Genomic DNA, 53,806 nt, shown 5'->3' on the forward strand with positions numbered 1-53,806 from the left:
GAAAATATATTAAGTTTGATCAATGAGAGACCGGTAAAACATTGTATAGTATTTTACACAGGATTATGGACTTGACTTTAAAGCAATTTGGAAATTATAAGCAAATGACTTTTTTTCGCTTACTAGCTTTCAGCGGGGCTAGAAAATCCGAATTGCTTGCTTTGCAGTGGAAAGATATTGATTTTTCAAATAAATGCGTGATGATTGGTAAAACTCTAGCGCTTGATGAAAATAATAAGATACTCATTCAAACGCCTAAAACATCTTCTAGTAACCGTATAATTAGTTTAGATGATGAAACACTTAAGGTACTATCAAAATGGCGTACAATGCAACGTACAGACTATTTAGCGCTAGGTTTTAATACATCTAGTGATGAACAATATCTTTTTACTAACGAACGCAATGAATTATATTATCCGCAAGTTGTAAATGACTGGTTAAAGTATCTAATAAAAAAATATGATTTGCCACAGATTACACCACATCACTTTAGACATACACATGCTAGTCTATTATTACAAGCTGGCGTACCTGTCAAAGAGGTTAGCGAACGACTAGGGCATAAGGATATAAAAATTACCTTAGAGATTTATTCTCATGTAATGCCAGAAGAAGCAGAAAAAACAGCTAATAAGTTCGCGAATTTTGTAGGATTCTAAAACAAGATACAGACAAAAGCACAGACCTTTAATATTTTTATCAAAACAAAAAAGCTAGAGCCCTTATATATCAAGGGGTCTAGCTCCTATAACAGGGTTAACCTACACTACCTTCCATCTCATAACTGATCAATCGGTTCAGTTCGACTGCGTATTCCATTGGTAGTTCTTTGGTGAATGGTTCGACGAAGCCCATGACGATCATTTCAGTGGCTTCGGCTTCGGTCAAGCCGCGGCTCATTAGATAATAGAGTTGTTCTTCTGAGATTTTTGAGACTTTGGCCTCGTGCTCTAGAGAGACTTGGCTGTTGTGGATCTCGTTGAATGGGATCGTATCAGACTTGGATAGCTCATCCATGATGATCGTATCACATTCGATGTGGGAAATAGAGCCTGGGCTGTTTTTTGCAAAAGTTACTTGTCCACGGTAGTTTACTTCACCGCCGTCTTTTGAGATTGATTTTGAAACGATCGAGCTTGAAGTGTTTGGTGCGTTGTGGATCATTTTCGCTCCTGTGTCTTGGACTTGGTTGGCTCCGGCGAATGCGATTGAAAGCATCGTGCCGCGTGCGCCTTTCCCGTCTAAGTAAACGCTTGGGTATTTCATTGTTGTTTTTGCACCTAAGTTGCCGTCGATCCATTCGACTGTGGCACCTTCATAAGCTTTTGCGCGTTTAGTTACTAGATTGTAGACATTGCTAGACCAGTTTTGGATCGTTGTATACCGGCAATACGCATCTTTTCTAGTAAATATTTCGACGATTGCGGCATGTAGACTATTGCTGGAATAGGTTGGCGCAGTACAGCCTTCGACATAGTGGATGCTGGCGCCTTCATCTACGATAATCAGTGTACGTTCGAATTGTCCTGTGTTTTCTGCATTGATCCTAAAGTAGGTTTGCAATGGGACATCGACTTTCACGCCTTTTGGTACATAGATGAATGTACCACCAGACCAAACGGCTGAATTGAGAGCAGCTAATTTGTTGTCTGTTGGTGGAACAAGTTTTGAAAAATATTCCTTGAATAGTTCTGGATATTCTTTTAAGGCAGAATCTGTATCTGTAAAAATGATCCCTAACTTTTCAAATTCATCTTTCATGTTATGGTAGACGACTTCTGATTCGTATTGGGCAGAAGCGCCGGCTAAGTATGCACGTTCGGCTTCTGGTATACCGATTTTTTCAAAGGTTTCTTTGATTTTATCTGGAACATCTTCCCAGTCACGTGCTGGCTTGTCACTTGGTTTTTGATAATATTTGATGGCATTGAAATCAATGTCTGATAAATCGGGTCCCCAACTTTGCATTGGCATTTTGTTGAATGTTTCTAGTGATTTCAAGCGAAATTCAAGCATCCATTCTGGTTCGCCTTTGATTTTAGACATTTCGCGAACAACTTCTTCTGTTAGTCCTTCTCCTGTACTAAAAACTGGTTCTACATCATCGTGAAAACCAAATTTGTATTCTTCTAATTCTGGTACGCCCATATTCTCACTCCTCTTCCTTATGGTAATGATGGAAGGTTGCAGTACCGTCTTCTTCCATTGCTTTTCCTAAAGCTTTCCAGCCTAAAGTGGCACATTTGATTCTGGCAGGAAATTTAGCGACACCGCTTAGCATTGCTGCATCTCCTAACTTATCTAGATCTGCTACTTCTTTACCTTGGACAAGTTGTAAAAAATCAACGGCTAACTTTTCTGCTTCTTCGACTGACTTCTCGATGACTGCATCTGTCATCATAGATGCACTGGCTGTGCTGATCGAACAGCCGCTGCCATCAAATGCGATATTCTTGATGATTCCATCGTCAACTTCGATCTGCAATTCGATGACATCGCCACAAGTGGGATTGTTCAATTCGATCTTGCTGGTTGATGCGCTCAACGTTCCTCGGTGATGCGGGTGGGAGGAATGATCAAGGATGACTTGGCGGTAAAGATTGTCTAGTTTAGATAGTGCCATGTTGGAAAAACTCCTTTGTTGCGAGAATTGCATCGACTAAACGATCCGCATCTTGTTTTGTATTGTAAAAGTAAAAGCTTGCTCGTGCAGTGGCCGCGACTTGTAGACATTTCAGTAGCGGTTGCGCACAATGGTGACCTGCTCTGACCGCTACTCCTTCCATGTCAAGGGCTGTTGCCACATCATGCGGATGGAGACCGTCAAGATTGAAGGCAATCACACCTGTACGTTTTGCTGGATCTTGTGGACCATAGATCGTTAGCCCTTCGATTTGTTGTAATTTTGGCAACACATAAGCGACTAACTCTTCTTCATAGTGATGAGTGTTCTCCATGCCTATTGCTTTTAAATAATCGATTGCATAGCCTAGAGCAATTGCTCCTGCGATATTGGGTGTCCCTGCTTCAAATTTCCATGGGAGTTCTTTCCAAGTGCTGTCATACAACTCGACAAAATCGATCATTTCTCCGCCAAATTCAACGGGTTCCATTTGTTCGAGCCATTTTCTTTTGCCATACAATACACCGATACCTGTTGGCCCACACATCTTGTGTCCGCTGAAAGCAAAGAAGTCACAATCGATTTGTTGTACGTCAATTGCCATATGTGGTGTAGATTGCGCGCCATCAACTACTAGGATGCCGCCTTGTTCGTGGATCATTTGTGCCAGTTCTTCAACTGGATTGATGACACCAAGGACATTTGAGACATGAGCAATCGATACGATCTTTGTGTTGCTGTTGATCAGTTCTTTGGCTTTTTCCATATCTAAAAAGCCATCTTCCGTCAACTCGATATATTTTAAGCTTGCGCCCGTTTTTTTGGCTAATTGCTGCCAAGGAATAACATTTGAGTGATGTTCCATATAAGAAATCAAGATCTCATCACCTTCATGGATAAACTGTTCACCAAAACTTCGTGCGACCCAATTTAGGCTTGTAGTTGTTCCACGAGTAAATAGCACTTCCGCAGTTTCAGAGGCGTTGATGAAGCTTCGCACTTTTTCTCTTGCGGCTTCATATGAATTCGTGGCACGCTCAGCTAAAGTATGCACTCCACGATGGACATTGGCATTCTCATGTTCATAATAATCTTTCAAGGCGTCTAAAACAGCTTTTGGTTTTTGGGTGGTTGCCGCATTGTCTAAATAAACAAGGGATTCATCATTGACTTCTTGAAAAAGAATGGGAAAATCTTGTCGGATTTTTTCTGCTGAAATCATGCTTTCAACTTCCCTTCGATAACTTCCACTAATTCTTTTCGTACGGCTTCTACTGGAATAGCTGTTAACACTGAACCTAAGAAACCACGAATGACTAAGCGTTCGGCTTCTTCTTTGTGTAGACCGCGACTCATTAGATAATACATTTCTTCTGGATCGACGCGCCCGACACTTGCGGCATGTCCTGCAGTTACTTCATTTTCATCAATCAACAAGATCGGATTGGCATCTCCTCGTGCTTTATCTGAAAGCATCAATACTCGGCTTTCTTGTTGTGCATCTGCACCTTTTGCACCTTTTAAGATATGACCGATTCCATTGAATGTTAAGGCTCCTCTTTCTCTGATCACGCCGTGTTGCAAGATATGGCCAATCGTATGAGGTGCTTTATTGGTTACCCGTGTATCAATCCCTTGTGTTTGTTTTCCGGAACTGATTGCCACGATCTTCACTTCTGCGTGTGCTCCTTCTCCTACTAGATCAGAATCAAAATCTGCGATCACATTGCCATCGTTCATGACACCGATTGCCCAATCAACTGTGGCATCGCGCATGATGTATCCTCGGCGATTCATATAAGAAGTGATTGATTCACCTAATTGATCGACTGCTGAATATTTCACTTTTGCACCAGATTTAGCGATGACTTCAACAACGATATTTCCTGATACTTTTTTCAATTCTTCCCCTGTGGTTTGGAATCGTTCCAAGTAAGAAAATTCACTATGCTCATCGGCTACGATCAGCACATGCTTAAAGTAATGTTGTGCAATGTCGCCAGCTTGGAAAAATAGTGCTTCGATTGGTTCATCGATCACCACATTTTTAGGGACATATAAAAACAATCCGGTATTCATGAATGCCGCGTGCAAAGCTGTCAATTGGTCTTCGTCCATTTTTACAGCTTTTTGCATGTAGTATTCTTTGACCAACTCAGGATGTTCTTGCAGTGCAGTGAACAGATCAGTAAAAATGACGCCTTTTTCAGCTAATTCAGTTGATAATTGTTCAAATGTTGTCCATGTACCTTGTTGGACGAGCACTGGATTATCTTTCATCTCATCAAATACAGCGACGTTGCCTACTTCACTATATTGATCTGCCATGTCTTCGATATCGAATAGTGGCCAACGATGGAATTTTACACGATCAATATGGGGAAGTGGTAGTTCATCGGCTTTAGCTAAGGCCTCTTGGCGAAATTTCGTCATCCATTCAGGTTCGCCTTTGCTTAAAGAAAAATTTGTGACAGCGTCAAGTTGTTCGAGCCATTTCTTCTCTTTCATGTCTGCTCCTCCTTACGCTTCTTCTTCTTTGTAGTCGATTCCTAATTCTCTACTGATTCCCGCATATCCTTCGGCTTCCAGACGTTTCGCAAGATCCGCATTACCAGTCATCACTACTCGGCCTTCCATCATGATATGCACCACATCTGGTGTGATGTAGTTCAATAAGCGTTGATAATGGGTGATGATCAATGCACCAAACTCATTGTTACGCATTTCATTGACACCTTTTGCAACGACTTTCAATGCATCGATATCTAGTCCAGAATCGATTTCATCTAGAATGGCAAAAGTTGGTTCGAGCATCAATAGTTGTAGGATTTCATTTCGTTTCTTTTCCCCACCAGAAAAACCTTCATTTAGATAACGTTCAGCCATTTCTTCTGGCATATTCAAAAGAGCCATTTTTTCATCTAATTTTTTCAAAAATGTCATCACAGACATCTTGTTGTCTTCTTCACGTTTGGTATTGATTGCTGCTCGCATGAATTCGGCATTGGTGATTCCTGGTATCTCACTTGGATATTGCATGGCTAAAAACAGACCTAGTCGTGCACGTTCATCGACTTCCAAGTCTAATATATTTTTCCCATCAAACAAGATTTCGCCTTCTGTTACCTCGTAGTTTGGGTTACCCATGATTGCAGCAGATAACGTTGATTTCCCAGTTCCGTTAGGTCCCATGATTGCGTGGATTTCTCCTGTTTTCATTGTTAAATTGACGCCTTTAAGGATTTCTTTTTCCTCAATCGACACATGTAAATTTTTTATTTCTAAGACAGACATGCCAAATTACCTCCAAATTCTGTTTCGTTCTCACCCATTTTAGACTAATTGAGAATGAATCGCAACGTTATAAGTGCTTAAAATCAAATGTTTTTTCACGCATTATCATTAAATCATGATTTCTAAATAATAATATATATAAAGTGAAATAAAAAAAGAGCAAGATAAAAGTTAAAACTCTCTTTTATCTCACTCTTTGGATGAGTGTGGGACAAAACTAAAAATCAGTTTTGCTACAGACTCTAACTCTGAATAAACGGCGTCCAAAAGTTAGTTTTTTTTTTTTGACCTCATCATTTTTCAACATTTTTATTTTGCGTCTGCATCTACAGGTTTAACAGAACCGCCCCATTTGTCTTCAATCCATTTTTGCACATCTTCACGGTGTAGGACTTCAATCAATTTCTTGATTTTGTCGCTATTTTCGTCCCCTTTACGTGTAGCAATGATATTCACATAAGGTGAATTGTCTTTTTCAAGCAACACTGCATCTTTTAGAGGATTCAAACCGGCACCATAAGCAAAGTTTGCATTGATTGCCACTAGGTCGCCTTCATCATTTTGATACGTTGAAGCTAATAATGATGGATCGATCGTGTGATTGAATTTCAAGTTTTTAGGATTTTCAGAAATATCATCAAATGTCGCTGTTTCCAAATCAACACCGTCTTTGACTTTCACTAAGCCAGCATCTTTGAGGATCGTGATGATTCTTCCCCAGTCAGATTCTGAATTTGAAGTGATCACTGTTGCACCATCTTTTAGTTCAGAGATATCTTTGATTTTCTTTGAGTACAAGCCCATTGGTTCGATGTGGACAGCACCCGCATTGACAAAATCATATCCTTTGTCTTTGATTTCTTTGTTTAAGTAAGGAATATGTTGGAAGTAGTTGGCATCGATATCTCCTTCTTCCAATGATTGGTTCGGTAAGACATAATCATCGAATTTAACGATGTCTAGTTTGATTCCTTCATCTTTTAACAATGGTTTGACATGTTCCAAAATCTCCGCGTGAGGTGTTGGTGAAGCACCGATTTTCAAAGTTGTATCATCTTTTTTACTACTTGATGCTGAGTCCTTCGTGTCGCCACTGTTGCCACAAGCAGCTAATCCCACAGTCAGCAATAATGCTGCTGCAAATCCAAAAATTTTCTTTTTCATATCCTATATCCCCCTATATCTTACTATCTTTTATCTGTTTTCTTCGTTAAGAAATCACCGATTCCTTGAACAATAAAAACAATGACTAATATAATTAAAGTCGCAACAAATGTCACGGTCAGATTACCACGTTGGTAGCCTTCTTGCCAAGCAAGGCCACCTAGTCCACCAGCACCGATTGCACCCGCCATGGCAGTAAACCCAATCATCGAAATCGTTGTAACTGTCAATCCAGAAATTAGTGCAGGTACACTTTCAGGAATCAGAACTTTCCAGATGATTTCCCAATAACTGGCACCCATTGCATCAGCTGCTTCCACTACGCCTGGGCTTACTTCACGAAAAGCAATTTCAACTAAACGTGCGTAAAAAGGAGCTGCTGATAGAACTAGCGCTGGAATTGCTGCTTCAGCTCCCAACATCGTTCCCACGATCGCTTTTGTAAATGGAATGATCAAGACCATCAAGATCATGAACGGCGTTGAACGGAAAATATTACTGATGATTGAAACAATCCCATAAATGATTCGTGCATATGGCTTATTTTTCCGCCCGATAGAGTACAAGATCAAGCCTAAGATCAGCCCGATAATCGTGACTAAGACCATGGAGATCAAAGTCATGTAGAGAGTATCGATAATCGCCTGTTGCATTGTTTCTGGATTGATTTTACTAAAATCTAGGTACGTTTCTGCAAAACTTTTATCCACGGTGGATCACCTCCACCCCAACACCTTGTTCTTTAATAAACAATTCTGCTTGATCCAATTCTTTTTCCTCTCCTGTCATCAGAGTGGTCAAAGAACCAAAAGAGCCTTCTTTTGCTTGTTTGATTTTTCCGTAGACCACATTGATATCTACATTGTATTTACGGATTGCCTGTGAAATCACTGGTTCATTGGCATTCTTTTCATTAAATGTCAAAGTGACTAAGCGTCCTTTAGGGTTTTCTTTGATCAATGTCGCTAACAATTCACTCGAATCTGCTTCAGGTTCGATATCTTGTTGTACAAACCGCTTTGTGACTTCTTGTCTTGGATTCCTAAAGACCGTCAAGACATCGCCTTCTTCAACGACTTTCCCACGTTCCATCACTGCTACTTTATTACAGATTTTACGAATGACGTTCATTTCATGTGTGATCAAGACGATTGTCAAATTCAATTTTTTATTGATCGCTAACAAGAGATCTAGCACTTCTTCTGTCGTCTGTGGATCCAATGCACTAGTTGCTTCATCACAAAGCAGGATTTCTGGGTCATTGGCTAACGCTCTGGCAATCCCGACACGTTGTTTTTGGCCACCAGATAATTGAGAAGGATATGCGTTTCCACGTCCTTCTAAACCAACCAGACCGAGTAATTCTTCCGCACGTGCTTTGCGCTTTGCTTTAGGAACTCCAGCCAATTCTAAAGGAAGCTGAATATTCTCTAACACTGTTCGTGACCATAACAAGTTGAAATGTTGGAAAATCATCCCGATTTTTTTACGAAAACTTCTTAAGTCTTTATTTTTCAATTTAGTGATTTCTTGACCGTTGACGATTACTTCTCCGCTAGTGGGTAGTTCTAATCCATTCAGCAGTCGAACTAACGTACTTTTGCCTGCTCCGGAATAACCGACGATTCCATAAATATCACCTTTTTCAACGTTTAATGAAACATCATCTACTGCTTGGATCGTTCCATTTTTTCCACCGAATGTTTTTTTGACATTCGTTAATTGGATCAATGACATATCGCTCACATCTTCCTTTTATTTTTTACTTAGAAACAAAAAAGCCTTCGTCCCCTTGCTTTAAGCAAAAGGACGAAAGCTTAAACTTCCGTGTTACCACCTTGATTCGCTGCTATTTCACAATAACAACCTTAAACAGTACTTGGATAGAATCTTCAAAAACAGTTCCGTATACCGCTGTGCTTTAACGGGCACTCCCGTAGTAAGTTTGCCATGGCTCACTTACTCTGCTCTAAGACCATCTTCCATCTCATGTTCGTTACCCATTTTCAGCAGACAGGGCTCTCTTCAAACGTCTATGACATGTACTCTTCTTTTCAAAGCTTTATCTATGATTGTTCTGATTATAGCAGTTGTAAAATTACGTGTCAATATTTTACCCAAAGCTTTTTACTATTTTCTGAAAGTTCTTGTTTTATATTTCTTCAAATTCTTTGGGATCGACCTCTTTGAAACTCAAGATCCATGCATTCATTTCATCTTCATCATTCAAGATGTTGATGTCTTCATTGATTTTTTCATTCACAGAAGAAATGGTTCCTGACAACGGACTAGCAAATTCATTGACTGCTTTTTCTGCTTCCACTTCGATCAACGGTTCACCGCTTTTAAAAGTTTGTCCTTCTTTTGGTAAATTCGCAAAAGTGATATCCCCAAGTTCTTCTTGCGCTTCATTCGTTAAGCCAACACAATATTCTTTGCCATTGAACAATATCCAAAGATTATTTTTTTTCTTCAAGTGTTTCCCAGCCATTTTATATCAATACTCCTTCGTATGTTTTTTCATTAAAGCCAATTGCAACGAGTTGTTTGTCTTTGACGATCAACGGACGTTTGATGAGCATTCCATCAGTAGAAAGAACAGCACTAGCTTTTTTTACTGAAAAATCAGCGATTTGATCTTTCAGCCCTAACTCCCGATACTTCATTCCGCTTGTATTGAATAAACGGCGCATCGGTATTTCATTATGGGTGAGCCATTCTTCGATAGTTTCTGCTGATGGTGTATCTGCAATCATATCAACGACTTGATAGTCAATGTGATGTGCATCTAACCAAGCTTTTGCTTTTTTGCAAGTTGAACATTTAGGGTACCAATAAAAACGATACAACTATTATTACCTCCTAGAAGTTTTTGCAGGTGCCTCATTTTGGTATCTCATTGATAAGATCAAACCGATACCGATCATATTTCCTAAAATGGATGATCCCCCTTGGCTGATAAAAGGAAGAGGAATCCCGGTCAATGGTAATAAGCCAATGTTTGCACCAATGTTTTCGAAGACATGGAACAAGAGCATCATGATCAAGCCACTTGCGATATACGCATAAAATTCATTATTCGTATCAAAGCAGACCCGTATCATACGATAAATCAAGATAAAATACAAGAAAATGACAAAGGCGCCGCCAATAAAGCCAAAATTCTCACCAATGACTGTAAAGATCATATCTGACTCACGCACGGGCACATAGATATTACTTACATTGAATCCTTTCCCAAACAAACCACCCGTTCCGATGGCTAATAACCCTTGAGCAGGCTGATAGCTCATGCCCGAGGTATCGTGAAACGGATCAAGCCAGGAATCGATGCGGGCAAACTGATATGATTTAAAGCCTACTTTATAGAGCAATTCTCTTCCGCCGTCTGTAGTAACTAAAAAAATCGTTCCTGCGCCAACAAGAACAGCTAAAGCAATCACAGGCACAATGATTCGCCAAGAAATTCCTGACATGAGGAATATTCCTCCAAAAATAGCTAAAAAGACAAGCATCGTCCCAAAATCATCTTGGGCCATGATCAGTGCTAAAACAGGGAGTGTCACGATCAACATTTTCCCTATCAACCAAAAATCTGATTTTGCTGTCCGTTCTTTTAACTGCGTGTTATGTTTCGTGACGATCAGTGCCATCATCAATATATACGCGATTTTCATCAATTCAGCGGGCTGAAAAGTGAAGGAACCAAAACTAAACCAGTTTTTCGAACCTGTAGACGCTTCTAAATTACGATCATAAAATTTCAATAAGAGCGCCATGACTACTAATCCTAGTCCGTATAGATAGGGAGTCAGTTTCCAGATCCATTTTGAATTCAAATGCATAATCACTATAATAGCAACCGATCCGACTAAGTACCAAAGAACTTGCATGCCTACTCCCTTTATTACTGACGGATTGTTGGGATCATGACTAAGCGCAACGTATAAAGACAGTAAACCAATCAAACATAATAAAAAGACCGGTAAAATCACGCCATAATCGATCCGGTTATCGTTAGAAGCTTTTACTTTTTTTTCCATGTTTCATCCCTTTTCTTAAAAACCATACTGTTCTTTATTATAGCGGTCTCCCTAAATAAAAGAAAGTTAAAGCAAGGACATTTGAGAAATTTTAAACTCTCCCTCATTTAAGCATATCTGTCTCATTTTCAAGTTGTTTCTTTGCAGAAATCTCAAAGAAACGTGTCTTTATTCTCGATGGTCTTTTTCTTTTCTTTGATAGATTTCATTGTAAACAAGTATTTCTTTGGCAATCGACTGGAGAACTTCTGAAACTAGATTGGTTCGCTGAACGAGGTAAAATTTCCGTTTATACTCTACAGATTCAAATTTCACGCCTTCTGGTACCGCGCGTTTCGATAAAATCGATCGGCCAACTCCTTCTTTTAGTAAGGCTGCAATTACCTCATTACTTTTAACGAGCATCTTCTTTCCATGAATATTTTTTTCTTGAAAATAGCGTTGAGTGTAGTGAAAAACACCAGAAGTCGATTCTCTGACTAGCCAAAGTTTACTTTCTGAATCACCAGCAATCACCAATTCATCTTCCATCAAAGAAAACCGCTGTACTCCTGACGTTTCCAAGGGCTTTTCAATAAAACCAAAATCAGCGTCATGCTTCGCAATTTGATCCAACGAGTCATGGGAATTGGCAAAAGCCACAACAAAATTTACTTTTGGGAATTTTGGAATCAGATAACGCAAAATTTTCGGCAACAAATATACTGCAAATGTATGCGAAGCAACGATCCGGCATACTTCTTCTTCATTTTGTTCATCTAATAGTTGCTGTTGTGTTACTTGCCATTCTTCCAACAGGATCAGCGCTCGTTCATAGAGAAGATCGGCTTGTTTTGTTGGTCTCATTTCTTTTCTGCCATTCCTTTCAAAAAGAATGACGCCTAGCTCTCTTTCTAACTGTTTCACTTGGTTTGAAACAGCTGGTTGGGATAAAAACAATAGTTCTGCAGTACGTGAAAAGTTTCTCGTTTCATAAACAACGCGAAAAGTTGTCAATAATTTCAACATAAGCTCACTTCCATAACTTTTTATTATAATTGCTATAATAACTATTTGATTTAAATATAACAGAAAATGATTATAATAGTAAGTGTAAAGCACATCGCTTGAAATTGGAAAGAGGACAGATCCTTTTTCCAATCATTACTCAGGGAGTTTGAACAAACGACCTTGTTCAAGTAGCGATAAGTAAAAAACTCTTAACATATTTGTTTATTTCCCACTGAACAGTTTAAAAAAATTTGTTCGAATTATTATCAACCCTTTCCAATTACTTATCGCTACACCTTGAGTTTTCTTGATACAGTTTCTGGCAAAAAAATTTATAGAAGGAGAATGTAAATGAAGAATTTTTTGAAGATTATTCCAATTCCAATTTGCGGACTGATTCTTGGTTTGGCTTCTTTAGGAAATCTATTCAAAGAATATCATTTGGTTTCATTAGGTAATCTTATCGGTTGTATAAGCATAATCTTGATGGTTTTGATGTTTATTAAATTATTCATTCTATTTGAACATACAAGACAAATGTTACATGACCCAATTATTGGTTCTGTTTCACCAACATTTACTATGGCATTAATGGTCATCTGTACTTACTTCGTTTCATTTACGAGTATCGCTCCTCTCGTGAAGGCGATTTGGCTAAGTGCAGTGGTCTTCCAAATCGTGTTGGTTCTTTATTTTACGTACCATCATGTTGTAAAAGCGGATCTCTCGATTGAAGCCGTTTATCCTAGTTGGTTCATCATTTATGTGGGCTTCGGTGTAATTACTGTAACAGCTGGAAGTTTCTTCCCACTTATCGGTAAGATCTTCTTTTGGGTTTCCCTTGCCTGCTACGTATTTTTACTACCAATCATTATCAAACGTGTCTTTTTTGTTAAAAATATGGCACAGCCAACCTTGCCACTGATCACGATCGTTGCGGCACCTGGATCTCTTTGTTTAACAGGATACTTGAAAAACTTTGAACAGCCAAACCTCTACTTAGTTCTTGGACTGTTTATCCTGTCTCAAATTTTGTATTTTATCGTTCTTTCAATGTTACCGCACCTATTGAAATTACATTTTTACCCAAGTTACGCGGCGTTTACTTTCCCATTAGTGATCTCGGCAACTGCTCTATTCACAGCTGTTCATTACTTTGATTCACAGGGAATGAACACAGGTGTTTTAAACATTTTGAAAGTCATCGAATGTGGGATTGCTACGGTGATGGTTCTTTATGTTCTAGGACATTACCTACTCTTCCTACTAAAGGAACATGGGAAAAATCACCACTTATTCTCTAAAAATATTTAATAGATCTACACAACTTCTGTCTTTTTCAAAAAATGGAAAAGGCAGAAGACTTTTTGCGTTTTGTCAAAAAAACAGAACAATGCTACTATTATCAAGACATCATTTACGCTTCTCTTTTTTTGCGTAACAATCACGAAAGGAATTTATGAAATGAATGTACACTCACCCATTAATCGCTTCAAAGAATTAGACATACAAAAAATCTTACCTGGGTTATTACTCGCACTCTTGGTGGCTATCGCCAGCAAATTGTTGGCAGTGCTAGTCCCTCAACTAGGCGCTGCTACCGTTGCTATCTTGCTGGGTATCCTATTAGGAAATACTTTTTTTAAACAAACATCTCTTGCTGCTGGCACGAAATTTGCTGAAAGTAAGTTATTGGAATGCTCTGTCTTTTTGCTAGGTGCCACCGTCACAGCCCAAACGATTGCCCAGATTGGCATCAAAGGGATCCTGTTCGTTTTGTTGCAGATGAGCGTCACGATCGTAGGCGCTTATTGGATCGGAAAAAAACTACGCTTTAGTGACACTTCTTCTCTGATGATGGCGGGTGGAAATGCTGTTTGTGGCTCTTCAGCGATTGCTTCTATTGCACCAGTTATCCACGCAGAAGAAGAAGAAAAAGGCCAAATCATCACCCTTGTCAACTTACTAGGAACCGTTATGATGTTGACCTTACCCTTTTTAGGTTTGCATCTCTTCGGCGACAACCTGATCGAAAAAAGCGCATTGTTAGGCGGAACACTGCAATCCGTTGGTCAAGTCGTAGCAGGAGCCAGCTTGCTTGATTCTTCAGTCGTCCAATTTGCAATGCTCTTCAAAATATTACGAATCATGATGTTAGTCGTTGTCGTTTATCTATTTGAAAAATTCATGCAGAAAAAAATAGTTGCTACTACTCACGCACCTCATACAAAACAAACGAAAAGAAAGTTGCCCTTACCTTGGTATGTTTTAGGATTTGTCATTTTTTGTTTGATCAATAGCTTGTTTACTCTACCAGCGTTTATTGATCATACTGCCCATTTTATTAGTAACTGGTTTGAGATCACTGCCTTAGCTGCCATCGGTTTACGTTTGGATTTTGCTAAATTCATGAAAGAAGGCCCTCGTTTCTTATCTTACGGCCTATCTGTCGGACTGTTACAAACCATTATGGCATTGTTCTTTATTTGGTTGACACAGTTGTAAAAAAGGTTGTAACAGAAGCGATCGGCTCCGAGAAATAAGAAGGAATTCACGAAAATTGTTCCTCAAATTTTTGTGGAATTTCGGCATATTTTCCGAAGAATCTACTACTGAAACACCGTGGATAAGGTTGTGAAAAGAGCGCTTTGCCCTGAGCGATAAGGATAAAAATCTTGAAATAGCTCCTCATATTTTGAGATTTTTTGAGTTATTGCCGAAGGGTAGCTCTATGAACACCGTTTATTCGAGAAAAGGGGTTGCGACAAGACCTTTTGTCACAATCCCCTTTTAATTTATGCAAAGCGATTACAGTTAATCAACTATTTAAATGATATTCAACCATCAAATGACATTGAAGCCTATTTTTAATAGGAATCAACACCTACTTTGAGAGTAAAAACACGAAGCAACCACATTGTATTACCATGTAATTACATGGTATACTTTCTATAAAAGGAGGACTGCTTTATGACTTCAACAAAAACCAGAAAACAAGGAAATTCGCTTGTCATCACGATTCCTGCAAAGTTAGGAATCAAAGAAGGTGAAGAATTTTTAATCATCAAAAAGGAAAATGGAACGGTTGCTCTCATTCCCAAAGTTGAAGATTTTTTTGAATCCGCCAAAGAAGGTGAATTCTCTCTTCCTGAATTAGCCATCGACTATACGCCTCAGGGGAGCGAACTGAATGAACTATAAACCACGACAGCGAGACATTGTCATTCTTGATTTTGAGCCTTCAAAAGGCTACGAAGTTAGAAAACGGCGTCCTGCGTTAATTTTGAGTAAAGATACTTATAATTCTGCAACGAATTTAATCATTGTTTGTCCAATCACAACAAGTGACAAAGAGCGCCCATTTCTTGTCCCCGTTCAGAGTGATAACCTCAAAACCAACGTCGAAAAAATCAGCAAAGTAAATACGCTTCAAGTATTCTCACTCGACTATACTAAACAAGCCAACCGAAACGTCAAGTATATTGATACCCTTGACGAAGAAGTATTTTTTGATATTGCACAGCGATTTCTAAAAAATTTTTCCTTTCCTATTTAGAGGTTGTGAAAAGAGCGCTTTGGCTTGAGCATTAGCGAAAGACAGCTCTTTGAACACCGTGGGTAAGGTTATGACAGAAGCGGTCAGCTCCGAGCAAGTAAGCTAAAATTTTCTAGAATAGCTCCTCATATTTTGGAAAGTTTTAGCTTACGACTGAGGAGTTGCTTCTGGAATACCGTGCATCAGAGGTTGTGACAGAAGCGATCAGCTCCGAGAAATAAGAAGGAATTCACGAAAATTATTCCTCAAATTTTTGTGGCATTTCGACAAATTTTCCGAAGGAGTTGCTTCTAGAACACTATGTATCAGAGACCGTGAAAAATGCTCATTGCAGAATAGTTCTCTATAAATTATGGGACTGATGAATCAGAATTGATTATCCAGTCCCATTTTCATTTTAGATACTAAAAAATATTAATTAAAGTGAACTAACAAAAGGGATTGTGATAAAGGTCTTGTTGCAATCTCTTTTTTCCAAATAAACGGCATTTCAAGAGCTTTCCTTAGGTAATAACTCAAAAAATCTCAAAATCTGAGGAGCTATTTCAAGATTCTCATCCTTATCACTCAGAGAAAAACGCTCATTTCATAACCTCTGATAAACAGTATTCAAAAGCCAACTCCTTGAAATAAACCGAAATTTTTAGAAGCAAAATACTTCTGTTACAGCCTCTTGATTTTACAAAACGCACCAGTTCGATTGACAAAGCACCTCAAGATTCTCCATTAATTTTTAATAAAAATTAATGGAGAATTTTTTTGAACCATCACTATAAAAAACAGCAATTAGCTCAAACCCTTGCCAGCCATTTCCAGCTGCTCCCAATATCGAATCCTCTGCTAACTGTCCATCAGCCCATACATTAGCCTCAAAAGCAGTATCAAATAACCTACCACTATTTCCAATATAACCATCTATAATCGTTGGTGCTTGTGGCGTACTTGGATTCGTTGAGCCATTGTTTTCATCCATTGAACCGCCTTGATTTCCTTCGTTGTTACCAGGATTTGATGGTGTAGTTTGTCCTCCACCAGTATTTCCATTTGCTGAACCGCCTTGACTTTCTTCGTTGCTACCAGGATTTGATGGCGTAGTTTGTCCTCCACCAGTGTTTTCTTGGCTACTATTATTATCTGATTGTGTTGGTATTTGAGTTGAATCCCCCTTATTTTCTGGTATATTTGATGTTATGTTTCCTTGAGTTACTGTTGTTTGATCACTAGCTTGTGTATTATCTGCTACTGTATTGTTAGCCTTATTAGTGCTTGCTGTTTCCTGTGAAATCACTGGTTGTCCGACTGGTTGAGAAGGATTTACTTTATCTTGATTTTGAATTTCTGATTGTGCAATTATTTCCCCCCTGCTGTTTTGAATACTTGCTACATTTTCTTTAAGAATTAATTTGTTTCCTTCGCAAATCCAATCTATATCTGAAATTTTATTTATATCTGATAATTTTTGGACGGAAATATTTGTTGCTTCACTAATGCCACTTAAGGTATCTCCCCAAACAATTATATATTCATGGCCATTTTTGTTTATATCTTTTTTGATTTGTTCAACTGTACGAGGTGTCCACTCTTGTGCTCCTACTTGCTGTGTGGTCATTGCTAACGCTATTCCTCCAACAGTCGCTCCTACAGCCATCACTCGTAGAAATTTCATTTTTATTCCCCCGTCTTTTCAAATTATTTATTTGATGATTTTCTCCTTCTATTTATCATTAATTTTTTCTAAATTTTAATACGTATTTATTAGATATTTTTACACTCTCCTTTCAACTAAAAAAATCCCATTGCTTATTACAGTGTTCCTATCCCTCTCGGCAGACGTTACCCTAATAAATCTATCTTAACAAATACATCCGTTACTTGTTTTTTTCTTATTCATATATGTATCTTTTTTGCATTAAAAAGATAGAAAAGTATTCTTCAATATAATCCACATTTCTAATTGGTGATAAAGAGTCCTTTTTGTATCTATTGCCTGACTTCTTCAAAATTACGACTCATCTTCCAATACTATTATGAATCATTGGTACCATCGATCTATCCAAACGTAAGATCACCTCGAGCTAATATTCCTCAAATTGTCCTTTTTTTCATTCTAGTAACTAAAAATTAATACGTTATAAAATTTTTTCATCGCTACAGTGACTTTATCCACACTTAAAAACTTGCTTTTTGTAACCTTTCCGAATAAAACTGACTAAAATTGTTAATTAAGGAAATAAAAATAGGTTATACAAGCAAAAAAGACTGTAAACAACGCTCCAAATTTAGGAGTTTGTCTACAGTCTGGATGCTAAATACGCTTCCTTTTTATTTTACGAACCTGATGGAACCATTGGTAAAGGTGGTAATGTTGGATTGTTCTGTTTACCAGCTTCTGCAGCAGCTTCCCAAATCTCCCATGGAATACCAAAACTCATTTTTTTCCTCCTTTCATTTAAAACTACAGTTAAATTATAAATACAGTTTTTTTTTTTTTTTAATAATGATTTTAATTTTTTCAGAAAAAAATTTTTTATGACCTCATTGTAATACTTAATCGAATACCTATTATACTTAAAGTTTACTCATTTGCTTTTTAAAATAGATTTGATTTTATATATGACGATAAATTGCAAGAACAACTTAGCCACCCTAACGAATAAATCATGTTATTGAGTAACCATCGTGCTGCTTGATGTTGAGTGTGGCGTGTTAGTCTGACTAGGACAGGCTGGCATCGACAAGCTTCCCAGACTAGTTACACACCACAGGAGGCTCAAGGTCAAGCAGCTAACAGCTTCGCAGCTTCCGCTTGAAAAGCCTGTCTTGGCGTTTGGTAGCCTAATATTTTTCTAGGTAGCTGGTTCCCACACGTTTGATGTGTAGCCGAGAAACAGTCCGCATTTCAGTGCCTTTGGGAATGAAACGGTGAATCATGCCATTATGACGTTCATTCGTCCCACGTTCCCAAGAAGAATATGGGTGAGTGAAAAACACCTCGGTAACCCCATTTAAACAGGATGAAAGATTCGCAAATTCGACACCATTATCAGAAGTGATGGTTTTAAAAATATCAGAGAAAAAGAAGTCACATTGCTTGCGTAATTGAGCAATCCCAGCAGTAACTGCAGCTGCGTTTTTGCCATCAATTTTTTGGATGATTTCAAAGCGAGTTTTGCGTTCAGTTAAAGTCAATAAAACATTGTCTTGACCGGTTTTTAACCCAACAACAGTGTCGATTTCCCAGTGACCAAATTCTTCTCTTGCCTTCACAATATCTGGGCGATTTTCAATGGAATTACCTAAAACGGTCTTATTTTTCTTGTTTTTAGCGGTCTTGGTTTGACGGTTTAATTTCAGTGGTAAATCAAGATTTTGAGTTTCTAAAAATCCTTGATCAATCCAGTTATACAATGTTTTAGTACATGGAATCAGATTGTCAGGAAATAGATTTTGAGTTTTGGCAGAACCGATAATACTATCAGGAGATTGATGATAATTCAAAATTTGGTCATCAATAAAATCGAGAAAAGCCGTTGATTCAATCCATTTATGTGGTCGACCAGAATTAATTCGGGCTGTATCATAGGCTGTTTGACCAGCTTGAGCTGAATAGTCAGTTTGATAATACTCGTACTGCTTATCGCCTTGTTTTTGTCTTTGTTTAATCGTTGTGACGGTGCCATCTTTAATTTCAGTGTGAATCGTTTGCGGAGCACGACCTAATTCTTTTGCGATAGCTCGGTTTGACAATGTTTTTACATTCTTCAAATAAGCGATTAGGACTCGTTCATCATAAGATAGGTGTTTTCCTTTATGTGATTCTGTGGTATTCTCAAATTGCGTCATAGCGAAAATCTCCTTATTGATTGGTGTTGGAACCTCAATAATACATGATTTTTCGCTATGGCGTATTTTTTTATTCAAAATGTGGCTAAGTTCATCTTACAATGAGTCTTTTATATATGACTTTATTTTCATCATGCTTTTTTTAATTCATATTTTTCAATTAGAGCTTCGTCTAAAGGATTTAATTGTCTCGTTCATTAGCTAATACTTCTTTATTAGTTAGTACTATGTATTCTATAATCCTCAAGCCTACAATCATTCGGTTATGATCAGGATATTTTGGCCAACTGAACTAAGTATACGGGTTGTTGCATTGACTAAGAGTGGATGTTTTGTATATAGTAAAAAATATGCGATAATAATTGTATTTTATCGAACAATTTTTATATTTGTCAAGATGGTTGAGACTAATAAAAGTGTTTAGATACTATGCATGTTGTTTCGACTGTTGGTCTTTTTCACTAGCTAATGAAGTTATATTGACTTTGAAATCGATAGGTTTGATATTCGTGGATTGAAGTTTAGGAACATGAAGCTCTCTCTGACTATAGATTGCACTCGCTTCTTTTGTTTGTATTTTTTTTTTGAAAAAGGCAACTTTGTCTAGCTTCCTTCAAATACAAATAGTTTTGAAAGATTTCAGATATCAGTTTCTTGTAAACTAGTGGATCAAATTGCAACAATTCCAATTGTTTGTCAATAATCTCAATTAAATCTTTATAAATTTCTTTCGTAGAACATAGTTTTGTATTTTTTGATAGATGTTGAATTTTTTCTTGTAGATGTTGCTTTGGTTCACTCTTTGAAATATCGGATTTAGATTCACTAAATAATACGAATTTAATAGTGCCATCGAGCTCTTTTACAAAACAATTATCAAGATATTGTTGATAATTTCCCTCTCTAGTTCCCCATCCTTCTGAAGTTGATAACTCACGTAACTCAGAAAATAATAGCTCTTGTATATTATATTCCATTAATAAATCTATTTTTCTATCGATATTATCTAGATCCGTTAACAAACCTAATTCCAAAATATCAGATAATTTTTCAATATTCTCTGGGGTTGCTTTTATGTTATACTTATATTCTACAATTCCCTTCTTTTTATTAGGTTGTATTTCCATATCGAGTGTAGGGTGAATTAGTTTTATTCTATTTTTTATGCTGATATTCGCTTTATCAATTGTACAAACTACGATTTCATCTTCCATTTTTTTAATAATTGCACCCACTTCATGTGCGTACCAATCCTTTTCTTCTTCCAGTAATACAATTGTCAAAGGCAAAATTAAAAAACTATCTGGCTCATTAATAACTAGATGATCAATATAATTACCTAAAAGTTGTGGTTCAATTGAACTATATATGCTATTTTCTAGTGAAGACCCTATCAAATCAGCATTTCTATGACTAAACATTTCCGAATGATGTTTTACATATTCTTGATATGAACGATAACAATTCGATATTTTGTTTATAAGGTGTTAACTTTGGAAAAGTAAAATACGAAGAATCTAAATTTAACAATTGTAATAGTAATTACAATAGTATACTTCCATATTCTTTTGAATTAATTAGTCTATGTCTTTTAGACTTGGCTAATCTTAATAATGAATCTATTTTTACTTGATCATGCATCATTTATCCACCACACTAAAATATTTTTTTAAATGTATATTTCTAACTTAAATTATATTTCTATAAACGGATGTTAAACCATTTCATTCAACGTTTTCTTTCCAAGACAAATATTGCAAAAAAATTAATACAATCCTCTTAGTCTACTTGTTCAATCTCAACGTTTATAGGATTTTTAAAGATAGTAGGTACATAAAAGAATTCCTAAAAAAACGTGAGAAACAAGTATTTCGCCGATTCATCAACAAAAAAGAACATCCCAACGATTCCAATAAGTTTGGACATCTCAAGAGAAATATGCTCATCAGTACAACCATACAAGTGTAGTTATTCCCTTGATAGAGCGCTTATTTAAAATGAGTATTACGTTAAAGTCTGCCGGTAGACAAGCAAGTGATACTGTGAAAACGTGAAGCAATGATTTCAAATATTTCCCCATCACATGTTCAAATCAATTATATCTAAATGCCATCTTTTTCCTTTTCTGCAAAATAACCTTCTAATACTAACAACTGTCGTTTGATTGCGATTCCTTCTTCGGAGTTCCCCATGTAGCCTGTCAATTGACCATTTTGGCCGATCACTCGATGACAAGGAACGATGATTGGCAGAGGATTCATTCGATTGGCTTGTCCGATCGCTCTCACAGCTTTCGGACTTTCAACAGCCAAAGCGATCTGTTTATAAGTGCGTATCTTCCCATAAGGAATCGAACGCAACGCTTGCCACACTTTTCGTTGAAAAACAGTCCCTTTATTCACTGACAACGGTACATCAAAGGTGTCTCTCTTTCCAAGAAAATATTCTTGGAGTTGTTTTTTTCCTTCAAGTAATAGTTCTTGGTTGGCTTCTTCATTTTCTTCGATGGGTTGGAATGAAACAGTCGTCAAACCAAACGGATCTGCGTCCAACCACAATGAGCCGATCGTAGTTTTTATTTCCATGTTATCGCCTAATGATCCTAATCGATCCAGGCTTTCCCTCCTTTTGCGAATTCGATTTCATTTCACTTATCTTCCATGATTTTTACAAAATTTGCAATTTAAAAGTTTATTAAATTTACTATAGATGGTAAACTAAAAACGATGTTTCGTTAAATAACGCTTTGCTTGATAAAGTTATTTTAGAATACCTTCAAGCGAAACGTTCGTGCAACAGATAAAAGCATTTTCTACATGAAAGGATTAAAACTATGAAAGTATCAATTGTCGTCCCTTGTTTCAATGAAGAAAAGACCGTGCCTCTTTTTTTCGCTGAAGTCGAAAAATTTAAGGGAGATCATGAATTTGAATACCTATTCATTGATGATGGTTCTAAAGACGGCACGCTACAAGCGATCAAACAATTAGCCCAAGACTATGATTGCGTTCGATTTGTTTCTTTTTCTCGCAATTTTGGCAAAGAGGCTGCTCTTTATGCAGGCTTACAAGCCTCAACTGGTGAATTGATCACTGTGATGGATGTCGATTTACAAGATCCACCAGAGTTATTGCCAGTGATGATTGAAAAAATTACCACGACTGACATCGATTGTGTGGGTACTCGCCGTTCGACTAGAGAAGGGGAACCTATACTTCGTAGTTTCTTCGCGCGAGCCTTTTATCAACTAATCAACAAGATCAGTGACACAGAAATGGTTGATGGTGCAAGAGATTTCCGTTTGATGACTCGCAAAATGGTTGATGCTGTCTTAGAACTCACTGAGTACAATCGTTTCTCAAAAGGTTTGTTCAGTTGGGTCGGTTTTAAAACGGAATATATTTCTTTTGAAAATCGCGAACGCGTCGCAGGAGAAACGTCATGGTCATTTTGGAAATTATTCAACTATTCAATCGATGGCATCGTCAATTTTTCAGATGCGCCACTAACAATCGCTTCCTTCGTTGGTGCACTTTCGTGTGTCGGCTCAGGGATTGCCATATTGTTTATTATTTTGCGAGCACTACTCTTTGGTGATCCAACATCCGGTTGGCCTTCAATGGTTTCCATTTTTCTATTCATCGGTGGGATCCAACTATTATGTTTAGGGATCATTGGGAAATACATTGGGAAGATTTTCTTGGAAACCAAACAACGTCCCGTCTATATCATACGGGAAACAGAAAAGACGAAACCGAAGAATCAATCTATAAAAGAGTGAGGAAGCATTTTTTATTCCTTGAATTTACACTTTAAGTGCAACACATAAAAAATGACTCATAATCAATATCCAACTAGAATAGGTTTTTCGAGAACACTACTAGGAGGAAGAGAATTATGAGCCAGTATCATCATCTTACCATACTCGAACGAGAAAGAATCTTTCTACTTCACGAAGAAGGTGTTTCTATTAGAAAAATTGGGAATGACATTCATCGTAGCCCGTCTACCATTTCACGTGAACTGAGAAGAAACAAGGAGAAAACTTACTCGCCTTCCAAAGCAGAAAAAAAGTATGCTTCTCGTAGAAAAAGCTGCGGACGTCATAACATTCTAAATGATCTGCGAATTTGGTCAATTGTTCGTCATTTGTTTGTCGATTTTCAGTGGTCACCAGAAAAAAGTTTCTAACCGCTTGAAGTTCGAACATGCGGACTTCTCCATCAGTTTTATCACAATCTACCGTGCCATTTACAATGGTATTTTTGATACAGAACCGCTCTCCCATGGCAATAGAGGACTGATCCGTTCATTACGCCATCATGGAAAAACAAGGCATACTAAAAATCATGTTGAGACTCGTGGAAAGATACGCATTACTCATTCGATCCATGACCGCCCAAAATCCGCAGATGATAGAAGTGGGTTTAGCCATTGGGAAGCTGATACTGTAGCTGGTAAAACTGATGGTGCTTGTTTAGTGACGTTGACAGATCGAAAATCACGCTTTCTTTTAGCAGGAAAGGAACCAAGAAAGAAAGCTGTTTACGTGATCGAGAAAATGATTGAACTTTTAAGCAGTATTCCAAACGAAGCGGTCAAAACAATCACTCTAGATAGAGGAAAAGAATTCTCCAATCATTTCGCAGTTACAGAAGCATTGAATAATGTGCCTTTTTATTTTCCAGATCCTCATACCCCTTGGCAACGAGGAACAAATGAAAATACGAATGGACTCATTCGAGAATACCTACCAAAATCGAAAGAGATGGACATGGTAGATGACGCAACGATTTATCGGATGGTTGAAAAACTAAATAGCAGATCTAGGAAGTGTCTAGGTTGGAAAACACCTTATGTAGTCTTCTTTAATAAAGTGTTGCACTTGATTTGACAATTCAAGTCTTAAAAAAACAGTGACTAGTATGTGTCATTCATAACGACTCTACAAAAGCATCCACTCATTCGATTTCAAACGCCCTATCTAAATAGCAAAAAATCAGCACTCAGAGGGATAAGAGGAATTTACGAAAATTGTTCTTTTTTCACATGAAATTATTTGATTTTCAACTAGACTGCATGGAGCCGTAGCCATTATAATTGAAGTAGGCATTTTAAAAAAAAGACACCAAAAGATCTAGCAACCGACTGGAAGCTTCACCTAGATACTTTGTCTAGAAGTTAAACAACCTATATGAACCTTTTTCGATGGATAATCGTCACTAAGAAGACTATCACGCTATAACAAGACCATATACTAACACGGTCTTTCATTTAAAGTTAAAAAAACATAATTATATCAGAAATGAGGAATGGAAAATAGGATTATTTGATGGATTAATGGGAAATGCGACACAGCACAACAACAAATCTGTTGAGAAAGAACTAGCGGGCGTTTTACTACCTAACGAAAACGTCGATTTAGCGTTTAAATTAGTAAGAGACTTAATTGTTTTTACAGACAAACGATTGATTATCGTTGATAAGCAAGGCGTCACTGGGAAAAAAGTGGAATACAAATCAATCCCCTATCGATCCATTTCACGTTTTTCTGTAGAAACCAGTGGCCATTTTGATTTAGATGCGGAACTGAAAATTTGGATCTCTAGCGCTGAATTGCCCGCTGAAAGTTTACAATTCCGGAAAGATAAAAATATCGTAGCGATTCAACAAGCTTTAGCCGCCGCCGTTTTTTCATGATTGGCTGAACGTATCAATACATTTGGTATATTAGAACCAAAACCATCATTTTGAACCGTTGCTATGCTCCTCGAAACCACTCGCATAGCAGGTGTTTTTTAGAACATATAAAAAAGAGGTCGTGACAGAAGCGCTCAGCTTCGAGAAATAAGAAGAAAATTCCGAAAATTGCTTCTCAAATTTTTGTGAAATTTCGGCATATTTCCGAAAGAGTTGCTTCTGCTCCCGCCGTTTATACGTTTTTGGCGTGTGAAACAAAAGTGTTCTTTGCTTTTGTCACAATCCCTTCATTTTTTATGCCAGCTATAGGGATCGAACCTATAACCTATGCGTTACGGGTCAATAAATTGTCTCTTTATAAATCCAAACTTTAATAGAACGATGAATCTATTATAAATATTCTTATAAATTGTTTTGATAAAAAATTTTCATCTTTTCAGAATACTATTTATAAATTTTATGTCACACATCATCAGCTTCTATCATTTATTCATTGTTATTTTAAATTTTTTTCATTTATTTTTATAATAATAAAAAAATGATTCTTTCTCTTGTTTGATCAGAAAATCACTTATACTAGTTTCATAAACAATATGAGGAGTGAGTAATGATGATGAAGTATTCAGGTATGATTAGTGTGGTATTTGGTCTTTTAGTCAATCTCTTATTATTTGTTGATGATGCGAGCCTCGTCTTGGGATTAACAAGTGTCATCCCAGTATTTATTCTAGGTGCTATTGGTACAGTTATTGCAATTTTTGGTTTCTTAAAATTGTCAAATAATTATTTACGTATGAGCTGTGTTGTTGGTGGCTTATTGAATCTATTACCAATTCTTTACTTTATTTTCTTAATTTTTGCTATTGGCTAAAAATCTTAGCCTGACTAAATCAGATAACAATAAACAATACTCCAATTAGAGAGAATCCTTCGCTCACAACGATTGTTTCTCCTAATTGGGGTATATTTCTATTGGTTTCTCTTTTTTTATCATTTTATTAGTGAACGCTCATTTGAGTAATTAAATAAAATTAAAAAACATGATTCGTAACAATGATTTGAAAGGAAGAATATTGAGATGAATCAAGAAGAGTATTATTTTCACTTAAAAGCATGGGCGAAATCTCAACGTACTGAGCTTTTAAATTCGGAAAAATATGGCATTTTATCTATTCACCTTCTTTTACAATTACTTAATTTAATGGAAAATCGGATTTCGACCACCCATTTCGTGCCCTATAAACCGAATATCGAACTTATTTCTTTATACAAAGAGTATTTAACCTTACAGGAACAAGATTTCACTTCTAAGTCTGTTGAATCTTTAAAGGATTCTTTAGATAATAGCTTGTATGCTTCTATTGTCCCAGCATTGTTAGGATTTGAAATGCAATACTTAATTCCTAATAAACCAGAAAGTTTTTTGGTTTTACCTCTGACCATCGCTTACTCCACAGCTTCCAATGAAGCATTGGATGTGCATGAGATTAGTTGCCGAATTCAAAAGAAAAACCAATATCTTTTGCTAGAAATTTTTGATAAATCGCATGTATTCCATACCATTAGAAAAAACCAGAAACAACAAACGATGGATCCGAATCCAAACAACCGAAATACAAGAGATGTCATAAATTATTTTTATGTCATTCCATCGACAAAAGTGCAACAATTGGCCCTTATTCTTGCTATGGGTATCACTGACTTTTCAACTCAAAAAAACGAAGTGCTTGCTAAAAAAGAAGCTCTAAGTCATACCGGTCAGGAGCAGTCTAACTTAATTGAAGTATTTTTTTCTAAGCTCAGGCTTCTCTCTGTGAATGAACATTATGGGGAATTAACCAGTACCTCACAAGAATTTATTGGTAATTGTTTGGTTAAAGAATTAGATATTGCGTTAAAAACAGCTTTAGGAGAAACTAGATTTAGTGAAATTTCAAAAATAAAGTACTCCTTATCATTGGAAGGCATCCAGGCAAAATACCTGCAAACAGCTAAGCTTCCAAATGTCTGTTCCACCAAAGATATTTACTTGACTTTGACCTCTATTTTAATGGAGCGCTTACTAACACTACAATTTGACCCAGCAGCCGTTCAACCTATGCTAACAGATATATTCTGTACGTATACTTTTTTAAAAAGCTGTCGTCACAATCAATCATTTAAAAAGAAATTTCAACTTTTATTAACTAATCAATTTTATAAAAGTCAAGATTTAGAACTTTGTAAAATTAATACTACGGCGATTCCCTCTGATTTGCTTCAACTAGATAAAAAAAAATGCTTATCTATCCGAGCAACACTACGGCAAGAACAAACGAACTTACCTAAAAATTTAGCTACAATAAAAAACAGTATCAAAAAAGAAGAACGAGCTCAACAAAAAAAATTCAAAGATAGTCTTAAAAAGTGTTCGAAAGAACGGTAAACAATCTCAGATGATCCTCTATCGTACATTTCTTTTGTTGTTTTCTACCTCTTTTTATTGATTTTGTTCAGAATCATTCAAAGAGTTCACTGCTTTTTTCAAAAAGGTAGTGGACTTTTTTATACGATCTAAAATAAGACTCTCCTATTGTTTCATAAATAGCCCATGCATCACTACTTTTCACAAACACCCTACTTTTTTCTAACAACTCAGGCTGTTTCACTAATAAATACTTTCTTATTCCATAAAGTTTCCTTCTTTTTCTTAGAAATTGATTTTTGCATTATACTGCGTAAATAATTAGTTAAGAGAAAATTACTAATTTTTCTAAAAAGAAAATTTTTTTAATGAATTGACACTTTCAGATAAAAATTTTCCGCATGATGGAACTAAAGGAGGAAATGGGTTCAGGAAAATCCTTCATTCTTTCTGATTGATTTCACTCAATAGCAATTCCTGAACCTCATCTGATCAAATGAATAAAACAACCAATTACACCGAATTAAAATCATTGGCTATCACAAAACGAACCGAATTCCTCAATTCTGAGCAATACGGAACTTCATTGATCCAATTATTCGTGCAATTACTCAATTTAATGGAAAACAATAGCCCCTTAAGCGAGTACCATTTTTACAAGCCAAATATTGAATTGTTTTCTCTCTATCAAGATTACCTCACATTAAATGAAGCCAAGTACCAAGCTTCTGATGTTTCCATGCTAAAAAGATCCTTGGAAAATAGTTTGTACGCCTCTATCGAACCAAACTTACTGGAAATAGAAATCCATGAATTAAAGCCGAATAAAAAAGAAAGTTTTTTAGTGTTGCCTTTGACTGTCATCTTCTATGATTGTTCTGATAACTGGCTTGTTCACGAAGTTGGCTGTATCTTACGCAGGGCGGAGGATTTTATCTATCTAGAAATAATCGATACCTCCCATTTGCCTATTCCTACAAGAAAACAGCCATTACCTGAAATAATGGCTCCAGACACTCATTTTCGACACAAAAAAACAATTATTAATTATTTTTACTCGGTTCCTATAGAAAATAAGACAAAATTAACTAAATTATTAACACTTGGGCTCACTAAGATAGAAAACCAATTTAGTGAAGCATTGTTCTTAAAAAAAAATTTGGATTATGCCCTCGCTAAAAAGAAACAAGGACTACAGGAAAATTTTTTTGCTAAATTAAGTACGTTAGCCGCAGACGAGTACTATGGTGATCTTGTCAGTACTTCGCAAGCATTTTTAGGTAATTGTTTCGCTAAGCAGTTGGACAGCACGTTGAAAATCGTCTTAGGAGAAAAAGAGCGGAGTACTATTGCAAAACTCAATATTTCTCCCTCATTAGCGGGTCTCCAAGCCACCTATCTAACGCAAGCGAAACTACCATCTGTTCGCTCAACGAAAGACATTTATGGTACATTGAGTGTGATCTTATTGACTCGTTTGCAAGCATTATGCTTTGATCCCGTTGTTTTTGAACCTTTAATTGAACATCTTTTTCATACGTATTGTTTTCTAAAAGAAGAGCGACAACATAGCTTCTTTAAAAAGAAGCTCCAATCATGCCTAGCCAATCGTTATTATCAACAAACTGATTTATCTCTGCCAAAATTACATGCTACGAACTATCATGCAACTGAAAAGCTCCTCGATCCGCAGCATCTCGAGGCCTTTAGAGAAAAGCTATGTACACAAACTAGAAACGAAAATCCTCCATTTCTCACAACAAATACTAGAAAAAACAATGCTGCTGCATCCCAAAGGAAAACGGAAAAAAGGAGTCGCTCGTTCGATAAAGAACGCTAGACTCCTCCTATTCAAAAAATTTCTTAAAAACTAACTGGTACCACCATTTCATTTTGTACCTATTACCGCTCGTGCGCCATTTCTAATGGTGGATTATGTCGCTTTGGACGAGCGCCTAGATTGACTTTTGTGTGCTGAATCTCTTCCAATGAAATTTTTGTTTGTGTTTCTCCAGATGATTTCCATGGAAATACTCGTTCATAAAGAGGCTCTGGTGATGGATGGGTCATCCCTTTTAGATTTTCATAAATCGGTTCCTGATTTTTCGCTCCCGATGGCTCTTTAATCTCTGCATAAATCGTTTCTGGTACTTTGTTTTGTGGTTTTGGTCCTTTGCCAAGTGCATTCAAATCAAGTTCTGCATAGGTTACCTCAACTTCTTCAACTTGTACAGTTACAGTCTGAATTCTTTCTTTCAATGGTTTTGGAGAATGGCTTCTTCTATTTTCTTGGCTTATTTTAGCTTCTGCTAATAACCTTTTGCACATCTCTTCTTTTTGTTGTCTGGACATTCCTTTAGATTTATGTTCTCTTCTATAACTAACCGTTGTTTCTTTTCTTTGCGGATGCTCTCCTTCTTCCTGTTTTTTTCGTGGATCCAAGGCTTCAACGAATCTACTAAATTTTCCCATATGTAAACACTCCTATCTTTAGTATTTCTAATTTAGCTTGATTATATAGAGAAAGACCTAATAAAAGGAAATTTCTTCATTTTTTACTGGCTATAGAATATTTTGGTAAGAAATAGCCAAGTAAAAAAGCAAAACAACCAGAATATTCGTTTCCTTTTTCACTTGGCTCTTCTAATGTCTAGTGTTTGCAATTCTTAGTTTCGGTATCTACCTTTTAGCGTATACGTAGCTAAGACATAGCCTTCCATTTTTTGAAATAGTTCATGAAACATAAAACCATCTTCTAATTCTAATAATGTGTCTAACGCATAGACATGTAATTCATAGGTATGGGGTTCATTTGGTGGCGCCATTCCACCATAACAAGCAGATAATTTTTTGTCTTGCTGTCCGCCTTGAATACTAATCCAACTATTTAGTCCTTGGACAAAATCAGTCGCTGTTTGACTTTCATTTTCTGCTATCTTCGTCCGTGTAATATTGGCAGCTACCCAATGAACCCAAGAAAATCCTCCACTAATGGGACAGGCATCCTTGTCTTCTAAAAAAAGGGCAAAACTTTTTGTTCCTTTTGGTACATCAAAAATCTCAAAAGGAAGTGAATAACTTGGGATCCCATTTTCATTAAAATGCGTTCCATGTTTTCCATATTTATCGTCAATGATGCCATTGACAATTCCTTGACTAATCACATACATTTAACAACATCCTTTCGCTAATTATGGTACTTATAGTATAATAGAGCATTTTTACTACGTAAATTACCCACAAATTTGTAAGTAAGCTTCCTACGTAGACTCGAAAGCCATCTTATTGTTTTCTTTCAATTTCTCTACCAATCTCTTGCATGATTGTCAATGCTTGGAGGATTTTTTTGCCATAGTTTTCGGTTAAAAAATAATCTGTTTTTAAAGGATACCCTGTCGCTACTTCTTTACCAACAAAGCCATCCATCTGTAATTCTTTTAAATGTTCCAATAACATTTTTTGTGAAATACCTTCGATGTCGCGTTGCAATTGCGCTAGTGTCGTTTTCCCTAGTCGTAGACGCCATAAGATAATGGGTTTCCATTTTCCACGGATCATATCGTGAACTAGCTCTAACGGGCAGGTATATTTTTTTCTTCGTTTCATCCCATTGCCTCTTTCGTATAAAAACTTTTTTGTTGCATGATTCCTATGTAACTTGAATGAATCATATACTAACGAGTATTCCAAACAACCTATACGTCTCGTGTTACTTACCTAACTACTTGAGATTCACGTAATAGCGAATTGGATGGTACCTTAATTGGTCCTTGGTACCCCTCTTTAATGGTATATTTGGCTTGACTTATTTTTTTGCTCAATGGTTGTTTTCTTGAATGCTCATTCTTAAATGATTGGATTTCTTTTTGCATTTCTTTGATTTTTAATTTCTTATTCTCAGAAACTTCTCCTGATTTGAAATTTAAATGAAACAGTTTTTCTTGTAATTTCTTTTCCTTCTGTTCCAATTGTTTGATTTGTTTCAATAAATTTTTTCTTAAATGAGCCTCCGGATCTATTTTTTCTTTAAGAATTAGCTGATTCAGTGATTTTTTTTGACTACTTTTTGGCCGATGAAACGATTTAATACCAACGGATTGTTCGATTTTTTCTGTTAAAGTCAACCGTTGATTTTGACAAATTCTTTTTTTGTACATCCAAAAATCACAGTGTGTATATTTCAATGATACTTCCGTACGGACTATTTTTTCTGAAAGCGGTAAGTTAAGGTAGAGCCCTCGTAAAGATAGTTTGTACTGAATTTTTTCTTCTAATTGTTTTGATAACATTTGAATCAGTTCCTGTACTTGTGCTTTGCTTTGGTTTTGTATTTCACCAGGAGAAAGCTTTGCTTTCGCAAAATTAGCATGCAATCGATTAACGTCATAAGACATCATTAATTTATTCAATCCGGCTTTGTTTTGATCGATTACTCGCTCTGTTACTTGATTGGTTGCCTCATTTACTAATTTTCTTAGCTTATTTTTATTGGTTCCTGTATGAGCCTTTTGATTGATGTCCTTCAATGCTTCCTCCATACATTGATCCGCAAATCGTAAAGATTTTTTGATGTCTTTTTCTTCAATCTGTAAAGGCAACTGTTTGATTGAAGGTGATTTTCCCTGTTCAAAAGCGGCTAAAAGAAAAATCAGCTTTCGTTGATTCGACTTTCTTAGTAAATTGAGTTCTACTGCATTCTTGTAGAAACTAACTAGTTGATTTTTAATGATTGGATCCATTCGATTCACCTTTCTTGGTATATCTAAATTTTGTTACCAAGATGAGATTATAGAGAAGGAGTAACTGACTGTCTAATCTCCTTTTTCATTCTTTTCGAAAGAGAACAAAAAAAATGAAAAATAGTGTTTTTTAGCAATTTAGTTTTTTTTTTTACTTAATCGGAAGCTAGTTGTCGCAAATCAATCATCAACGAACGAGTATTTATTGAACAATTTTTTCTTCGCTTATCAAGTTAACGTAACCTAATCGACAGACGGGGTAACTAAAATAAATCGATTTTTTAGTCTTTCACATCAAAAAAAGCTGAAAAACTTGAAAATAGCCAAAGATTTTTTCAAGTTTTTCAGCTCTATCTCTCGAAGATTGTACTTGGTTTCATTTTTCAACTATAACGAATCAACGAACACGCGATGATTGATGTTCTTATTCCTTATGGTGCAGAAGTCAAGTTCCATTCAATCGTTGCTTGATACTCTCCTTTGGCGACCTTTTCAACAGCAGGAATCTCTAACGTGACATCTTCTAAATTGTAATCATAGACGCCATCCATCATTGAACCTTCTCCATTCATCACCACCGAAGGGACGGTCTCAATCTTGGCCTGGGACGTTCCAGTCACCATTTGGTTTCCTGATAACTCTTTAAGATCAGTCGTGGCATCAAATTCTTTTGACCCGTCATTGGTATTTTTGGTGATTTTTCCTGTCTCATTTGTGGTCTGGATATAAGCTCCGACAATCGGTTGGCTAAGCCACTTTAGTTTTGCTGTCAATGTCCATGGACTATTAGTGGTTCGTTGGTCAAACACACCCACATTAAAGGATTCTTTTTTCTTAATCGGAATACTTTGTTCGCCTTCTTTATTTAAAATCGTCCCATCTGTTTCAAAGTTTTTAGGAAAATAAGCGATGCCAAATGAGTCATAAATATACTCTACTTTGTCATTGTCACTGGCAGAATGGATAGAGGTTTCTTTCCAGCTGGCAGTATAGATCGTATCTAATAAGTCAAATACCGTACCTTCATTTTTCGTTTCTTTCACTTTCCACCCATTAAACTCATAACCTGTCCGCACAGGAACGTTCGATTCCTTAAATGCCTCAAAACTTGCTAATTGAATTTGTTCTATCGTCACCGCACAAGAAGTAAAATACTGCTTTACAGTAGTTGTCTTCGTCGTGCTATCGGCAAAAACACCTCCATTTGCTTCTAACTTAGGTGACGTATGTGGCACGCGATGGTCAGTGGCAAAGTTATACTGCAACAAGTGTTGGTCTTTTGTAACCACCACTAATGGTTTCTGCTGATAAACAAAAAACATGAAGCCTTTATCGGTCACATTCGTTAGATCAAAACTAGACAGATCGATTTTTTCTAAGCTATCGCATTCATTGAACATCCGATTCATATTCGTCGCAGCACTCGTATCCATGCCAGACAAATCAACATTCACCAGTTTTTTACAGTTCGAGAACATTCGTGAAAAATCTTTGACGCCTGTGGTATCTAATCCTCTAAGATCAACATCAGTCAAATTCGGAAAGGTATCAAAGGCACTTTTCAACGTTTTACTCTGTAAAGTGACACTGCCAGTTCCTTCCTGGCTAATCGAAAAACTTGTCATGTCTTTTGGTAAAACGGTGCTATTGATTGCCTTTAGTTGGACAGGTAATCCATTCATCATTTTAGGAACAATGATATCTTTTGAGGAACCAATATACTTCGTCAAAATCACAGCACTGTCTGTCTCCGTATAATTCCAATCCTGTTGCACTTTGACGATTTTACCCGCATCATCAATTTCATAATTGGTGATGGTTTGATCCCCCCTTGGTTTTAGCTGATCATCATTCACATGCAACCGACTTGGTTCAACATGTGTTACCGTAATGATTGTTCCTGGTTTTAACGTCCATTGTAAGGTTTCAGCCGTTAGCTTTTCAGGTCCTTTGATTTTTCGATCATAAATGACTGTTCCATCAGGATCTTTGATTTTAAGGGCAAAATAAATAGGATCACCATACGAATAATGAGGTTGAGTGCTATTTGTCGTAAAGACAAATCGGTTGCTGCCATCTTCAAAGTACCGAATTCGTGCAAACGTGGCATTCCCTAATCCCTTTGGTAGCCATTGTTTGAACATGTTTTGAGCTTTTTCGATTAATGCGGTATTTGCTTCTTTTTGCGGTCCCTCAGCTAGATCAGCTACTAATACCTTGGCCCGATCGATTTGCTCTTGTGTCAAATCAGGTGATAACGTCGTGTATTCTTGCGTTTCATAAAGCTCTTGCACTCGTTTTAAAATATAGTTATCAATTGCCATAATCTCAACAGTACCATCTTCTTTAACATAGAGATATTGTTGATCAAAAACGATGTGCCCGTAACTTGATTCAATCGCATACACCCCATTCGGCATATTTTCAAGAGTGACTTGATCTCCTTTGACCGTTACTTCTTTGACAACCTCTTGCCCATTTTTTAAGCGTAACGTACCATTTTGAAGTAGTTCACTATTTTTGATGTTAACGGTAATTTGACTGGTCAAATTTAATTTTTGTAGTTCTTGGTTCGTCACCAATGTCAGTTGTGAGTCAAGATCGTCAGTTAAGCCTAACATTTGTAGCGCTTGTTCGATTTGGCTATCTGGAACTACTTGTGTCACCATCGCAACAGGCTGACTGTCATTTTTCAAAAATTGGGTTGCTGTTTGATCATCGACTGTTAATCCTAATAACTGGAAATACGGAATTAAGTTGTACTTTTGATACTGATGCCCAAATTCAATGAATAGTTGAACAAGGTCATTGACCGCCTTTCCTTCATTGGCCAATTGACGATGGTATTTGTTAAACTCAGCAAACCCTTCTTGACCTAGTCGTTCGGCCAAAATCATGAATAAGAGCAACTTTTCTTGATAACCTTGCTCATTATAGCCAACATGATTTCCTAACAAGCTTGTTTTTACATTATTTATTAATCCTTGTTTATTATTTCTAAAAAGCCAACTGTCTTTAATGAAATTCGTTAAATATTTTTGTTGGTAGTACGTACCATAAACATTGTTTAATACATCCACCACGATCATTTCTTTACTTGGTACTTCATACCCATGAGCGATTTCATGGATCGGTAACCAGTTGATAGAAAGATACGAAGCCATGCTCGTCGAATTTTGTGCCGTCCAGCTTCCTCCGTAGTAGGCCGCACCGGCACCATTCGCATCCGCTTTGATGAAATAGCGTTGCTTTTCTTCCTCATGAATCGGATCTGAACTGTTCACTTCTAATCCTGTTAGCTTATCGATCAATTGAAAGACTTGTTCATCGTATTCATGAACTAATTGAGGAAGATCAATACTTTTCACTTGATTGAAATCATTCACAGGGATCAACATTTGGAATTTCCGCCCCTTAACGACTGCAAAACTTGCTTTGCTTTGCGTCCAGTTCGCTAAGAAATCAGCAATCTGTGTTTGGCTATCGTAAGTTGGAATTTTTTTAGCCACCCCTTGAACAACTTTTAATTCAATTTTTGGTTGTTCATTCGTTTGCGTATTGGTATAAGGTGTTTCAATGTAGGGTACTAATGAAGTGGCTACATCGATCGTTGTCCACTCTTTAGAAATTGTCTTTGACATTTCTAGCTTCGAATCATTTCCTAACAAGCGCAATGTCACATTCGGTGAATAGTGATCATTGGCTTGACGTACTTGAATCTGCGTCTGCCCCTCTAAAACAATCCCTAGATCTTGACGGTCATGATTTGCGGCCATTCGGCGCCCTTCTTTTAAAAGATGGGCAGGTTGTGGCAACGTGAAGATTTCTTGGGTCAGAACTTGATTATTTGAAACCACTTCTCCTAATTGATTGATTAATTGCTGTGCTTTTTCTAACCACTGCAACAATTCTTGCTTTTCTTGTTCTTCTACTTGGTAGACACCATTGGTCAACTTCTTTTTCAGTTCATTTATCTTGACTTGATTGGCTGATTCTGATAATTCTTTTTGTTCTTCATTCTTAAAAAGGGTCTGTACTTCTTCTTTTAAATACACACTATCTGTGACGTTTTTCAACGTTTGATCCGCTGCTAACTGATAATTATAGGTCTTAATGTTGCCATCTTTTGATTTAAAATTCGCATCCGATACTACAAAACGACTCGGCTCAGCATGGTAAATGGTGAGCTGATCCCCTTCTTTTAAGGTAATTTCTTCGGTCTGATTTGGTAACCAGTCATTTCCTCTAATGACTTTTGTGTAGGTTGCTGTACCTTGATTGGTTATTTTAATTGAGGCATAGGTGCTAGTTCCAAATCCCGAATGAGCCCGTCCACCCTTTAACGTCAGTACGAGCTTTCCCTCTTTGGTAAATCGTAGTGTCCCAAAATTGCGATTACTCAAACCTAAGAAATCAAAGGTAAGGGTTTCCGTTGCCTTTTCGCTAGTTTCTGTTAATTGGCTTACTCCATCTCCACTATTTTCTATGATCTTCTCTTGCCCACTAACAGCAGCCGCTGTCTTCTCATTTGTATCACTTGTTTCTTGTTGAGTCATAGTTGTTACTGCTGTCTGTTCAGACTTGTCAGCACTTGCTTCTTGTGCTTCTTCAGAGCGTGATGTTTCTGTTGTTTGTGTAACTTCTTGGCTTTTTTTATCTTCAGTAGTCGTAGTAGTTGCAACTGTTTTTTCTTGTTTCGCTTCTTCCTGAGTTACTGCCACTTTGGGATCTGTTAAACACTCTTCTGCATAAGTCGTAATCACTGGTGCAACGAGCAAATTCGCTGTAGCGAATAATACAATTGATTTATATTTTTTTTTCATTTTTTCCCTCTTTATCTTTCCATAGTTTCTCCATAATACGTCATGCCATTTATACTTGCTGATGGATCATTAAAAAATAAATGATCCCAAGAACCAGCAACACAATAGCTAAAAAAAGGACAAATAGATTGAGCCAAAGACTTCTTGGACGTTTGTTACTCGTCAAGTTATATTTATAGTCACTAAGCAATAGAAAAATATTTCCAACTAACAAACAGCCTCCTATTCCCAAGAATAAAATAGGTTGTCCATACATAGTTACACCACTTCCCTCTTTGTTTTTTTCCATCCTAGCGCAGCAAGCAGGACGAAAATGCCTCCTACCCATTTCGCTAGCATATGAAGTGTTGTCCCTGTCTCAGGATAACGCACCGCCTGCGATGAACGCACAGACTGTTTCTTTTGCGTTGTTGAAGCCGCGGACTTGACATTTTGTGTCTTATTCGTCCCAATAAGTCCTTGTCGATTACTGTCCAGTACACTTGCTGGCGGATTAAAAGAACCCGCAGCCCCTTTAATTTCTTCACTCTCTGGTATAGTTTCTTCTTCCTCGTTGCTTTCTAAAGTCTCATTCGTTTCTCCAGCATGGCTTCCTCCAGGTAATTGTTCTGGGTCAGGAGTAATTGGGCGTAGAAATGTCACTTCGACTTCAGTTTCTGCTTGTTGACTTGCCTCAGCTTGAACTGTCCCCAATAACAACATGAAACTACTTAACAAAATATACTGCATGCTTTTTTTCATTTCCTCTTCCTCCTTTTCTTTTTACGTAAGATCAAATAAACCGTTCCCAGTATGCTGACATAAGTACTCCCATAAGAAGCGACGCGCAACCAAATCGGAATCGTTACTTTATAAACAGACTCTTGATTTAAGGTATTGGCTTGCTCCTTACTAATTGTAAATTTCTTTTCCAGCGTCCACGTTTTCTCACCTGCCGTCACTTTTCCCTTAAAGAGGTACGTCCCTGGTTTTAAGTTTGCTTTTTGCCAATCTAGCTGAAAAGGATAAACCGAATACGGTGCAATATTGATAGATTCTTTTGTCATTTGCTTGATGACTTGTTGATTTTTTTGATTAATCACGGTACCTTGCACCTGAGCGTCTGCAAAAATATAAGGATGAGGATTTAAAAAATTCGCTTCAATTACTTTTTTTCCATCTACCAATTTTGCTTGCACACTCTCTAACTCAACGGATAGATGCTTATTTAGTTCTATCTTTGTTTCGTTCGTGAGAGCCAATCCTAAAGTATAGCTATACGTATTTTCTAAGGATATCTGTCCCTCATTTTGATTTTCGCTTGGCTTTTCGGAAACCACGATCCCTCCAAGAATCACCCCTGATATTTTTTCTTTAGGCATCGTCAATTTGATTTCTGTTTCAACTTCACTGGCTTGTGGAACAGTCACTTCTTTTTGGCTCACTTCTGTTAGTGAAGTTAAAGGATACTTTAATGAAGCGTGGCTTGGTAAAATACCCGTATAATCAATCAAGCCGTTGCTATTAGTCGCCGCATTGGTCACTTTTACACGTAGCGTTTTATCTGCAGAAGAAGTGTTGATTAATTTCACTTTGACCGTGTCAGTTGCTCCTGCCTCTTCATGTAAATAAAAATAACCCAGATTAGGATCGAGCTGATTGGGATGAGGTACGCCTTCAATCGTGTAGCCACCTAATTCCTCAGCTGCTACTGACTGTACGCCTAAAGAAAACCACAGATAGAACAAGGCCAACAATTTCCAAATCTTATTCACTTGATTTTTCCTCTCTTCTACTTTTACTCTTCAATATAGGTTGTTTTTTTGATTTAAGGTGCTTTTTCTAAATTCCACTGTAAAGATGATTGTGAATAATCCCCCGCTTGAATTTGACTCACATCAGCAATCTTCAATGTAACTTCACCAAGTTCGTAATCATAAACATCATTGTGGATTGCTCCCGCTTTTCCCTGCATAACGAGCGCCTCAGTTTTCCCAACTGAAATATTTTTAGGAGCAGAAACTGTTTCTATAGGTGCAGCAAATAATTGAGCTGTTTCAGCATCTCCTTGATTGACTTTTACTTCCCCTGTCCCATTGCCGATTTCAAGCGTGACTCCTGCTTGCTCAGTTAAAGAGCCTTTTAATCCGACCTTTAGTGTCCATCCCGCTGTATCACGATTTTTGGCTTTCACACCAACATGAAACTTGCGATCCCCACTTTGTGGTAACTTAGCAGCAATCTCTTGCTCCCCTTTTTCTTTTAAGACGACTTGGCCAAAATTAAAAATATCAGGTTGATAAGCCAGTCCAAAAGCCGCTTGCAACTGATTACTTCGATTGCCAGGATTTTCTGGATCTGAACTAACAAAATTGGCTGCAGCAGAAGGTGGCGCAGGTGTGTCTCCTCCATTTTCTGGCGTAGCAATATGCACATTTACTGACGTTTCTTCTTTGCTTTCTTCCGCATATATGGACGCCTCGCTTAACCCTATTAGGCTTAATAGACCTAATAAGTACAGACTCTTATTCATTCTTTTTTTCTCCTTCCTTTTATCCATTTATAAAAGACTACCAAATTTAGAGCGATCGTTTTTTTCTTTTTCTGAAAAAAAACGGTTTTTATCTTTGTTTTTTTTTTAGAATGTTACACTATAAGTAGTTGATACAATTTCTGTACTCAACTATTCATCTTCTCCATTTTCTATACTAACTATTTTTTCCACAATTAAAGTTGTATCAAATCAAACAGAAGTTATTCCTAAATAATAACTTCGAAAATAAGGCGTAGATCATTTAACTTTACTTGAATGATTTACGCCTTATTTCTATTGTTTAATTGAAATTCGTCTTAAGAAACTAGCCCCTCCTGTTGTCTATCTCGTTCCCCATTTCGTATTGTTTAAGGTTGCTAACGCATATAACCTAGTTGGTAAAAGAAGCGCGACATGCAAAAAACCATAGAGTAAAAAAAGAAAAAAATTTCGATCTTTGGTTCGGTAAATTGCATAAACGATACGAATCAGGGACATTCCTAATAGGATAAGAAAATAGAAAAATAGTAGTTGATAATGGTGTTGGAAAAAGATTTGATAACCTAAAATGAGAATAGCCCCCAACAACAAAAAAGGTAACATTGTTTGCATCAATAATTCATACATAAAATAAATCGGTTTGCTAAACATCAATTTTCCAGACCACAGTAATTCGCGATAAAAACTCTTGTTCCAGCGTACCTGCTGTTTTAAGTACCCCTTCATTGTCTCTGGTACATAAGTTGCAGCTTCGGCATCTCGTGCATAAATCGTTTGATACCCTCTCTCCAACACTAAATTCGTTAAATGCCGATCATCCCCATATGTGCAGTTTTTCCCAAAAAATACTTGACTGACATATTTTTTTTGATTTTATCGATAATTGACTTTTTATAGGCCGAAAATGGCCCAGAACAACAAAAGATTACACCACTTAAACTTTGTGCCTCTCGTTCTTGGTTAAAGGAGAACCAATAGCGATAAGAAATCAGATGTGTCAAAAAAGTAGTTGTTTTATTTTCAACACCGACATTTCCTGTAACCGCACCAACCCGACCGTTTGTTTTAAAATGACGTAACAACCGTTGAATTGCAAACGGTTCATGTAAAATGGTGTCGGAATCAATCGTGACAATGTATTCTTTTTGTGCAGCATCAAAGCCCATTTTTTGTGAGTGTCTCTTCCCTTGATTACGATCTGCGTAAAAAATCGTTACCCTTGGATCATTGTCATAAAACGAATACACTTCTTTCATTAATTCTTCTCGATTATCCGAATAATCATCAATGACGAATAATTCTAAGTCAACCTCTTTTTGTTTTAAAATCGAGCGAATCACTTTATCCACAATTTCCTTTTTTTCATTGTAAATCGGTAAAACAACCGAAGCACCACATAATGCTGTTTCTTGCGTATCGCCCTGTTTTAATTTTGCTTGTCGATAACTTTGTTCACTCCTCACAATTTGAATGATTAAATGGGTGAGCGACAATACTCCATAAACGATAAAAAACCTTAAAAAACATGATTTTTCTCCTTCATTTCATTTTTTAATCCGAATGCGCCTTTTATTACTCTTCAATTTTTATGAAAAAGATCTCGAGAATAAACTTTTTCAATGACATCCAATAGCTCCTGGCTCATACGATTGGCTAAAATCACTTCCGATTTATGTTTTAATGCTTCAGTAGTAGCGACTACCTCATTCCCTAAAAAAGAAGTGTGCTCTTTTAATAATGGCTCATAAATATAAATCCGAATCTTGGGATCCATTTGATTGAATTGTTTGATCAAATCAATCATCACCGAATTTCGGCAATTGTCTGAGCTTTGTTTCATATTTAACCGATAGATTCCAATTGTTTTGGGCTTTTTCTTCATAATTTGTTGGACAATAAAGTCCTTTCTTGTTTGATTGGAAGCAACTACTGTGGATATCAATTGCTGTGGCGTATGATGGAAATGCGCTTCCAGTTGCTTAGAATCTTTGGGTAAACAATACCCACCATACCCAAATGAGGGATTATTGTAATGATTGCCAATCCGATCATCCCATCCCATTCCTTGAATAATTCGTAGGGTACTTAGTCCATGGGTTTCCGCGAACGTATCCAGTTCATTGAAATAAGCAATTCTCATCGCTAAATACGTATTCGAAAATAATTTTATGGCCTCTGCTTCTTCTGAAGAAACGTAACAGACAGGAATATGCTCAGCAAAACAGTTCTTCGTATTACAACTGATAGATTGCCATATTTTCTATAGTATTCTCTCCAATCACATAGAAGGGTATCGGCTATCTTCTAGACTATTTCCTTCTCGTAAAAATTCCGGAGAAAATACAATGTTCTCTGTTTTGAGCTGTTGCCTGATCCGTTTTGTAAATCCTACAGGAACCGTTGATTTGATCATCGCCTTGATTGCCTTATTCATGCGAAAAATCCGATGTAAAACAGTTTCTAGTGTCGTCGTATCAAACGTCATTGATTCTTCTGAAAAATTCGTTGGTACGCAGATAAAAGCATAATCCGAAAGAGAAATCGCTTTCTTCAACTCATCATTAAAAAGTAAATTAGGGTTTTCTTTCTTTAATTCATGAATGATTAGCGGTTCATCAATGGGACTTTGTCCATTTTTTAAGCGCATCATTTTTAGTGGATCATTATCATAGGCAAAAACCTGATCCTTTCAACTAAATAATAACGCATGGGACAAATCAACATACCCTAACCCAATCACTGCAATATTCATTTTTTCACCTCATCTCAGCAAATAGTACGTTCCAATGGAAATATAACAAAAAATCTTTCTGATTATTTATAAAAATATAAAAAATTACATAGATTCTCATTTTATTTGAAAAAATGAAATTGACTATTTTACTGAAAAATTATAGAATGCACGATTTTTTAAATTACTTATCAATACTTGGCAAAAAAAAGCAAAAAAAGAAATTTTTGTTGTTTTTTTTTTTACCTCTATTTTTTGCTTTATGATGAACCTATCCTGTTTTAGTCATACTTTACTATTTTCCTTACCCCATTTGTTCATATAAAAATAGAAAGTTTCGCTACTTTTCATTCCATACATCTGCTAACCATTTAAACTTGTGTTTCTTTCTATTCAGTAAATAATTGGGAAACCATAGTATCACAGAAAAATTGTTCCCAGTATTGTTTCAACGGAGATAGAGCAATGCTGGGAATAATTTTTATAACAAGATGTACAAAAATAACTCGCTACCAGCAAATAAGTGCACACTATAGAAAATAGCCTCTTACCCTTTTGAAAGGGTTTTGCTTACAGATGAAAAATGGCTTCTAACCTGCTCCCGATTTATGCTTCATAGAAAAATAAAAATTTCAATAACAAGAAAAATTTTATCGATATCCTATAAGAAAGTAGAAATAGCTAAAAATTATTTAGTACGAAAGGAGGAACAAACATGTTTCAAAAAATAGCTTATCTTCTTGCAGCTCTCTTATTCATTGTCGGTCTCTTCTATTATTTTTCTCAGGATACTCCTAAAAATGAGACCAGCAAAACAGCTTCTTCTGATCTCTTTGATCCAGAAATAAAAAACAATACATTAGCCGTCGGCCCAAAAGAAGATATCGTCATTGTTGCGAAAAGTGACCATCAAAAAATCATCGTCTATGATCTAAAAACAAGAAAAAAAATCAAAGAATTAACCGGATTCCTTTCCCCTAGAAATATTGTTTTTTCAAAAGATAGTAGTTCTTTTTTTATTTCTGATAGCTCTTTGGGAAGTATCCAAGAATTTGATGTTATGACGTTTGAACGCATTGCCAATTATCCTATGAAAAAAGGAGTATTTGGGTTTGCTTTAACAGCAGATGGCAAAAAAATCATCGCCAATAATCAAGCCGAAAATTCCGTCACAATTCTTGACCTCACTACAAAAAAACAAGAAATCATCCCTGGTTTTTCTGGTCCTCGTCAAGGGATTTTGATCGATTCAACGGATAATTATGCCTACGTCACCAATTTCCAAGGCGATGATGTCCGTGTCTTAGATCTCACTACGAAGCAAATCATCAACACCCTAAAAAATATTCCTCAAGTTCGTGGAATTGCGCTTGATGAAGGAAATAATTTGCTATACGGTGCTTCAAGCAGTGAAAATACGATCAACATTGTTGATTCTACTACAGGAAACCTCTTGAATAAAATACCTGTGGGGACAGAACCCTATGGCTGTATTTTACTCGTAAATCAGAGTCTGCTTTTAACCGGTGAAAAAGGAAGTAACCAGGTTTCTGTCATTGATTTAACGACGAACCAAGTTATTCGAACCATTCAAGGATTGAAAGCACCACGTCAAGCAATCGGACTCAGTCAAACAGCCGATCAAGCCTACGTCTTAAATGAAGATTTGTCTGTTGCAATCATCGATTACCAAAAAGGCATCATTTTAGACACGCTCACAGCCTAAAACCAAAGAGGTACTGTTGAACTAAGCAACAGCGCCTCTTTGATGTCTCAATTAATCAATGGTTGAACCTTTTTTACTGACAATAAAAATGCAACGAATGAGGGGTCGATTCAATCGATCGAAACCCACATAATTCACGCATATAATACGGATAATCTTTCCTTGATAATTCTAAGATCTCCGCCTCACTTAAATAGCTTAAAATGCCATTTTCTTCTTTTGGCAACAGTGAAAAAATGATTTGTAAGCGCGCATCAATCCCCAAAATATCTGCATGCGTTTCAAAAAAATTATCGCCATTGATCCCTGCAATTTTTTCCTGCATCACTAAGCATAGCTCCTCCACTTCTGCTTTGATCAAAGGAAAGCCCAATGCTAAATAATCCTTTTGACACTCTTGCTGAAAGTAGGAGAAATAGTTTATTGAAAATAAATCTTTTCCAGAATGCTTCATAGATTATTCTTTCCTATAATGTTTATATAATAAAAATTAATCTAATAATAATTATTAATAAACAATATATATTCTTACTTCAATTCATTTTCATTTTCTTCAAAAATATAGGTTAATTGATCACTATACTGTCCTTTTTCTAAACCTTTACCATTTAGCATAGCAGTACCAGTTACTTTTTGTGCTACATCAGCTATACCTATACCAAATTTTTTTGTTACACTTTGCTCAGTAGCATTTGATTCAAAAGCAGTATTATTTCCATCCATAGTTAATGTGTATGGTACAGTTTGATTATTTATATTTTTTAAAGTATAGCTATTGGCAGATTTAACTTTAACAGTAACACTAAGTTTTTTCCAATCTGATAGGTTAAATCCATTAATACCAATAATTTCAATTGATGCATCTGCCGATGGTTCTTCATCAGTAAATGAAATTGCTGTAGGAATAACCATCCCATATTGTCCATTACCGTCTGGAAGAACATTTCTATTGTCATAGGTTACTGGAATTGCTTTTTGTGTTGGTGCTATTCTGCTTTCAGCATTTACTAATGTACCTCCTGCTAGCATCATCCCTAATACTGCCATTGTTCCCATCATTTTTTTACTGATCATCTATTTTAATCTCCTTTAATTGTTAATTTTTTATTCAAACATAGTTGCCTATGTTGATCACATAATTATTGGCGTTCGATATAAAAACGAACGTTTCCTTGCCAGCGTCCTTTGATTTTGTCAACTTTCTCTGCTGGTGCAGTAAAAGTGACACTTAGCCCATTTCCTTTAGTATTTGTCGACGTTAAGTTACCTAGAGGAAGAATGTTATTAGTCGCTCCTGTTTGACCATTTTTTGAAGCAGCTGTTACAGTAAATTTATCGGAAGTATCTACAATATTCATCATCTCAAAAGTTTCATCCACGGAAACTTGGTAATTGACACCTGTTGCATTCGCATAGTTTGCGAAATACACTTCGGCCGTTGCTGAAAGTTGACTCGCATCGGTTGTATCTCGTTGCAAATCAATCCCTTTTGGAATGACTACAAAACCGGAAGCCCCATTCGTTTCTGTTCGCTCTGGCGTATCATAACTCCAAGGATTGGCGGTGACATTTATCGTAAATTGCTGGTCAATCGTTCCAGCATTATTTGCAAACCGTAGAACTCCTTGATAAGTATCTGCTGTAGGATTACTTAAATCTAAGTTGCTATCCAGAAGTATTTCTCCATCAGCTAAATTTGAACTATCAGTTCCTATTATCTGAGCTAATTGTTCTTTCAATTTGTTTTTTAACTCTTGCTCTCCCCAAGCTGCTACTTGTGTTTCAGATACATTAGCTTTATAAGTCGTTTTTATCTCAGTTATGCTATTCGAATGAATATTTACTGAGGTAATATTAGTCGAGGCTATAGTATATTTTCCAGCTAATTGAATCTCTTCTAAATCATTTGTAGTGCTTTTTATGAATTTTGTTATAGTATCTGAACCATATGAAAGCGTTAAAAACTCTCGAGATGAATCTTTTGAATGGATAGTTGCTCCCGATTTTAATTTTACGTTTTGACTACCAACATCAACAGTCGCCCCGTCAAAATGAACAAATCCTGGTACTTGTTTTCCATTAGAAATTTTTTCTGTCATCTCTTCAATCGTTATTTTACTATCAATCTTTGGCAATTTAACAGTCAGCCTTCTTACAGTAACTGAACGTCCCCATGAATCAGTTACTGTGTACCTCGATGTCCATATACCTGAGAGAATATTATCACTAGGCATATTAGCTACTGAATAATTCATTACGCCTACTCTATCTTTGATTTGATACTCAGAAGCATAAATTCCCTTCTCATTTCGATCGTCTTTAAACACCATATCAGAATATACAGGGGCATCAAGGAATGAGCCATCCGACCAACTTCCTTGACCAAATAGAGAATATAGTGGAATATCTTGGCCACTAGCTGTAGGTGCTTTATTATAAATTTCTTTTAAGCCATTTTGTGTTATCTCATAAACAGAATTTTCAAACTTTTCTTTAGGAATAACCGTAGAGTCATAATTAATTGTTGTTACTCCATCACTGGCAATAACAGGAGAACCGAGAAAATTAAATTTTGCTTCCGCACTCCAAATTTGCAACATATCGCCTTCTTCAAAATTAAACGCTTCAATTACACTAAAATCTGATTTATTTGGCGTTTGGGTTCCTTTTACCTCAAAAACAACTTTTCCCGAATCGTGTAATTGAGAATTTTTTTTATAGACGGTAATTTTATAATATGTTTCTGAAAAAAGCTGATGGTATCCTCCAACTGTACCTAAAACTGTTCCTGTAACCTGATAACTAGCTGGATCTATGGTAAATTTAACCTTTTTAGAATTTCCATTACCGACAATCCCATTAAACAATATCTCTTGTGGATAAGCCGTCGTCGCCTTACTTTCTTTTGCTGGCGTTTCATTGACTGCCTCCACTTGACTTGCCTCCGTGGAAGTAGTAGTTTCATCTGTAGCACTTGCTTCTGTTTGTTCTTGACTCACGTTCGTGGAAGAAACGGTTTCACTTTCTTCAGTACTTAGGGATCCTTCGCTTGTTTCAATTGTGGGTGCTTCAACATCCCCCTCAGAATCAATCATTGGTGTTTGTTCTGAACTGCTTGTCTCAGGTGTTGGTTGGATGCCATCAACTTGGACATTCACCTGAGTGGTCTCTAATGCTTCTGACTCAACTGAAGTAGCGTCACTCTGGTTAGCTAACAAAGAAGTCGAACGATACGTTACCGTAAACTGGTAATTTCCGTTCTCAGCTACGTCATAATCAGAGGATTGATTGATCAGACTCGCATCATAAACGACTTCTCCCTCACGTTCACTTGTAATCTTGACAATTTCATTCGTTCCTTGATTGACACTTGCTAGATCAAATACAATGCTTGCTTGCGTTTGGTCCTCGTTATATACCACATTGGCTTCAATCAATGGCTCAGCTGTAATGGCTTCAACGATTTCTTTGATGCGAAATGAACCAACTGTCAGCAAAAGAATGGTTACCCACGCAATTCCTTGATAGAGATAATTCTTTTTCCTTTCCATCTTTTCCTCACCTCCTTTTAATCCACAACATTGATTTTCACATCAATATTTGAGGAGTTATATGCGATGTCTGTGTCTTCCAAATCAAACGTTTGAAACAGTAATACTGCCTCATGCGTCCCTGTTTCAGTAAATGATTTCATCAATTTGATAGGGCTAATCCCTTTTCCTGGCGCAACGAGTTTACTTTCGTATAATCTCTCTCCGGTTTCTTTGTCTGTTAAAGTAAATTTGAAGAAACATGGATTGTCTTCTGGATTGAATAAAACTGTATCGATGGTATCGCTCCCTTTAGTCAAGGTAAACGTACCATATCCTGGAATCAAGATTTTAGAATCATCGATATTTTCTGGGCGTTTCAGCTGAGACAAATAATCTTCTGCTTGTGGATCAATATCTGTCACTGGTTTTTGATTGAAAAAATAATAACCCACAAAAAATAGCAGTAGCACCGCTAAGATAAAGAGAAAATGATTATATTTTCTTTGCTTAACAGCAAGATATTCTTTGTCGTTGCAAGGAACATAGCCAATGGTTTGATATCGTTTTTCTGGGTAGGTCCCAATAGGATACATCGTTACTTCCTGCTCTCCTACTTCTTTTGTGATTCCTTCTTTTTTCGCTGGTTTGTTGTTTTTTTCGATTTCTCCGATGACCAGGTAGTTGCCATCGGGATGTTGTTTCTCCATTTCTTTTTTAGACTGATAAGTTATGTATCTTTGATTTTGTTTGTCAAAAACCGCTTGTTTTTTCTTGTTTCTCATCTTAAACTCCTTCTACTACTAACATTCACTTAAGAATTTTTTCCTGTAAACTCATATATACGTGACATAAAAAATATAAACAAAAAGCAACACCATTTTTTTTTCATTTTTTAAAAAAGTGATTTTCAGTTGTTGATAAATCACAAATCCCTCCGTTTGTGATTCATCCCACAAATCCATTTCTTTTTTTCCTCAAAAAAAGAAGGAAACAAAACTTTTAAGGGCTTCCTCAACGTTTTTTTCTACTTCTTTGATTTTCTTATTTTTTAACTAAATGTCATTTTTTATTTAGTCGCATGCACCATTCTAAAAAAAAAGTAAAATATTTCTTTCAAAAGCCCTTAGTTATTCTCCCTTTTTGCATAGAACGAGAAAAATCATTCGTAAAAGAAAAAAAATAGGGGCAAAATTATTTTGGGCAACTGTGATGGTTTCGATACCATAATTTGAAAATACGTTTTATATAGCAAAAACTTCGAAAGAAACAAGCGTAATCTAGTCATTTTATTACGACCTAGAATACGGTGTTTCTTTCGAAGTTGTCTTTTTTCTCTTAGAGCATCACATACAAATAAAGATAGCTCAACAGGGGGAATCCATTTAATAATAATCCGATCATGGCTAAATAGCGATAACCTTTTTCATTGTTCATTTTCCAGCTAGCGAAGGCAACGACTAGCCCGATCAAACCAAGGATGCATGTCACTATCATTGAGAAAGCAGGCATAAATAGGTGAATAAATAGCGCGTCATTAATATATACACCACTCAAAATGCTAAGCATTCCTAAACTTTTCATAATTAGTTCCTCCAATTCTCTCTATGTTAAGAGATTGCTTTCACTACTTTCCTTAACCAAGACCAATCAACAGATACAGATACCCCATCATTGGCAACAAATTAACTAATAACCCTACACTGGCTGAACAAGTGTGAAAAGTACCTTTATTTTCTTTTAAGCTAAGTGTCGCTAATCCGATTCCAGCCAAACCAATTAAAAAAACTGGGATGACGGTATCAAAAATCATTTCAAACAGCTGCGTGAATAAGGCTAGATTGACATAAATACCAATTAAAATACTAATAATTCCTAGATACTTCACATAGATGCCTCTCCTTACTATTTATTTTTATAAGGCTCTTCTATAACGACTCATCGTTCTTTTTCCGGTTTGTGCAATGGGCCTTGTGATTGCTTTTGTTGATTCTGACGATGGGATTTTTGTTTCATTTCCTCTAAAAATTCCTTTGTTAACTTCGGTTTAGGCGGAATAACTGGTTTACCTGAACCTGGTACTTGGTCATAAATTGGCTCCTTTTTAGGAGATGTATTTTCATACGTGTGTTGTTGTTGCAACAATTTACGACGCGGTGGTTTTTTCGGTGTTTCTTTCTTTCGCTCTTCTGATTTAAAATTTTCCTGCGTAATGGTAACATAAATACCTTCGTCAGATACTCGATCATAAATCGGTTCTTTTGTGACTGGGTCATAGATTGATTCTGGATCAATCTCATCATAAATATGCTCTTCCTCTTTTTGAGAAACTTGATCACGAACCTGCGAGTACTCTTGAAAAAAGACAAGTGGTCGTTGGTGTTCTTTTTGCGGCAACAATTTGACCATCTCTTCCAACATTGCCCCATAGTGTTGCGGTTGTGGTGCTTGTTTTTTTTGAGGTACCTCTTTTGGCTTCTTAGATACTTTATTTTTGATAAATTTTTCAAATTTATCAATCAATTTTCTTACTCTACCCATTTTTACTCCCCTTTAAAAAGATCTTATTTTTTTATCTTATCACTCGATCATGATACGCTTCTTCCAAGACCAGTTTTTTCTTTTTTTTGAAAATAATGAGAAAGAAATGTTTTGTTTAACAAATTATTTGATCACTCACTAAAGCAATTAGCGCTCTAGACTATCCTTTTTCTCTTGTTTTTCTGGGTCTTTCTGTGCCTTGTTACTCTCACCTTTCATATTGGCAACATCACTTAATGTCCGCCTTTCAGCAGGTTTGTCTTGATAAGAAGCTAAAGTTGTTTGGATTGCTGCTTTTACTGTTTCAATTTCTTCTACTGAACAAAGTTGTAGAATCATTTGTGTGGCGTTCTTTCCAAAATTCCCCTGTTTATGTTGCGCTGTAAAATAAAGAGAAGACTGTATAACTGGACTTAAAGCAACATCTACTTTAGTAGGTGTTAGTTTTTCAAACAACTCAATTGTTTGCATATTATATTTTAATCCTAGTTCTTTTAAATCATTAATTTTCTCTCTTGCCGTACGAGAGCGGGCCTTTTGTTCACAGTATTCAGCTGTTAATGTGCCAATTGCTTCAACTGCTTTTGGAGAATAGCCGAGTTTTTGGACACGAATTTTCATTATTTCCGCTAGTGTAACGAGAACTTCTTTTGCAGAATGACCAGGGATTTTTCTTAATTCTGCCTCTTTCCCATTTATCGTATACTTATTCGTCGTTTGTTTGTCTCCTAAAACGTGTTGCATCGCGGCACTAACAGATTTGATATAACAATTTTTCCCAAAAAATTGCCCATCGTATACTTGTGTTCCCCAATAGGAGGATTCTGCTAATTCTAAAAGCTTGCTCTGAATCAATAGGGATTCCTTTTTCTCAGAAAACAGGCTGAATTGTAGATCTCTACCTAGAAATGTCGTTCCCAACGCAAAAATATAAGTCAATTGTGTTCTCATTTCTGACGTATCGGGAAATTCCAAAACATAAGGAAGAGCAACTTTAAGATTTTTATCAATACCTCCTGTAAATAGCCCTTTTAAAAAACCACCAATTCCTAAATCTGAGATTTCTTTCACACCGATTCCTGGGGAAGTATTATTTATTTTATCCAAATAATGCATACCTTTGTCTAATATCGTCACCATAATTTTGTTGTCCTCTTTATGAACAATTAACGAACTGCTATGAACCCCGCTTTGAGGAAGCATTTGAATCACTGGTAAAACTAAAAACGAATCTTTATTATTATTTTCCAAGGAAGCTAACGTTTGTTCTAGAAGCAATGGTTTTCTAGCACAATAAATACTGTTTTTAATCGATTCTTTTAAAGAATCCACCTCTCTTTCCATAAATTGATCTGCATGCACTGTCAAAAAATCTAAATAAAGTGTCAAATATTCTAAATTCAAATCCAATTGTGAGAGATAATCTAAAATCGTTAAATTACTATGTTGATAATTCGCATGTTGACATAATGCGCTGTACAAAAGTGAAGCATATTCTTCACTATGAACTAAATCTGCTCGTTCTTTCTCTACTTCTTTTTTCAGTTCTTGAGCTAATTTTTCATTTATTGGAACATGTTGTTTCACTAAGTCATTTATATAATCTTGTGATTGACAATATTTTTTATACTCTTCTTGGCTTTGTTTCAATGCTTGAACATAGAATCTGTATTCAGTTGAAAATGTGACTTCAATAAATTTTTTTTGTTCTTTAGGAGACAGTCGATCAATAATTTCACTTTTTTCTGATGAAGATAATGTAAAAATCATTTTTTTTAGTTCAAATTTATTAACTGGTTCTTGTGCTAATAATCCTTGTAACAATTGTAGTTTTTCTTCAAGCACATCACTCACTCCTTTTCTACTATGATAGACCTGAAGAAAAAACGAGCCTTTTATTTCATCATTATTTTCATAATTTTGATTTTTATGATTTAATAGACCATAAGTAGGAAAGAAAGGATTGTGAACAGAAACGTATGATTGAAGAATTTATTGAAAAAGATGTTATTCGTCGAGTAAAATTAGTGGAATATATTTTCGAATTAAAAACGATTAGCTTACGTGAACTAAGTGAACGACTTGATGTTACCGTCAATACAATAAAAACAGACATCCATAAACTGATGTTAGAATTAGCACCTTTTATTACGTATAATATGCTTACTACGACACATATCACGATGTTATTTTCAAAAGAAGCAACTGATTATGATTTAATCAAAGAAGTGTATAAAGAATCGCATTTTCTTAAAGTCGTTGCTCGCTATTTACTGGGAGAAACAAATTATTTAACAATTGTCGAGGAAGATTTTGTGTCAACAACGAAAGCTTTTCGTACTAAAAAAAAAGTAGAAAATTTTTTAATTGCTCAAAACTTTCAAAAAATTGGAGAACAATTTAAAGCCGACGAATTAACTTATCGGATGCTTTTCGTTACTATTTGGATGCGTACAGATCTTATCAACAAAATAATCGATCAACGACTCCTAGTATTAGCTTCTTCTTTTGTGAAACAAATCTTTGAGACTTTTTCTTCTAATTATAATTTAAATAATCGTCAATATAAATTTTTGCTTTACCATACGTATCTTTGCCTTTCAAGATCAGAAAAACAGATGTTTTTTGCAAATGAAACAACTACTCAAACTAGAATTGAATACCAACAACTTTCAGTAATTGCAAAAAAAGTTTTCAAAAAAAATGAGCTTTCTTCAAAAAGTCTGACTTTTTTAACTGCGATTTGTAGTATTCTACCAATTCGGGCAAAAAATTATTCCATAATTGAATTAAATTACCAAAATGAACGTATCCGGATTATTGAGAATCAACAACAGATCAAATATCTTATTAATTTATTTGAAGAAGAATTCGAAACGGTCCTTTTCCATAATGAAAGTTTTGAGATTCCTTTTATTTATTTCGTTTATTCATTATGGGAAAATATCCAAAATTATTATTTAGAAAGAAACTACTATTTGTCTACAACACAACTCCATTATGTATCGCGGGTCGAAAACATACTCAATCGTTGGAAGGAAATGACTAATGATAATACACTTCATTTTAATCCATTATCTATCGTGAAATTCACCTCTGAGATTTTGCCTAGTTTGACCATAAAAAGAGCGAAAAAATATGTCTGTATGATTATTGCAGAAACAGAGTTATCCCATATTATTTATCGTCATACACTCAAAAAATGGTTAAATCCAGAATTTATTTTTATCGATGAAAATCTCTATTATTCGATAGATGATATCTCTGTCTATCGTGAACAATGGCCTCACATTATTGTCTGTGAACGAACTCTGCAAACAAGATACACACAGTTAGAACCCAATTTCTTTTATATTTCAAGAAATACCTTACTCAAAGATACAAAATACATTGTTGATTCTTTTTATGAACTTAACTTAATGAATCCGAATATTTTATTCAAACAGAAAAATGAATAACAAGCGAGGCTAACTTAATTTCTTTCAAAAAATAAGCCTTGCACTCGAAAGTCAAGTCCATAATCCTGTGTAAAATACTATACAATGTTTTACCGGTCTCTCATTGATCAAACTTAATATATTTTC

47 protein-coding genes, 3 pseudogenes and 1 other annotated feature are annotated in these 53,806 nt (G+C 36.2%); of the genes and pseudogenes, 13 read left to right on the forward strand and 37 right to left on the reverse strand.

Annotated elements, in window-relative coordinates:
• Positions 1-65: 65 nt before the first annotated feature.
• On the forward strand, positions 66-662 hold the full coding sequence (locus tag DVW83_RS07600; RefSeq protein WP_137239198.1) for a site-specific integrase: 597 nt from the start codon (positions 66-68) through the stop codon (positions 660-662).
• A 97-nt stretch (positions 663-759) separates the two neighbouring features.
• Here DVW83_RS07600 and sufB read toward each other — a convergent pair whose 3' ends face one another.
• The 12 genes from sufB to DVW83_RS07660 form a co-directional block, all read right to left on the reverse strand.
• The gene (gene sufB, locus DVW83_RS07605; protein WP_104660664.1) at positions 760-2,151 is read right to left on the reverse strand and encodes a Fe-S cluster assembly protein SufB; all 1,392 of its coding nucleotides are present in this window, start codon (positions 2,149-2,151) and stop codon (positions 760-762) included.
• A 4-nt stretch (positions 2,152-2,155) separates the two neighbouring features.
• Positions 2,156-2,626 carry a Fe-S cluster assembly sulfur transfer protein SufU gene (gene sufU / locus DVW83_RS07610; RefSeq protein ID WP_104660665.1) on the reverse strand — a complete coding sequence of 157 codons (471 nt, stop codon included), beginning with the start codon at positions 2,624-2,626 and terminating at the stop codon, positions 2,156-2,158.
• Positions 2,613-3,848 (reverse strand): cysteine desulfurase, encoded by a 1,236-nt coding sequence (locus DVW83_RS07615; protein ID WP_137239200.1) that lies wholly within the window; start codon positions 3,846-3,848, stop codon positions 2,613-2,615. The genes sufU and DVW83_RS07615 overlap by 14 nt, the downstream gene beginning before the upstream one ends.
• A complete protein-coding gene (sufD, locus tag DVW83_RS07620; RefSeq protein WP_104660667.1) occupies positions 3,845-5,134 on the reverse strand; it encodes a Fe-S cluster assembly protein SufD in 1,290 nt (429 codons plus the stop codon). The genes DVW83_RS07615 and sufD overlap by 4 nt, the downstream gene beginning before the upstream one ends.
• Positions 5,135-5,146: 12 nt before the next feature.
• Entirely contained in the window at positions 5,147-5,920 is a 774-nt protein-coding gene (sufC, locus tag DVW83_RS07625; RefSeq protein ID WP_104660668.1) for a Fe-S cluster assembly ATPase SufC, read from the reverse strand.
• A gap of 309 nt (positions 5,921-6,229) precedes the next feature.
• Complete coding sequence (locus DVW83_RS07630; protein ID WP_005879211.1) at positions 6,230-7,084, reverse strand: MetQ/NlpA family ABC transporter substrate-binding protein; 855 nt, start codon at positions 7,082-7,084, stop codon at positions 6,230-6,232.
• Between the two features lie 23 nt (positions 7,085-7,107).
• Positions 7,108-7,794, reverse strand: coding sequence for a methionine ABC transporter permease (locus DVW83_RS07635; protein ID WP_081134545.1), 687 nt, complete (start codon positions 7,792-7,794; stop codon positions 7,108-7,110).
• Positions 7,787-8,821: a methionine ABC transporter ATP-binding protein gene (locus DVW83_RS07640; protein WP_016176964.1), complete on the reverse strand. Its 1,035-nt coding sequence runs from the start codon at positions 8,819-8,821 to the stop codon at positions 7,787-7,789. The genes DVW83_RS07635 and DVW83_RS07640 overlap by 8 nt, the downstream gene beginning before the upstream one ends.
• 65 nt (positions 8,822-8,886) lie before the next feature.
• Positions 8,887-9,151, reverse strand: a binding site (T-box leader).
• Positions 9,152-9,236: 85 nt separating this feature from the next.
• Positions 9,237-9,575 (reverse strand): glycine cleavage system protein H, encoded by a 339-nt coding sequence (locus tag DVW83_RS07645; RefSeq protein WP_005879218.1) that lies wholly within the window; start codon positions 9,573-9,575, stop codon positions 9,237-9,239.
• 1 nt (position 9,576) lies between these two features.
• The gene (locus DVW83_RS07650; RefSeq protein ID WP_005879220.1) at positions 9,577-9,933 is read right to left on the reverse strand and encodes an arsenate reductase family protein; all 357 of its coding nucleotides are present in this window, start codon (positions 9,931-9,933) and stop codon (positions 9,577-9,579) included.
• A gap of 6 nt (positions 9,934-9,939) precedes the next feature.
• Positions 9,940-11,127: an FtsW/RodA/SpoVE family cell cycle protein gene (locus tag DVW83_RS07655; RefSeq protein ID WP_104660669.1), complete on the reverse strand. Its 1,188-nt coding sequence runs from the start codon at positions 11,125-11,127 to the stop codon at positions 9,940-9,942.
• Between the two features lie 168 nt (positions 11,128-11,295).
• Positions 11,296-12,135, reverse strand: coding sequence for a LysR family transcriptional regulator (locus DVW83_RS07660; RefSeq protein WP_104660670.1), 840 nt, complete (start codon positions 12,133-12,135; stop codon positions 11,296-11,298).
• Between the two features lie 333 nt (positions 12,136-12,468).
• Between DVW83_RS07660 and DVW83_RS07665 the strand changes: the two genes are divergently transcribed.
• The 4 genes from DVW83_RS07665 (at position 12,469) to DVW83_RS07680 (ending at position 15,673) form a co-directional block, all read left to right on the forward strand.
• Positions 12,469-13,431, forward strand: a complete 963-nt coding sequence (locus DVW83_RS07665; protein WP_104660671.1) for a TDT family transporter — start codon at positions 12,469-12,471, stop codon at positions 13,429-13,431.
• A gap of 150 nt (positions 13,432-13,581) precedes the next feature.
• On the forward strand, positions 13,582-14,622 hold the full coding sequence (locus DVW83_RS07670; RefSeq protein WP_104660672.1) for a YeiH family protein: 1,041 nt from the start codon (positions 13,582-13,584) through the stop codon (positions 14,620-14,622).
• A 465-nt stretch (positions 14,623-15,087) separates the two neighbouring features.
• Entirely contained in the window at positions 15,088-15,318 is a 231-nt protein-coding gene (mazE, locus tag DVW83_RS07675) for a type II toxin-antitoxin system PemI/MazE family antitoxin (RefSeq protein ID WP_104662144.1), read from the forward strand.
• Entirely contained in the window at positions 15,308-15,673 is a 366-nt protein-coding gene (locus DVW83_RS07680) for a type II toxin-antitoxin system PemK/MazF family toxin (RefSeq protein WP_104662143.1), read from the forward strand. Before mazE ends, DVW83_RS07680 begins: the two co-directional genes overlap by 11 nt.
• Before the next feature lie 733 nt (positions 15,674-16,406).
• Here DVW83_RS07680 and DVW83_RS07685 read toward each other — a convergent pair.
• The 4 genes and pseudogenes from DVW83_RS07685 to DVW83_RS07700 form a co-directional block, all read right to left on the reverse strand.
• Positions 16,407-17,339, reverse strand: a complete 933-nt coding sequence (locus tag DVW83_RS07685; protein ID WP_137239202.1) for a LysM peptidoglycan-binding domain-containing protein — start codon at positions 17,337-17,339, stop codon at positions 16,407-16,409.
• A gap of 1,110 nt (positions 17,340-18,449) precedes the next feature.
• Positions 18,450-19,516: pseudogene (locus DVW83_RS07690) on the reverse strand (IS30 family transposase).
• A 545-nt stretch (positions 19,517-20,061) separates the two neighbouring features.
• Complete coding sequence (locus DVW83_RS07695; protein WP_137239204.1) at positions 20,062-20,913, reverse strand: hypothetical protein; 852 nt, start codon at positions 20,911-20,913, stop codon at positions 20,062-20,064.
• 705 nt (positions 20,914-21,618) lie between these two features.
• Positions 21,619-22,101 (reverse strand): methylated-DNA--[protein]-cysteine S-methyltransferase, encoded by a 483-nt coding sequence (locus tag DVW83_RS07700; protein WP_104661611.1) that lies wholly within the window; start codon positions 22,099-22,101, stop codon positions 21,619-21,621.
• Positions 22,102-22,349: 248 nt separating this feature from the next.
• Between DVW83_RS07700 and DVW83_RS07705 the strand changes: the two genes are divergently transcribed.
• The 6 genes and pseudogenes from DVW83_RS07705 to DVW83_RS07730 all read left to right on the forward strand — a co-directional run bounded on the left by DVW83_RS07705 (position 22,350) and on the right by DVW83_RS07730 (position 29,460).
• Positions 22,350-23,297: a glycosyltransferase family 2 protein gene (locus DVW83_RS07705; RefSeq protein WP_104661610.1), complete on the forward strand. Its 948-nt coding sequence runs from the start codon at positions 22,350-22,352 to the stop codon at positions 23,295-23,297.
• Between the two features lie 116 nt (positions 23,298-23,413).
• Positions 23,414-24,410, forward strand: a pseudogene (locus DVW83_RS07710) (IS30 family transposase).
• Positions 24,411-24,835: 425 nt separating this feature from the next.
• Positions 24,836-25,216, forward strand: a complete 381-nt coding sequence (locus DVW83_RS07715) for a PH domain-containing protein (RefSeq protein WP_104661608.1) — start codon at positions 24,836-24,838, stop codon at positions 25,214-25,216.
• Positions 25,217-25,826: 610 nt separating this feature from the next.
• Positions 25,827-26,087 (forward strand): hypothetical protein, encoded by a 261-nt coding sequence (locus DVW83_RS07720; protein ID WP_123862354.1) that lies wholly within the window; start codon positions 25,827-25,829, stop codon positions 26,085-26,087.
• 207 nt (positions 26,088-26,294) lie between these two features.
• The gene (locus tag DVW83_RS07725) at positions 26,295-27,641 is read left to right on the forward strand and encodes a hypothetical protein (RefSeq protein WP_104661606.1); all 1,347 of its coding nucleotides are present in this window, start codon (positions 26,295-26,297) and stop codon (positions 27,639-27,641) included.
• A gap of 475 nt (positions 27,642-28,116) precedes the next feature.
• The gene (locus DVW83_RS07730; protein WP_104661605.1) at positions 28,117-29,460 is read left to right on the forward strand and encodes a hypothetical protein; all 1,344 of its coding nucleotides are present in this window, start codon (positions 28,117-28,119) and stop codon (positions 29,458-29,460) included.
• 62 nt (positions 29,461-29,522) lie between these two features.
• On the opposite strand, the gene DVW83_RS07735 is transcribed toward DVW83_RS07730, so the two are convergent.
• From DVW83_RS07735 to DVW83_RS07790, 13 genes and pseudogenes are all read right to left on the reverse strand, one after another.
• Positions 29,523-30,092, reverse strand: coding sequence for a hypothetical protein (locus DVW83_RS07735; RefSeq protein WP_104661604.1), 570 nt, complete (start codon positions 30,090-30,092; stop codon positions 29,523-29,525).
• 194 nt (positions 30,093-30,286) lie between these two features.
• On the reverse strand, positions 30,287-30,790 hold the full coding sequence (locus DVW83_RS07740) for a YbhB/YbcL family Raf kinase inhibitor-like protein (RefSeq protein ID WP_104661603.1): 504 nt from the start codon (positions 30,788-30,790) through the stop codon (positions 30,287-30,289).
• 112 nt (positions 30,791-30,902) lie between these two features.
• Positions 30,903-31,226, reverse strand: a complete 324-nt coding sequence (locus DVW83_RS07745; protein WP_104661602.1) for a winged helix-turn-helix transcriptional regulator — start codon at positions 31,224-31,226, stop codon at positions 30,903-30,905.
• A 107-nt stretch (positions 31,227-31,333) separates the two neighbouring features.
• Positions 31,334-32,359, reverse strand: coding sequence for a hypothetical protein (locus DVW83_RS07750; protein ID WP_137239206.1), 1,026 nt, complete (start codon positions 32,357-32,359; stop codon positions 31,334-31,336).
• 431 nt (positions 32,360-32,790) lie between these two features.
• Positions 32,791-37,182: a putative mucin/carbohydrate-binding domain-containing protein gene (locus DVW83_RS07755; RefSeq protein ID WP_137239208.1), complete on the reverse strand. Its 4,392-nt coding sequence runs from the start codon at positions 37,180-37,182 to the stop codon at positions 32,791-32,793.
• Positions 37,183-37,231: 49 nt separating this feature from the next.
• Positions 37,232-37,438 (reverse strand): hypothetical protein, encoded by a 207-nt coding sequence (locus DVW83_RS07760; protein WP_123862361.1) that lies wholly within the window; start codon positions 37,436-37,438, stop codon positions 37,232-37,234.
• A gap of 2 nt (positions 37,439-37,440) precedes the next feature.
• Positions 37,441-37,923 carry a hypothetical protein gene (locus DVW83_RS07765; protein WP_123862362.1) on the reverse strand — a complete coding sequence of 161 codons (483 nt, stop codon included), beginning with the start codon at positions 37,921-37,923 and terminating at the stop codon, positions 37,441-37,443.
• The gene (locus tag DVW83_RS07770) at positions 37,920-38,936 is read right to left on the reverse strand and encodes a DUF916 and DUF3324 domain-containing protein (RefSeq protein WP_137239213.1); all 1,017 of its coding nucleotides are present in this window, start codon (positions 38,934-38,936) and stop codon (positions 37,920-37,922) included. The genes DVW83_RS07765 and DVW83_RS07770 overlap by 4 nt, the downstream gene beginning before the upstream one ends.
• Before the next feature lie 53 nt (positions 38,937-38,989).
• Entirely contained in the window at positions 38,990-39,694 is a 705-nt protein-coding gene (locus DVW83_RS07775; RefSeq protein WP_161569451.1) for a WxL domain-containing protein, read from the reverse strand.
• A gap of 342 nt (positions 39,695-40,036) precedes the next feature.
• Positions 40,037-40,486, reverse strand: a complete 450-nt coding sequence (locus DVW83_RS15485; RefSeq protein WP_238699388.1) for a glycosyltransferase — start codon at positions 40,484-40,486, stop codon at positions 40,037-40,039.
• 11 nt (positions 40,487-40,497) lie between these two features.
• Positions 40,498-41,187, reverse strand: coding sequence for a glycosyltransferase family 2 protein (locus DVW83_RS15490; RefSeq protein WP_238699390.1), 690 nt, complete (start codon positions 41,185-41,187; stop codon positions 40,498-40,500).
• Between the two features lie 86 nt (positions 41,188-41,273).
• Entirely contained in the window at positions 41,274-41,951 is a 678-nt protein-coding gene (locus DVW83_RS07785) for a hypothetical protein (protein WP_342353590.1), read from the reverse strand.
• A 21-nt stretch (positions 41,952-41,972) separates the two neighbouring features.
• Positions 41,973-42,365 (reverse strand): annotated as a pseudogene (locus tag DVW83_RS07790) (UDP-glucose 6-dehydrogenase); the annotation flags it as partial.
• 775 nt (positions 42,366-43,140) lie between these two features.
• Here DVW83_RS07790 and DVW83_RS07795 point away from each other — a divergent pair.
• Positions 43,141-44,151, forward strand: a complete 1,011-nt coding sequence (locus DVW83_RS07795; RefSeq protein WP_137239221.1) for a YncE family protein — start codon at positions 43,141-43,143, stop codon at positions 44,149-44,151.
• A 73-nt stretch (positions 44,152-44,224) separates the two neighbouring features.
• On the opposite strand, the gene DVW83_RS07800 is transcribed toward DVW83_RS07795, so the two are convergent.
• The 8 genes from DVW83_RS07800 to DVW83_RS07835 all read right to left on the reverse strand — a co-directional run bounded on the left by DVW83_RS07800 (position 44,225) and on the right by DVW83_RS07835 (position 52,067).
• A complete protein-coding gene (locus tag DVW83_RS07800) occupies positions 44,225-44,605 on the reverse strand; it encodes a DUF7006 family protein (RefSeq protein ID WP_137239223.1) in 381 nt (126 codons plus the stop codon).
• A 74-nt stretch (positions 44,606-44,679) separates the two neighbouring features.
• A complete protein-coding gene (locus tag DVW83_RS07805; RefSeq protein ID WP_137239225.1) occupies positions 44,680-45,225 on the reverse strand; it encodes a hypothetical protein in 546 nt (181 codons plus the stop codon).
• A gap of 65 nt (positions 45,226-45,290) precedes the next feature.
• A complete protein-coding gene (locus tag DVW83_RS07810) occupies positions 45,291-47,702 on the reverse strand; it encodes a hypothetical protein (RefSeq protein WP_137239227.1) in 2,412 nt (803 codons plus the stop codon).
• Positions 47,703-47,719: 17 nt separating this feature from the next.
• Positions 47,720-48,466, reverse strand: a complete 747-nt coding sequence (locus tag DVW83_RS07815; RefSeq protein ID WP_137239229.1) for a hypothetical protein — start codon at positions 48,464-48,466, stop codon at positions 47,720-47,722.
• A gap of 553 nt (positions 48,467-49,019) precedes the next feature.
• Complete coding sequence (locus tag DVW83_RS07820) at positions 49,020-49,265, reverse strand: hypothetical protein (RefSeq protein WP_104661587.1); 246 nt, start codon at positions 49,263-49,265, stop codon at positions 49,020-49,022.
• Positions 49,266-49,317: 52 nt separating this feature from the next.
• Positions 49,318-49,569 (reverse strand): hypothetical protein, encoded by a 252-nt coding sequence (locus DVW83_RS07825; protein ID WP_104661586.1) that lies wholly within the window; start codon positions 49,567-49,569, stop codon positions 49,318-49,320.
• A 50-nt stretch (positions 49,570-49,619) separates the two neighbouring features.
• Positions 49,620-50,222, reverse strand: a complete 603-nt coding sequence (locus DVW83_RS07830) for a hypothetical protein (RefSeq protein ID WP_123862372.1) — start codon at positions 50,220-50,222, stop codon at positions 49,620-49,622.
• Positions 50,223-50,369: 147 nt separating this feature from the next.
• Positions 50,370-52,067 carry a hypothetical protein gene (locus DVW83_RS07835; RefSeq protein WP_137239231.1) on the reverse strand — a complete coding sequence of 566 codons (1,698 nt, stop codon included), beginning with the start codon at positions 52,065-52,067 and terminating at the stop codon, positions 50,370-50,372.
• A 134-nt stretch (positions 52,068-52,201) separates the two neighbouring features.
• On the opposite strand from DVW83_RS07835, the gene DVW83_RS07840 reads away from it, so the two are divergent.
• Entirely contained in the window at positions 52,202-53,680 is a 1,479-nt protein-coding gene (locus DVW83_RS07840; protein ID WP_104661583.1) for a helix-turn-helix domain-containing protein, read from the forward strand.
• Positions 53,681-53,806 lie beyond the last annotated feature (126 nt).

This window comes from Enterococcus sp. VV15 (genome assembly GCF_005236045.1).
Lineage (GTDB): Bacteria > Bacillota > Bacilli > Lactobacillales > Enterococcaceae > Enterococcus_B > Enterococcus_B durans.

Excerpts from the sequence above, each read along its gene's own strand:
- DVW83_RS07600 (WP_137239198.1), top strand. The coding sequence starts at position 66 with ATGGACTTGACTTTAAAGCAATTTGGAAATTATAAGCAAATGACTTTT.
- sufB (WP_104660664.1), bottom strand. The coding sequence starts at position 2,151 with ATGGGCGTACCAGAATTAGAAGAATACAAATTTGGTTTTCACGATGAT.
- sufU (WP_104660665.1), bottom strand. The coding sequence starts at position 2,626 with ATGGCACTATCTAAACTAGACAATCTTTACCGCCAAGTCATCCTTGAT.
- DVW83_RS07615 (WP_137239200.1), bottom strand. The coding sequence starts at position 3,848 with ATGATTTCAGCAGAAAAAATCCGACAAGATTTTCCCATTCTTTTTCAA.
- sufD (WP_104660667.1), bottom strand. The coding sequence starts at position 5,134 with ATGAAAGAGAAGAAATGGCTCGAACAACTTGACGCTGTCACAAATTTT.
- sufC (WP_104660668.1), bottom strand. The coding sequence starts at position 5,920 with ATGTCTGTCTTAGAAATAAAAAATTTACATGTGTCGATTGAGGAAAAA.
- DVW83_RS07630 (WP_005879211.1), bottom strand. The coding sequence starts at position 7,084 with ATGAAAAAGAAAATTTTTGGATTTGCAGCAGCATTATTGCTGACTGTG.
- DVW83_RS07640 (WP_016176964.1), bottom strand. The coding sequence starts at position 8,821 with ATGTCATTGATCCAATTAACGAATGTCAAAAAAACATTCGGTGGAAAA.
- DVW83_RS07645 (WP_005879218.1), bottom strand. The coding sequence starts at position 9,575 with ATGGCTGGGAAACACTTGAAGAAAAAAAATAATCTTTGGATATTGTTC.
- DVW83_RS07655 (WP_104660669.1), bottom strand. The coding sequence starts at position 11,127 with ATGGAAAAAAAAGTAAAAGCTTCTAACGATAACCGGATCGATTATGGC.
- DVW83_RS07660 (WP_104660670.1), bottom strand. The coding sequence starts at position 12,135 with ATGTTGAAATTATTGACAACTTTTCGCGTTGTTTATGAAACGAGAAAC.
- DVW83_RS07665 (WP_104660671.1), top strand. The coding sequence starts at position 12,469 with ATGAAGAATTTTTTGAAGATTATTCCAATTCCAATTTGCGGACTGATT.
- DVW83_RS07670 (WP_104660672.1), top strand. The coding sequence starts at position 13,582 with ATGAATGTACACTCACCCATTAATCGCTTCAAAGAATTAGACATACAA.
- mazE (WP_104662144.1), top strand. The coding sequence starts at position 15,088 with ATGACTTCAACAAAAACCAGAAAACAAGGAAATTCGCTTGTCATCACG.
- DVW83_RS07680 (WP_104662143.1), top strand. The coding sequence starts at position 15,308 with ATGAACTATAAACCACGACAGCGAGACATTGTCATTCTTGATTTTGAG.
- DVW83_RS07685 (WP_137239202.1), bottom strand. The coding sequence starts at position 17,339 with ATGAAATTTCTACGAGTGATGGCTGTAGGAGCGACTGTTGGAGGAATA.
- DVW83_RS07700 (WP_104661611.1), bottom strand. The coding sequence starts at position 22,101 with ATGGAAATAAAAACTACGATCGGCTCATTGTGGTTGGACGCAGATCCG.
- DVW83_RS07705 (WP_104661610.1), top strand. The coding sequence starts at position 22,350 with ATGAAAGTATCAATTGTCGTCCCTTGTTTCAATGAAGAAAAGACCGTG.
- DVW83_RS07720 (WP_123862354.1), top strand. The coding sequence starts at position 25,827 with ATGATGAAGTATTCAGGTATGATTAGTGTGGTATTTGGTCTTTTAGTC.
- DVW83_RS07725 (WP_104661606.1), top strand. The coding sequence starts at position 26,295 with ATGAATCAAGAAGAGTATTATTTTCACTTAAAAGCATGGGCGAAATCT.
- DVW83_RS07730 (WP_104661605.1), top strand. The coding sequence starts at position 28,117 with ATGAATAAAACAACCAATTACACCGAATTAAAATCATTGGCTATCACA.
- DVW83_RS07735 (WP_104661604.1), bottom strand. The coding sequence starts at position 30,092 with ATGGGAAAATTTAGTAGATTCGTTGAAGCCTTGGATCCACGAAAAAAA.
- DVW83_RS07740 (WP_104661603.1), bottom strand. The coding sequence starts at position 30,790 with ATGTATGTGATTAGTCAAGGAATTGTCAATGGCATCATTGACGATAAA.
- DVW83_RS07745 (WP_104661602.1), bottom strand. The coding sequence starts at position 31,226 with ATGAAACGAAGAAAAAAATATACCTGCCCGTTAGAGCTAGTTCACGAT.
- DVW83_RS07750 (WP_137239206.1), bottom strand. The coding sequence starts at position 32,359 with ATGGATCCAATCATTAAAAATCAACTAGTTAGTTTCTACAAGAATGCA.
- DVW83_RS07755 (WP_137239208.1), bottom strand. The coding sequence starts at position 37,182 with ATGAAAAAAAAATATAAATCAATTGTATTATTCGCTACAGCGAATTTG.
- DVW83_RS07760 (WP_123862361.1), bottom strand. The coding sequence starts at position 37,438 with ATGTATGGACAACCTATTTTATTCTTGGGAATAGGAGGCTGTTTGTTA.
- DVW83_RS07765 (WP_123862362.1), bottom strand. The coding sequence starts at position 37,923 with ATGAAAAAAAGCATGCAGTATATTTTGTTAAGTAGTTTCATGTTGTTA.
- DVW83_RS07775 (WP_161569451.1), bottom strand. The coding sequence starts at position 39,694 with ATGAATAAGAGTCTGTACTTATTAGGTCTATTAAGCCTAATAGGGTTA.
- DVW83_RS07795 (WP_137239221.1), top strand. The coding sequence starts at position 43,141 with ATGTTTCAAAAAATAGCTTATCTTCTTGCAGCTCTCTTATTCATTGTC.
- DVW83_RS07800 (WP_137239223.1), bottom strand. The coding sequence starts at position 44,605 with ATGAAGCATTCTGGAAAAGATTTATTTTCAATAAACTATTTCTCCTAC.
- DVW83_RS07805 (WP_137239225.1), bottom strand. The coding sequence starts at position 45,225 with ATGATCAGTAAAAAAATGATGGGAACAATGGCAGTATTAGGGATGATG.
- DVW83_RS07810 (WP_137239227.1), bottom strand. The coding sequence starts at position 47,702 with ATGGAAAGGAAAAAGAATTATCTCTATCAAGGAATTGCGTGGGTAACC.
- DVW83_RS07815 (WP_137239229.1), bottom strand. The coding sequence starts at position 48,466 with ATGAGAAACAAGAAAAAACAAGCGGTTTTTGACAAACAAAATCAAAGA.
- DVW83_RS07820 (WP_104661587.1), bottom strand. The coding sequence starts at position 49,265 with ATGAAAAGTTTAGGAATGCTTAGCATTTTGAGTGGTGTATATATTAAT.
- DVW83_RS07830 (WP_123862372.1), bottom strand. The coding sequence starts at position 50,222 with ATGGGTAGAGTAAGAAAATTGATTGATAAATTTGAAAAATTTATCAAA.
- DVW83_RS07840 (WP_104661583.1), top strand. The coding sequence starts at position 52,202 with ATGATTGAAGAATTTATTGAAAAAGATGTTATTCGTCGAGTAAAATTA.